Genomic DNA, 57671 nt, shown 5'->3' with positions numbered 1-57671 from the left:
CGAGGAGCGGCTGACGACAGACATCTACCCCGCCGATTTTGGCTGGACTCCGGATTACCGCAAGCCGGGCGAACGGATCGACTGGTGGTATCACAATATGGGGTCCGTCACCGGCGCGGGCGTGGCCGAGATCAGCAACCAGATGGAATATGACGATGAGGTTGCCTACAACGCTACCGCCAAGGTCTACGACCTCGCTCGTGGGCTTGACGACCGGCCGTGGTGCCTGACCGTCAGCTTTACCCATCCGCACGACCCTTACGTCGCGCGCAAGAAGTACTGGGACCTTTATGAGGATTGCGAACACCTGCTGCCTGAGATCCCGGCCATGGCCTATGAGGATCACGACCCTCATTCAAAACGCATCTTCGACGCCAATGACTGGCGCAATTTCAATATCACCGAAGACGACATCCGCCGTTCGCGCCGCGCCTATTTCGCCAACATCTCCTATCTCGACGACAAGATCGCGGGGATACTCGAGGCGCTGGAAGCCACCCGGCAGGAGGCGGTGATCCTCTTCGTCTCCGACCATGGCGACATGCTGGGAGAACGGGGGCTGTGGTTCAAGATGAACTTTTACGAAGGCTCGGCCCGCGTACCCCTGATGATCGCAGCGCCCGGGTTGGCACCGCAGCGCATCGACGCGCCGGTCTCCACCATCGACGTGACGCCGACGCTTTGCGATCTGGCCGGGGTAAGCATGGATGAGGTCATGCCGTGGACTGATGGCGAAAGCCTGCTGCCCGTGGCCAGGGGCACCGAGCGCACCGCCCCTGTGATGATCGAATACGCCGCGGAGGCTTCCTACGCGCCTTTGGTCTCGCTGCGCTACGGCAAATGGAAATACAACCGCTGCGCACTCGACCCCGATCAACTTTTCGACCTTGACGCCGATCCGCACGAACTGACCAACCTTGCCACCGAACCCGCCCATGCCGGAACGCTGGCCTCTCTGCGGGCAAAATCAGAAGCCCGCTGGGACCTCGCCCGCTTCGACGCCGAGGTGCGGCAAAGTCAGGCGCGGCGCTGGGTGGTCTATGAGGCGCTCAGAAACGGCGACTACTTTCCGTGGGATTACCAGCCGCTGCAGAAAGCGTCTGAACGTTACATGCGCAACCATATGGACCTGAATGTACTTGAGGAAAGCAAACGCTTCCCGCGCGGAGAATAACCCGACTTGATCTTGGACAAGGAACGCCCCTGCGTGCCATGCTTTCCTGTGGCCATTCTAACAGGAAAGGGCGCCATATGTTGGAGATCACCCCGGCCTCGGTCGTTCAGGTCATCTTTCTGGCACGCGAGGGGGCAATCGCCGAGGCGCAACTGCGCGATTTCATTGCCGGTCTCAACGAGGACGACAAGGCGGAACTGACCGCGATCGCTTGGATCGGACGCGGCAGCTTCGAGGCCGAGGATCTGGCCGAGGCGGTGGATACTGCCCGGGCCGAGGCCACGATCCCGACGGAGGACTACCTGATGGGCATGCCCCATCTGGCCGAAAACCTCGAAGCGGGACTGGAGGCCTTGGATATAGACGTGACGGGTGAGGAAGAGGACCTGCTCTGACCCTTGTGAAACGGCCGGATGCACCCGATATATTCCGAAACCGGAATGAGAGGCAGAGATGTCCGAGAGCCTGAAGCTATCCTGTTCCGCCTGCGGGCAGATGAACCGTTTTCCCGGCGGGCGGCTGAACGAGGCGCCCAAATGCGCCGTGTGCGGCGCCGGACTTGTCACCGGCAAGGTGTCCGAGCTTGATCTTGCGATGCATGACAAAGCCACGCGCGGCGACGATCTGCCGATACTGATCGATTATTGGGCACCGTGGTGCGGACCCTGCCGCATGATGGCGCCGGAGTTCGCCAAGGCGGCCCAGTCGCTGAAAGGCCGGGTGCGGTTCGCCAAGATCAACACGCAGGATTTTCCCGCCGTATCCCAACGGCTTGGCATCCGCGGCATCCCGCTTCTGATCCTCTGGCACCAGGGCCGCGAACTGGCCCGCCTTCCCGGCGCCCGACCCGCGTCCGAAATCGAGACATTTGCCCGATCCCATACTGCGACATCGGTCTAACGCGGGCAAAGTCAAGCACAGTTACGGTTTTAGGCGTCATGCCTGAAGCCAACGTGGCCAAAACAGCTCACCGCTATTTAGACCATCTGGACCGGACCCAAAGGAAGCCTTGCGACGCCGGGATTGCAACGATCACCTTTTGGATTGCGCCGTTCAGATTGCGTTGAGTTCGTTCAAGGATGGTTGTGCCCGAAGGCCGTCACGAAAGCCTTCGGGATAACGCGCTTCAATTGCCTGCCAAGCGGCCAGGAAACCTGGCGCGCGGATATCCTCATGAAAGGCTCTGACATAGGCCTCCCAGACATCATCATCGATGAGCTGCTGCTCATACTGGACGAAGGCGCTGTTCAACAAAGAGAGCTTGCAGGCGACCAGCCTGTCAAAGAGGAACTTTTCGCCGGCACTTAGACTGGTCAAATCTGCCGCACCTCGCTCAAAGACTTCCGCGTGCTCGGCCAAAATGGAAAAGACCTGAACCTCGAGCGACATCAGCCCCTGAACCGTTGCCCCCTCAATCGCATCCGCATTACGCCGAACCTCGTAGACGACGAAACCGACTGAGATCAAACCGCCGAGCACGCCCAGAACAGTGGCCACTGCAGTAATCTGTTCCCAGTTCCATGCCATCGCCGTTCCCCAAGACTAGCGGCCATCCTCAATCTATCCGCAGTGTCCGACTTCCGCGGCCGAATTTCCAGTGGCGTGATATCCGGAGACCGCTCCTTCGTGAGACAAACCGTGAAGGCTGTACGGACCCACTTAGGGGTTTTGAGTCGTTAACGCCCCTTCCAGACCGGATCGCGTTTTTCAGCGAACGCCCGTGCGCCCTCAAGCTGGTCCTCGGACGAATAAAGCCGGTCGACGGTCGCCATCTGCCGCTTGGTGATGCGGTTCAGTGCGTCCTGGAACCGCATGTTCTCGGCCTCGCGTACCACTTCCTTGATGGCGGCATAGACCAAAGGCGGGCCGCTTTCGAGCAGCCGCGCCAGATCCCACGCCTTCGAAAGCAGATTGGCCTGCGTGGTGATCTCCTTCAGGAGCCCCCAACGCAAAGCCTCTTCGGCATCGAACCAGCGACCGGTCAACAAAAGGTCCATGGCCACATGATAGGGAATGCGCTTCGGCAACTTGATCGAGGCTGCATCGGCCACCGTGCCCGACCGGATTTCCGGCAGCGCGAAGGTCGCATTCTCCGAGGCAAGGATCAGGTCCGCAGACAGCGCGAGTTCCAAGCCGCCGCCACAGCAGATGCCGTTTACTGCCGCGATGACGGGTTTGTTGAGGTTCGGCAATTCCTGCAAGCCGCCGAAGCCCCCCACCCCGTAATCTCCGTCAACCGCATCGCCATCGTTAGCGGCCTTCAGATCCCAGCCGGGGCAGAAGAACTTTTCCCCTTCGGCCCGCAGGATGCAGACGCGCAAGCTGTCGTCGTCGCGAAAATCGCGAAAGGCCAGCCCCATGATTCGGCTTGTGACAAGATCGATCGCGTTGGCCTTGGGCCGGTCGAGTGTCACCTCCAGAATACCACCTTCACGGCGGGTACGGATCGGTCCCTCGGTTCTCATCTGCATGTCCGCCATCAAACTGCCTCCCGTATCAAAGCGTCCACCGCCACCGCGCCCACTTCCCGGACAAGGATGGGGTTGATCTCGATTTCTTCCAGTTCCAGCCGGTCGCGCATCAGGTTTCCGAGACGGACCGCAATCGAGGCGACAGCAGACATGTCGGCCTTCGGCCGCCCCCGATACCCGTCGAGGAGCGGCCAAAGCCTCAATCGTCGCATGGCTGCCAGCACTTCGTCTTCGCCAACCGGCAAGACGAGTGTCACCGTATCTTCAAGGAGTTCCGCCGTCACGCCACCCAGACCCAGTGTCAACGTCACGCCGTAAACCGGATCGCGGCGCAGTCCGAGCAGAATTTCGGCCACAGGAGCCGCCACCATTTCCTCAACCAGATAGCCGGTCGCGCCTGGCATTTCCGCCTGCCCATCCAGCGACGTTACCCCCAGCCGTACCGCGCCAGCCTCGGTCTTGTGCGCAAAACCGAGCCCCTTGAGGACGAGGGGCGGTGTCAGCCCTTCAGACTTTCGATGTGCTTCGGCAAGCGTCGCACCGATAACGCCTTTCGGGATCGGCACGGATGCGGCATCCAGCACCGCCTTGCCCTCGGCCTCGTCCAACATCCTTGTATCGCGGGACGTCAGCGCAGGCATCGGCCGCCAACCGGGACGCCCCGGTCCGGTCTGCGCCGCTTTCAACGCGCCAAGGGCAGTCTCAAGCCCCATCAGCGGTGCCACCCTCTGCCCGATCAGGCAATTCGCACGGTGCTCGTCGAAGTTCTCCGGCAGTGAGGCCACCGGGAAGGCCGGTTTACCTGTCTCGCGTCCCGCCGCGACAATGGCGTCAAGTGCGGGCTGGAACGAGGATGGATCACAGCGGTCAGGGCGCGGCGGATCGATGATGAAGATGCCGGCATCATAGCCCTTCAGCATCTGGGTAAAGACCGCCTCGGTCCGCGGCCCGTCGCCCCAGATGAAGGTGTGATAATCAAGCGGATTGGCAATCGTGACGATCGGGCCGAGAATCTCGCCAAGCGCCTTGCGCTGGGTTTCGGTCGGAGGAGGAAAGTCGATCGCCAGCGGTGCCGCGAGATCGGAGACCAGCCCGGCCTCACCGCCCGAGCAGGACAGTGAGCAAAGACGGGTACCGATCTGCGGTCCACAAACGTGAAAAATCTTTAATGTTTCAATAAGTTCAGGGAGGGTATTGACCTCAGCCACACCCGCCTGTCTGAGGAAAGCTGACGATGCCGCCCCGCCGCCTGCAAGCGAGGCTGTATGGGAGGCAGCGGCGGTCTGCGAGGCCTCGGTCTTGCCGGATTTCACGCAGACCACACCCTTGCCCGCCGCCCGTGCCCTTTCAGCGAGTGCAGCGAAAGCCGGCGCATCATCGATCCCCTCGACATACATGCCAATGGCGGTCACTCGGTCATCGGCCAAAAGCGCCCCGGCGAGCTCGGCCAACCCGATCTGCGCGGCATTGCCCAGACAGGCGACATAGGCCACGGGCAGTCCGCGGGCCTGCATCGTCAGGTTGATGACGATATTGGAGGATTGGGACAGCAGCGCCACCCCTTTCTCTACTCTCCGCCCGCCATGCTGATCGGGCCAGAGGAGCGCGCCGTCGAGGTAGTTGATGACGCCATAGCAGTTGGGCCCGAGGATCGGCATATTGCCCGCCGCCCGGACGAGATCGGCCTGCAAACCAGCCTCCCCCGCTTCTGTCCAGCCCGAGGCGAAGCAGATCGCCCCACCCGCCCCCATTCCGGCAAGTTCCCGCACCACCTCGACCGTCGCATGGCGGTTAACGCCGATGAAAGTGGCGTCTGGTGCTTCGGGCAGAGCGGAAAGAGACGGATAGGCTTTCAGCCCTCCAATCTCGGATTTGCTGGGGTGGACCGGCCAGACCGGTCCGTCGAAGCCCATCTTACGGCATTGTTCGATCACGTTTCCGGCCCAGACCGACCCCATGACGGCGATGGTACGGGGCCTGAGCAGGCGGGACAGGTCGCGGCTCATGCCTGGCCTCCATGCCTGTAGCAGACGCCGGGGGCTGTCTGCCCCCGGACCCCCGAGAGCATTTCCGAACAGAAGAATGGATCAGCACCCCGCCCCGCAACCGGTGACGGGGTGCCTTCTCCTGTTGCGGCCATCGGCGCTCCCGCCTGTGCCGCGCTGTCAGACTGGCCGAACATGGTTAACCGACCGTTTCTTCTTCTGTTCATAAATACTCCCGCCGGAGGCAAGAAAGTTTCAGGCACCGAGCGGGCGCAGAAGCTCGCGGCTGATAATGTGGCGCTGGATTTCGGACGTGCCTTCCCAGATGCGTTCCACACGTGCGTCCCGCCAGATGCGTTCCAGCGGCAGCTCGTCCATCAGCCCCATGCCACCATGGATCTGGATCGCCTCATCGGCGATGAAGGCCAAAGTCTCGGTCGCCTTCAGCTTGGCCATCGACATATCGGTTTCGGTGACCGTGCCCTGATCGTACTTCCATGCCGCTTCGCGCGTCAGAAGTTCGGCTGCTTTAAGTTCCATCGCCATATCCGCAAGTTTAAAGGATATTCCCTGAAACTTGCCGATCTTCTGGCCAAACTGTTCGCGTTCGGCTGCGTATTCGATTGCGTGGCCGAGCGCCCGCTCGGCGCGGCCAAGGCAGGTGGAGGCGACCTGAAGCCGGGTGGCGCCGAGCCAGCTGTTGGCGACCTCGAAACCCTTGTGGACCTCACCGAGGATCTGGCGCTTGTTCACCCGGCAATCGTCGAATTCCAGCACGGCGTTCGTGTAGCCGCGATGGCTGACATTGCGGTAGCCCTCGCGCACATTGAAACCCTTGGTGCCCTTGTCGACAAAGAAGGCAGTGATCTTCTTTTTCGGTCCGCGCGGTGTCATTTCCTCGCCCGTCGCCATGAAGGCGATGGTGAAGCCCGCGATATCGGCGTGGCTGATGAAATGCTTGGTGCCGTTCAGGACCCAGTCATCACCATCCTCTTTCGCCGAGGCCTTCATGCCGCGCAGATCGGAGCCTGCACCGGGTTCGGTCATGGCGAGGCAATCCCAGGTCTCACCCCGGATACAGGGATAGAGGTATTTCTCGCGTTGTTCCTCGTTGCCTGCCAGAAGGATGTTCGACGGTCGCGCGACGCAGGTCCAGTGCAGCGCGTAGTTGGCGCGGCCAAGTTCCTTTTCGTAAAGCAGCCATGTAAGCGTATCGAGGCCCGCGCCGCCCACGTCCTCGGGCATGTTGGCGGCGTAAAGGCCCGCCTCTATCGCCTTGGTCTGTATCTCTTTTATCAGATCAAGTGAGAGGTGCCCGGTGCGTTCAACCTCCAGCTCATGCGGGTAAAGCTCATTCTCGACGAAGGCGCGCGTCGTCTCGACGATCATCCTTTGTTCGTCTGTCAGGCCGAAATCCATATGTCACACCTTCGGGTCGGGATTGATGGTGAAGCCGTCCACGGTCAGGACCTGGCCAGAGACCATGCGGGCGGCGTCGGAAGCGAGGAAGACCGCCATATTGGCGATGTCTTCGGGGTCGGAGAGCAGTCCGAGAGCGGTGCCCGATGCATAGCCGTCGCGAACCTGCTCGTAGGTCATGCCCTTGGCCGCTGCCTCGGCCTCAAAAACGCGGTCGATGCGGGGGCCGGTGACGGAGCCGGGGGCAATGGCGTTGGCGCGGATGCCGTATGGCCCAAGCTCCATCGCGACGGTCTTCATGAGGCCAATGACGGCCCATTTTGCTGCTGCATAGGGGGCGCGATAGGGAAAGCCATAGAGCCCGGCGGTCGATGAGGTGAAGAGCATCACACCCTTGCCTTGCGACCTCATCAGCGGCGCCGCGTATTTCGCCGCCAACATCGCGCCGTCGAGGTTGACGGCGATGCAATCGCGCCATTCGTCGAGCGGCATCTCCTCGACGGAGGCGGTCGGTCCCTTGATCCCGGCATTGGCGCACAGCACGTCAATACCGCCCCATTCCTCCTTCACTTCATTGAAGAAAGCGGCCATCTCATGCTCATCAGAGGCATTGACTCTGGAGGCGCGGATGCCCTCTGGCACGGCCTTGATCGCGGCCGGGTCCACATCCGTGACCCAGACTTCTGCCCCCGTCGCGGCGAACGTCTTGGCCATGACAAGGCCGATGCCATTGGCCCCTGCGGTGATCAGGACGCGTTGGCTCATTTCCGGCGCTCGCCTGTGTAACGGCCAGCCGCTTCGGGGCGTGGCAGCGTCTTGTGGGCCTCGGCAATGGGGGCAAGTTTTGCCAGCACCTCGGGGGCTGCCGGGCAGGCGCGGCCTGCCTTCATGTCGACATGCAGGAACATCTGTTCGAGGCTGGCGACGACCTCGTCCCCGCGCTGGATGCGGATGAAGGCATGGATGCGCTTTTCGTCCGACGACAGGATCTGGATCGTACCAATCAGCCGGTCGCCGAGCTTCGCTTCGCCCAGATGCATGATATGGGTTTCGGCGGTGTAGTAGCTGTGACCGTTCGCGATATAGTCCATATCAGCGCCGATCAGCCTAAGGAATGCATCCGAAGTCTCTGATGCTGCGAACAAATAGCGGCTTTCTGTCATATGGCCGTTGTAATCAATCCAGCCCGGCAGGACCTGCATATGGGCCATCACCATCGGCGCGCCCTGACCCGTCTCACCGGCCTCATGGAAAGCGGCACGGCGGCGTTTGTCGTGGTCCAGCAGAACCTTACCGGCGCCCCAGTTGCGGTCCTTCAGCGCCCGCATGAATCCGATAAGGTTTGAATCGCGGATGCGTTCCAGTTCGCGGATCGTGTATTGGCCCGATTGTTCGTCCGACTGACCGGCGATCAGGTCGACCAATTCTTCCGTGAATTCAGGCACATCGGTGAGTTTGGTCCAGGGCCATTGCAGGCAGGGGCCGAACTGGGCCATGAAGTGTTTCATGCCCGCTTCGCCACCCGCAACGCGATAGGTCTCAAAAAGCCCCATCTGGCCCCAGCGGAGGCCGAATCCCATGCGGATCGCCTCGTCGATCTCTTCGGTCGTGGCGATGCCGTCCTTGACGAGCCAGAGCGCCTCTCGCCAGACAGCTTCCAAGAAGCGGTCGGCGATATGGGCGTCGATTTCCTTGCGGACATGTAGCGGAAACATGCCGACCTCACGCAGGATTTCCTTCGCGTTTTCAATTACTTTTGCGTCCGACTTCGCGCTCGGAACAATCTCGGCCAGGGGTAAGAGGTAGACCGGGTTGAATGGGTGGGCCACGAAGATCGTCGCGGGGTCGGCGGCATTTTCCTGCAACTCGGACGGCTTGAACCCGGAGGTAGAGGACCCGATCGGCACGCCGTGACTCGCCTGCTGGATCTGTGCGAAGACGCGGTGTTTGAGTTCGAGCCGCTCGGAGACGGATTCCTGAATGTAATCAGCGCCTTCTACCGCTTCGGTGATGCTGGAGGCGAAGCTCAACTTGCCCTCGGCGGGCATCGGCACGTCGGACAAGGCGGGCAAGGAGCGGCGGGCATTGGCCAGCACTTCACCGATCTTGCGCTCGGCTTCCGGGTCCGGGTCGAAGACCGAAACATTCCAGCCGTTGAGCAGGAACCGAGCGGCCCAGCCACCGCCGATCACACCCCCGCCGATGATACATGCCTTGCGAGTCATATTGGGTTCATTCCTTCATTTGGGCCGGTCTGCCTTGCGTCGGCAAAACGTCGGCAAAGTGTATGGCATCTGTCCCGACACTGTCTCGACGCAGGTGTGGAACTAACGGGCTCGGCTTGGCGAGATTCGGCAATATTCAATTCCCCCGATTGTGATCACCCAGACCGATCCGCCTCGCATCTCGCAGACCGCCCGTTGGTACTCGCTCATTTTCGTGTCGAAGTGGCAGTGTTCGCTCACCACGAGACTGCGTTCGCGTATGGTTCCGCCCTCTTCCGCGCATCTCTGGATCTCGGCTTCGCTGTACTTCGGTGGCAGCAGCCCGTCTTGATCAGCGGCTGAAGATCGGCCTCCGGATGCATGGCGGCCGAGATTCTGCGGCGGCGTCATGTTCTGATCTTCTGGCCTTACCAGCGGCTGACATCCCGACAGCATCAGTCCACATGCGGCGAACATGATGAAGCGGCATATGCCAATCGGCCCCGGCATACGCAGCCGCTGGCAGGATACGTTGTTCACTTTACCCTCGGCGCCCGCTTGGTGAGCCCGAGCTTCTTCCGCACCTCATCCGGCCCGATCACCCGCGCGCCCATGTTCTCCACAATCGTCACCGCGCGTTCGACGAGCTGAGCGTTGGTGGCAAGCTGCCCCTTGCCGAGCCAGAGATTGTCCTCCAGCCCCACCCGCACATTGCCGCCGGCCAGAACCGAGGCCGCGACATACGGCATCTGGTCGCGACCGAGAGAGAAGGCCGACCAGTTCCAGTCCGAGGGCACGTTGTTGACCATCGCCATGAAAGTGTTGAGGTCGTTCGGCGCGCCCCAGGGCACGCCCATGCAGAGCTGCACCAACGCCGGGCTTTTCAACACGCCCTCCTTCACCAGTTCCTTGGCGAACCAGAGATGGCCGGTGTCGAAGGCCTCGATCTCAGGACACACGCCCAGATCGGTCATCATCTGGCCCATCGCCCTGAGCATGCCGGGCGTGTTGGTCATCACGTAATCAGCCTCGGCGAAGTTCATCGTGCCGCAGTCGAGCGTGCAGATTTCGGGCAGGCAGTCGGCCACGTGTTCCATGCGCTCGGACGCGCCGACCATGTCGGTGCCCTTGGCTGGCGGCAAAGGTGATTCTACGCCGCCGAAGACGATGTCACCGCCCATCCCGGCGGTAAGGTTGAGGACTACGTCGACCTCGGCGTCGCGGATCCGTTCGGTCACTTCACGGTAGAGCTTCGGGTCGCGCGAGGGCTTGCCGGTTTCGGGATCGCGCACGTGGCAATGGACAATGGCGGCGCCCGCCTTCGCCGCGTCAATGGCGCTTTCGGCGATCTGCTGCGGCGAACGCGGCACGTGCGGGCTGCGGTCCTGGGTGCCGCCCGATCCGGTCACGGCGCAGGTGATGAAGACGTCTTTGTTCATGGTCAGCGGCATCGGGGTCCTCCTGGGATTTCATCGACTATAGCCGTTGGTGGCCGCCACATTTACCCCATAACGAAACAAACATTGCGTAATACGAAGGCTTCGTGGTGGGTGCGCGGCGGTGCGCCTTAAGGTCAAATTGTCGTAGTGATGGAAACAATAAGTCTGAAATCCCACCATTTCCGGCAATGCGCACCGTTGCTAAAGTCAAAGCGAAGCAGATTTCGCTGTTACTTTAGCTCGTTACAGGAAAGTGCTACGACTTCGAGTCGGGATTGCCGCTGCGTCAAGCGCTGCCGTCCGGCAAGTTCGCGCGCAAGAATGGACGTTGAGTGATGAAAAAGATCTCCATCATGTCCCCGTGTTTCAACGAGGAAGACAATGTCGAGACCTGCTATGAGACGGTCAAGGCGATCTTCGACCGTGAACTGCCGGGATACGAACGCGAGCATATCTTCGTCGATAACTGTTCGTCCGATCGGACGGTCGACATTCTGCGCGGCATTGCGGCAAAGGATCCTTGCGTAAAGGTCGTCGTGAACGCCCGCAATTTCGGGGTTTTCCGGTCATCGTTCAACGGGCTGAGACATTGCACCGGCGATGCGACCGTCTGCATCCTGCCCGTCGATCTGCAGGACCCGCCAGAGCATATTCCGGAATTCGTGAAACTGTGGGAAAGCGGCTATGACGTGGTCGCGGGTGCGCGCTCCACCCGGGAGGAAGGCTTTTTCCTGCGCAGCGCGCGCAAGGCCTTTTACCGCATCGTCAATGCGCTGTCGGATTTCGAACTGTCGCCCGATGTCGGTGAGTTCCAACTGATCGACCGCAAGGTCCTTAAGGCGGTCCTCAGCCATAACGATCATTACCCCTATATCCGCGGCATCATCGCCTCCGTCGGGTTCAAGCGGGTGATCATTCCTTATACGTGGAAAGCGCGGAAACGCGGGGTCAGCAAGCACAACCTGATGGTCATGATCGATCAGGCAATGAATGCAATCTTTGCCTTCACCCGCGCGCCGATGCGGGCCTGTACATTCGTGGGTTTTGGCATCGCAATATTCTCGATTCTCTTTTCAATCTTCTCGGTCTTCGCCTGGTTCATGGGAATCGGCGATGCGCCCCGCGGGACGACGACGATCGTCGTTGCGCTGTTCTTCCTTTCCGGGATCCAGCTTCTCTTCATCGGGATGCTCGGGGAATACATCACGTCGATCCACAATCAGGTTCGTGGCGGGCCGATGGTGATCGAGAAGGAGCTGATCAATATCGCGGAAGAAACGCCGGTGAAGGCCGTTGGGGGCAAAGGGTCAGTGGCATCTCTGGCGGCCCACAAGGCATGATACCGGCCGCTTTGGTCAGCACGAGGTTCTGGGGCGGCATCGCAACGCTTGTGGTACCGGTCATTCTGGTTCTGACGCTTTTTCCGGACTGGGGTCTTGTCCCGCTCGACCGCTGGGCGCTGACGGTTCTGGCGGTCGCGCTGCTGGCGCTCGGCTTTTGCCTGCGGCGCGGCGCGACGGAATTCGGGGCCCTCGCCTTCGTCTTCATCACCGGCGCCGGGGCCCAGCTTTACATGACCGAGCCTCTGTGGTTCCCGACATTGCGGCTCAGACCGCAGGGGCTGCGCGACGGTATCATGATCGCTCTGATGGCGCTGGAAGTGGCCGTCGCCGTGGTGATTTTGCGCCGGACGTCCCCGAGCGCCTTGCTGGACGAAGCCGTGCGTCGCTTCGGTGCGGGCCGGATCACGGTTCTGCTGGCCGTGAGCTTTGCCTTCACAGTACCGGTGACCTTCTATGTCGACCGGGGTGCGATGGGCGCCTATCTGGCACATGTTGTGGTCGGGGCCGTTTTGATACTTCTGCATATGACGGTTCTGCTGGCTATGGCGCGGGTGCCGAGCCCGGTCAGCGGATTGCACCGGGTATCTCCATTTGCCCATGCGATGCTGGCAGTGACGGCGAGCCTTGCTTTGGGGTTTTTTGCTTTCGAGACCATCCCGCATGTCGAGGATGAGGTTGCCTATGTCTTTCAGGCGCGCACCCTTGCAGGCGGGGCGTTGAGCGTGCCTGTACCACCCGAGGCCGCGCAGGCGGGGCTGGACTACTACCTTCTGGAGATGAAGAACGGACGCTGGTTCTCGGCCACGTTGCCCGGCTGGCCCGCCGCGCTGGCGGCGGCGATCATTGCCGGCGTGCCGTGGCTGCTCAATCCGCTCCTTGCCGGCTTCTCGGTCCTTATGGCCTATCAGATCACCGTGCGGATGGCCGGGAGGGACGAGGCCGACATCGTCGCAATGATGATGGCTTTTTCGCCCTGGCTGATGGCGGCAGCCGCGACGATGATGCCGCATACCCTGACGCTCGCCCTGACGCTGCTGGCTTGGTGGCTGGTCTTGGGGACGCGGGAGGCGACGCGGCGCGACGGCATGAGTCTGCTTATCGCCGGGCTGGCGATGGGCTGGATCTTCTGCACACGATCGCTGGATGGGTTGATCCTTGGCGGTCTGACGGGGCTTTGGGTGCTGTTCTGGCAGGCGGGGTCGCTCCGCCGTGCCCTGCCCTATGCCGTGGGCTGCATTCTGGCGGGCAGTCTGCTGCTGGTCTTCAACTGGCATCTGGCCGGCTCGCCCCTGACCCTTCCGCTTTCGGCCTATGTCGACCGGATCTGGGCGCCGGGCGCAAATGCGTTCGGCTTCGGTCCGGATATCGGGCCCGAGAACCAGTGGGGTGCACTCGACCTCTGGCGCGGTCACAGCCCGGCCGAGGCGGCGCTGAACACGATCAACCTTTTCTCCAGCTTGCAACTGGAATTCATGGGTTGGCCCGTCGGCTCCATCATCCTGCTGATCGGTTTCTTCCTCTGGCGTCGGGGTCGTAGCCGGTTCGATTTGGCCATGATGCTGCTGCTCGGCACGGTCATTCTGGTCATGGCTCTATACTGGTATGCAGACATCTACTATGTTGGGCCGCGCTACTGGTTCGTCGCGGTCTTTCCGATGTTTTACCTGTCCGCACGCGGCTATGTCGCGATCCGCGACCGGTTGCCCGCGAGCGGGGGGCAAGGCGGACTGCGCTTCGAAGCGATGCTCTGGCTTTTGTGTGCCTTCGGCCTTCTGGTGTTCACACCGTGGAGGGGTGTGGCGAAATATCATGAATATAACGGGTTTTACGCGGATATCCGCAACGCCGCCGCAGCGGGGACGTTTGGCAGCGACATCGTGATCTTCGATGGCCCAGGCGATGAGGGCGCGGCGCTGTTTCTCAACGATCCCTGGTTGCGCCCCGACCAGCCGCTGTTCCTTTACGATGACGGCGCTCTGGACGCGGACGCATTGGCCGAAGCTTTTCCCGGGCGAAAGATCACCCGCTTCACCCGCAATCCGGCGCCGGGCGATCCCGACGGGGAGGAATAGGATGCCGGTGCAAGCGGGTGCTGCGTCGACGGCGGGAACGGAACCGGCTTCGTCAAACCCATTGTTGTTGCTTGAGAACCGATCCCGACCGAATATCGCGGCCAGGGCAAAGGCCGGGTGCCACGGCCACAGGATTATGCTCTAATCGCCGCGCTGGTCGGATCAAACTGGATAGTCACGAAGGCGGATTTGATGAATGATTTTTTGTCCCCCAGGGGGGGAGAACGTTCTGGCGACCCGGCCCGCATATCATCGTTCGGCAAGGCGTATCTTGCTTGGCCACTGATCGGCCTCGCAATCCTTGTGCTGGTCTACCGGTCGCTGAAATACGGCGGTTACTTTCCCGATGACGCCTATATCACCTTCCGCTTTGCCGAACATCTGAGCCGCGGGCTCGGCATCGTCTGGAACGAGGGCGGAGAGCCGACCGAAGGATCGACCTCCTTCCTGCAAACCCTGCTGGTCGCCGCCGGGTTTCGCATGGGCCTGCCGGTCGCGACCATCGCCTATACGATCAGCACCGTCTCGGTCATCGTGCTGTTGGTGGCGCTTTGGCGGATAACATTGCGGCTAACCGGGCAGTTCGCGCTGGGTATGGCGCTCCCCCTGGCACTGTTTCTGAGCGGCGTGCACTTTTCGCTTCATGTGAATGCGGGGATGGACACGATCGTGGCCATTGCTCTTTTATCGGTGAGTTTCCTGGCCGCCCTGAACCTCCTGGCGCGGCCGGGCTGGGCAAGGGCGCTTGCGCTGGTGCTGATCGGATTTCTCTGTCTCTGGTGCCGCCCCGACACCGCCCCCTATCTTTTGGGTCAGGGCGCCGTTCTGATCCTGGCCGCCCTTGGCGACTGGCGGTCGGGACGCAACCCGCAATTCCTGCACCAGCTTGTGACCGCCTATGCGCTGCTGATCATCGCGGGCATCGCCTATCTGGCATGGAAATACAGCTATTACGGCTACATTCTGCCGAATTCCTTCTACATCAAGGGGGCGGACCTCTCGGATCTGGCGGGGCTGGAGCCTGTCTTGCGGTTCCTGAAGGGAACCGCGACCTCCGGTGTGGTCCTTATAACCCTGCTGCCTTTTGTCGATTGGCGGGCCCTGCGTCCCGATGCCGAAAACCGGTCTCTGGCGCGGGTCGCGCTGCTGGTCGTGCCGGTGACCTGCTTTCTGCTCTACAACACCACCACCACGCATCTGGTGAACTATTCCAGCCGGTTCGAATATCCGGTAGCGGCCTTCTTCTGGATCGGTGCGGGATGGCTTCTGACCCGTGGGCGCGCCTTCGACCGGCTTTCGGCGTTCCTGCAAGGCCTTGGCGGCACGCGCGCGGGGTACGGAGCTGTGGCCATCATCGTGCTCATCGCCTTGGCCGTGCCGCTTCAGATCGACCGGCGGCACCATACGAAATGGTTCTCACTCGTTCAGATTATGCATTACGAACCTATCTCGGCCGCGCTTCTCCGGACAGGTGCCGGTCCCGAGATCACGCTCGTCTATGATGCAGCCGGCTTCATTCCGTTCGACAGCAAAGTGTCCTTCATTGACCCGGTCGGGTTGTGCGACAATACGCTTTCGGGGCGGACGCCGATAACACCGCTAGCGCGCGAGGAATACATCTGGGGGGCTGAACCGGATGTATATCTTGGCCCCTACCCGCCCGCGAGTCCCGGCGCTGTCAGCGCGGCAGACGACCCGCTGATGACCACCATTTATGCCCGGAAGATCCTGCTGAACCCGGAAACCTTTGCGGATTATGGGCCCTACATGCACAAGATGACGGATGCCGAACAGCAGGCATCGGTGCATTACCGGATGAGAGAGTTGCGCGACAACTGGATCGCGGTTGGCGAGATACCCTATCAATATGGCGTCGAAGCTGAATATACGCATTTCGTCTATGTCAGGGCGGCTTCACCCTACGCCAACAAACTGGTTGAGGAACTGGGCAAGGTCGCGACACGTAAACTCGAGGAGATCGACTTCAACGACGTGCTGAAGGGGCAGAAACCGCTGTCGCGTCAGGATGCGAAGCGCCTGTCGGCGATGCGCTGATCGGTCAGGCAATCGGCAAAGAGAACGGAGCAGCGTCCGCGATGGAAACGCGGGTAACGAAAACAGCGGGCCTTACATCAATAAGGCGGGGGCTGGCATGACGCCGGGGAAAAGCGAGAACATGGAAGACGAACGGCGGTCATTTATGGAACGCCTGCTTTTTCGCAAGGTTGAGCTGTGGTTCGTCGGCCTGCTGGTCACGGTCATGCTCGGGTTGACCGTGCTTTTCGGGGCGGTGGTTCGCAACCAACTGCTGGGTCATGACAAGTTCGGCGCCGCAGGCGTCGTGGCGCTGAAAGTGGCGGAGATACCCTCCACCATCCGTAAGATGACAAAACAGAAAGACAGAATGACAGCCGTCGACGGCGGCGTGAGATTCTTTGGCCGGAGTGGATGGAGCGCACCCGGCGACACGACCGGACTGGACGGCTACCTGTTACTGAGCCGTGTGGATGGGGACGCGGATCAGCAACATATCGAACTCGTGGACCTCAGAAACTTCGAAATCGTTCACACTTGGAATCCCGATGCAAATGATCTCTTCGCAGACATTCCAATTTGTGCTTATTGTAGTGAAAAGATCTCCAATAAAACATTCCGCCCAGTACACCCATTGGTTTTCCAGAATGGAGATCTCCTAGTAAAAAATCACAACTCACCACTTGCTCGAATTGATGTGTGCAGCCGTAAGGTTTGGGTGAATCCAACGATTTTTCACCATTCTAACAATATTGATGAAAATGGCGATATATGGTCGCCAGGGTATCTGTCAGAACCCGAAGCCAAAGCGAACAAATCGCGCGGCGAAGGCTACTATAACGAGGCAATCTACAAAATTTCTCCGGAGGGTGAAACACTTGCCAAATTTGATCTGACTAAAATTCTCGAACGCTCAGGGTACAAATATCTTCTGGCTGGCATGAACGAAGACTATCACGCGGATCCACTTCACCTGAATGACGTGCAACCTGTCATGAAGGATGGAAAATTTTGGAAGGCAGGAGATATTTTTTTAAGTATGCGCAACAAATCAACGGTTGCATTATTTCGTCCATCCGCGGGTAAAATTGTGTGGTTGAAGTCGGGGCCGTGGATTGTGCAACATGATGTTGATATCATTTCGGATTCCCAGATTTATATTTTCGACAACCATCTCCACCCGGACGTTGTGAAAACACATCCTAATGATTTTAATAGAATTGCTGTTTATGATTTTAGTAAGGATTCAGTTAATTATTTGTGGCAGGATAAATTTAAAAAATATGAAATCAAAACGGATACCGAGGGCCTTTATGACTTGTTGCCAAATGGTTACGTCATGATCGAAGAAACCAACTTTGGTCGAATCGTAATTTTTTCTTCTGACGGTGTATTGGCCGCTGAGTATATAAACGGAGGCTCCGATGGGCGCTCTTATATGCTGAACTGGAGTCGGTACGTCTCTAGAGTTCTGGGCGACAAGGTGAAGAACGCCGCTAAATCGGCGGCGTGTGGAAACTGACTTCACCCGCCCTGCCCTGACAGCCGCCGGTGGATTTCGGCGGCCGCCTTCTTACCCTCCCGCACAGCATAGTTCGTGCCCCTGTCTTCCGGATAGACCTGCGCCATTGAGGCAAGGAAGACATTGGCCATGGGCGTCTCGAAGTCCGGGATCAGGCGGGAATAGTGCCGCACGACGATCGGCTGGGCGTGGTCGGCCTTCCACAGGTGATGGCGCTTTACCCAGTCGGTCTGGAAGTCGGGGAACATGCGCTGGATATGCGGCGTGGCGAAGTCGAGCATCTCATCCGCACTCATCCCGAACAGCCGGTCGTCAGTCGGCAGGTATTTTGAGAGATAGACGATATGGCGCCCGCCATAAGAGTCGGTCGGTTCGAAATTCGTGTGTTCGATGACACCGACGAAGGGGAAATCGGGATCGTTGATATTGATCCAGTAAAGCTCTGAAAGCGAACGGTCGAGTTCCAGTACAAGGCATACATTGCCGAGATACTCGATCGCCTTCAGGCTGTCGGCATAAGACGGCGCGACATGGTTTGCCATGAGATCGGCGGCCAGCGGCAGAGGCGTGGTCACAAGGACGCAGCGTGCCCTGACCGGCCCGATTTCCGTGTCGAGCCGGATCGTGTCATCCCCGGGCGCGATGCCGGCCACCCCTGCCCCGGTCGCAACCCGCCCCCCCTGACGTTCGACATAAGCCCCGACCTCACGTGCAAGCCGGGCAAAGCCGCCCTTGAAATAGGCCAGTTCCTCGGCCCCGCCAGACCCGCGGCTGCCGCCTCTGAGCGTCAGCTTGTTCCAGAACCAGACCGCCGAGATCTGTTCGGCGTAACGGCCGAACTTGCCGATCAGCAGCGGCTCCCAGATCACCTTGTAAGCCTTCTTGCCGAATAGCCGGATCAGCCATTCCTTGGCCGTCAGCGCCTCCAGCCGCTGCCAGTCCTTCACCCGGCGCACGGCGAGCGTGGCAAAGCCGGTGCGGATCCGGTCGAAAAGCGGGATCGCGTCGAATTTCAGCAAGTCGAAGGGCGTGGAGAGGCGGAAACTTTTCCCCGCGTAATACATTCCCGTCGACGAGGCGCGGAAGACGATCTGGTCGGCAACGCCCACCTGCGCGGCGAGGTCCGAGATATGGCGGTCGGAGGTGAACCAATGATGGTAGAACCGCTCCAGTTCGTATCCGCCAACGTCGAATCCGGCGGCAAGCCCGCCCAGTTCAGCCTCTTTTTCCAGCACGATCACCGACCGACCCTTCTTGGCCAGATCCGCCGCCGCCGCGAGCCCGGTGAATCCGCCGCCGATCACGGCGCAATCGTAGATCTTGGTCTCGCTCATGGGGCGCGGGCTCCCTGCATTTACTCGCTACGACGAAAGGTGACGCGGGCGTTCAGCGTGTACTGGACCGCGATCACCACGATGATCGAGGCCGCCTTGGCCACGAACGGATTGACCTGCATCAGGTCGATCAGCACGAGGAGAACGCCTGTGGAGGAGAGATAACCGATCCCGGCGACACCAACGAAAATCGCGAGCCGCCGCAAGGCGGCATCCAATACGCCGAAGGTGATCGCGCGGTTCAGGATGAAGCTGAGCAGTGTTCCGGCCGCGTAACCCGCGATGTTGGCCGCGTGATGCCATGTGCCGGACGCGACGAGCGCCGAGTACAGCCCGAAATCGAGCGCCACGCCGCTGCCGCCGCAGACCACATAGAGCGCGAATTGCCGAAGCTCGGGCGGCAGGAATGACACCAGTTTTTGCAGCATCACGTCTGACGCGCCTTGTCGCGCAGGGTCTGTTCCCTGTGGCGGAATCGGTCGGGGCCCAGAACCTCCATCACCAGGAAGAGCGGTCGCTGTTTGGCCTCGCCATAGATGCGTCCGACATATTCCCCGATTATCCCGAGAAAGACGAGTTGCAACCCGCCAAGCATCAGCGACGAGATGAAGAGGAGTGTCCAGCCGGGCACCCAGATATCGGTCATCAGACGCGAAATCAGTGCATAGATTATGCCGATGATCGAAAAAAGGAAAAGCGTCATGCCAACGAGCGTCACCATGCGCAGCGGCACGACCGAGAAGGAAACAACACCGTCCAAGGCCAGCAGGATCATCTTGCGCAACGGGTATTTCGATACCCCCGCGAAACGCTTTTCGCGCTCATAGGGAAGTGCTGTCTGGTGGAAGCCCACCCAAGACGCCATCGCCCGGATCATCCGGTGGCGTTCGCGCATCAGCCTGAGCGCGTCGGCGGCGGCGCGGTCGATCAGCCGGAAGTCACCCGCATCGAGCGGCAGCGGCACTTCGGACAGAAGATTGATGAAGCGATAGAAGGCTTTTGCGGTCCAGAGCTTGAATGCCGTTTCGCCCTCGCGGGTTGTACGCACTCCGTAAACAATATCATAGCCTTGCCGCCATTTGTCCACCATATCGGCAATGAGCTCCGGCGGATCCTGAAGGTCGGCGTCGATCAGGACGACGGCGTCGCCGTCGGCATAATCCAGACCGGCTGTTACAGCGACCTGATGGCCGAAATTCCGCGACAGCCGAACCACACCGACATTGTCGGTACCGCTCTGGATGTCGCGCAGCTTCAGTGCAGTGAGGTCGGAACTGCCGTCATCGACATAGATGATTTCGTATTTGAGGCCCGCACCGCCCAGTACATTGGTCAGCCGTTCATGAGTGTAGTGAATGACTTCTTCTTCATTATAACACGGCACGATCACCGAAATCAGCGGATTTGCCGGACGATTGCCCCGGGGGGCGCCTTGCAAGTCTTCCGGGGTCGAGATGCCCATATCAATACGTCCTGAACGGCTGTGCTAATAAATCCTTGCCACAATAGGCTGAACTGCAAGGCCTTTCTACCGCATCCAAGACCTCGGGCGATGAAAGTTGCCCGATGATACTTCGGGGTCAACACCGGTTTGCGCGGCACGACATTGTTTCGGCTCCGTCATCGAAAGTCGCATGGAATGCTTTGAAAGTGGACCTTGGGCTGGCACCGCCCATGTTCCGGTTGCCAAACGTCTCTCGCGCAATGAAACTGGAGGCCGTTGATGCGATGAAGACCGATGGGGCATTCTCGGTTTCAGGCGAGTTGGAGCAAGGTATTGGTCGGTAAAAAGGATACCGCGGCAGGCACGCGCTCCGTCCTTCTGACTTATCTGCAGGAAATCCGTCCCCATCAATGGGTCAAGAACCTATTGGTATTCGTACCTATGTTGGCAGCCCACCAGCTTGATATGGCGACATTCACGCAAAGCCTCATCGCCTTTGCGTCTTTCTGCCTGATCGCATCAAGCGTTTACGTATTGAACGATCTTATGGATATTGAGGTCGATCGGGCCCATCCCCGCAAACGCTTCCGCCCCATCGCCTCTGGCTTGGTCCCGTTGGCCCACGGCAGGTGGATGGCCGCAGCCCTGCTGGTCGCGGGCTTCACACTGGCAATCTGGACAAGCCTTCTTCTGGCACTGGTGGCAGCCGGTTACTACGCCGCGACCCTTGCCTATTCGCTGGTGATCAAGCGCCAACCGATCCTCGACATCTGGCTGCTGGCGGGGCTTTATACGACAAGGATTCTGGCTGGTGCCGCTGCAACGGAAATCGGCCTCTCGGTCTGGCTTCTGGCCTTTTCGGGCTTTTTCTTCTCGGCGCTGGCAGCGGTCAAGCGGCAGGCTGAACTCGTCGATGGCCTGAGCCGGGGCAAGAGCGCGGCGGCAGGCCGGGGGTACCGGGTGGAGGACCTGCCGCTGATCTCGCAGATCGGAATCTCGGCCGGTTACGTCGCCGTTCTGGTGATGGCGCTCTATATCGAGTCGCATACCGTGGCGGAGCTTTATCCCTTCCGCGCGGCGCTTCTTGCAATCTGTCCGATCCTTTTCTTCTGGATCACCCGAATGGTCATGGTTGCCCATCGCGGCAATATGCACGACGATCCGATCGTGTTTGCCTTCCGCGACCGTGCGAGCCAGATTTGTCTGGTGGCAATCGGGATCAGCGTGTGGGTCGCAGCATCGGCGCCTTTCCGGTAAGGCTTGTCATGTTTCTGCGCGATGATGGGGCCATATGGGAACAGCCGGAATGACGGGAATTATTAGACGGCTGCCTCTCGCAGTGATGACCGGATTAGGCGGTTATCTTGTATTGTTGGCGTTTGTGCCCCGGCTTGTCGTGGCCAACCCCGAGACAGAAGTTGTCAGCGCGGCGCTGGCCCTTGGCTACAATGCGCCCCTTGCCTATTCGGTCGTACTGCTCTGGTCGCTGATCCTGATCCTGTCGGCGGCCTTATCGGGCAAAGCCCATATGGCCGCCCCGGAACCCGCGCTCGGCTGCGGGCGGTTCGTTATCTGGGAACTGGTGGCAGTATTTGCGCTCTTCTTCCTGGCCTATTTCCCGGTATTCCTAGCCCGTTACGCCCCCATAACCGAAGATCACGGGTTCATCACCGCGCTCTTTCGTATGGTTTGCGGTCAAATACCGTTCAAGGATTTCGAGTTCCTCTACGGTCCGGCAATGATCTATTCACTCTGGTGGTGGGGACAGGTTTTTGGTGTTTCGGTGACATCTTACTTCAGCTTCCTCGCAATGCAGGAGGCGGTGCAGTTCACGGTTCTGATGGCTGTGCTGCAACTGGCCATCGCTGATCGGCGGCGCCGGTACTTGGTCTTTCTTCTTGTGCTGCCCTTCCTGGTCGACACGCTACTGGGTGTAAACTGGAGTGCACTCCGGCGGCTTTTGGCAGTGTTCGCGCTGCTTCTAGCGGCCATGCGCCCCTTCGATTTCCGCATGAATGTCGCGGTCGCCGTCCTCATCGGGCTGTATGCCACGTATTCGCATGAATACGCCGCTGCCGCGCTTTTTGGTATCGGGCTTATGTACGGGGTCCTGCTGCTCGGCCCCAACCGCCGCCGGGCGCTGGTCAGCGGGCCGGTGATCGCACTCGGCGCGCTGGTGGTTTGGGCGGCCGGTATCTATGCGATGCTGGGACCGGACTGGCCCCATTACATCGAGACGATGAAACGGGTCGTTGGCGTGATGTCGCAGGGCCATGTGAGCTTTGCATTTCACTGGACACTGAATTCGGTCGCGCTGTTTACACTGATGACGCTCGCCTGCCTCGCCGTCGGCGGGGCAATGACCCGCTTCCGTCAGGGTGCGTCGATGGGTGATCTCTTCCTCGTCGGGGCGTTTGGTTTTACGCTTGTCGCGTTGAAAAGCGGCCTTACACGTGCCGATCACTGGCACCTTGGGGCGGCGTTCACAGCGTTGTTCTTCGCTTTTCTCCTGCCGCTCAACTCTCTGGCGGTCTCCATCAGCCCGCAAATGCGAAAAGCCGGCGTGATCTTGATCGCGATTGCTGGATTGAGTTATTTGCTTGGGATTCATAGTTCCAGCAAACGCTATGCACGGGCATATCTGCGCGGGGCGGAGGATGTGCTGAGCGGGGCCCGGACGGTCGAGTTCGCGCCGGGGGAATTCCGAGGCCCAACCGCCGAAGAAGAGCATACCAAACCAAATGCTAAACTGTCTGCGATCGGCCGCTATCTTGCTGACCCTGCGCGTACGGACCGGCCGGTTCTTTATTACGGAACCGCATGGATGGTTGCGCCACGGATCGGCGCCTGTTCCGAATACTTCCCGCTCGACGCGTTGATGTATTCCGAACTGCCGAACCCGGGCGCGGAGTTTCTTGAACGTCACCGCGACGCCTTTGTGGTGATGACGCGAGCCGACTATCTCCGCGTGTTCGAAGGCGAGACCAAGCAGAAAGAAAGTGAGCTTGCCCTGATCCCTTGGCTGGGTAGTTGGCTGACTTCGGTGCATTTCACTCAGGTCGATCTAGAGGCCCGATTGCTTCAAGATGCGCGTGACAGGACAACTGGCGCTTATCTGCGTGAATATTACGAACTGGAAAACCTGCCCGAACCCTTCGGCCGCGAAGTGCTGCTGCGGCCGAAGGCGCGCTGATGATCGGGGGCGTTATTGTGAACGGCGATCAAACGGTTAGAGTGCAACGGCTTTTCAGGGGAACATGACCATGCCAGATCGACCACGCAGCCGTATCAATTGGCACAGGATTCATTCAATCTTCGGCCTCACCGCGTCGCTGTTTCTCGCTTTCATGTTCCTGACCGGTACGCTGCTTGTTTTTTCTCATGAGATCGACAGGGTGCTGGATTCCCGGAGTCACATTGACCCCACGCCCGGCGGGAAGGTGAGTTGGGGTCGCGTATACGATGCGATAGTTGCCGACAATCCGGGACGTTCTGTAGTGCGCATGGTTAGATCCGAGGATGCGTCCATCAGCGATCTCGTCGTTGTATTGGAACCGGATAGCAAAGGGGATCGTGGCTTATTGGTCAATCCTTATAATGGGCAGGTGTTGGGGTACGCCAATCGTCACAAGTTTCATGCTATCATGCTGCAACTGCATGAACGTCTGTTCGTTGAGGGTAGAAAAGGCAGATTACTTGTATCGGTTTTCGCGCTGCCGCTGACGGTTGCGATTATCGCGGGCATTATGACCTATCGCCGGTTCTGGACCGGCTTTTTTCGCTTGCCGCGCCGGTCCGGCAGCAGCCGCGCCTTCTTCAGCGGTCTACACCGTCTGATCGCGGTCTGGTCATTGGTATTTTTCGTTCCCATGGCACTCACATCGTTGTGGTACTTCGCGGAAGCCGCCGGGTTGGGCGTGCAAACCGAGGCAAACTTCCGGACGGAGAGACGTGAAACCCTCCTGCCGGACGCATTCGACGGTGCCAGGTTAGACGCGGCGATACAGATCGCGGCGGAAGCTATGCCAAGTCAAGTGGTGTCCGAAGTCCGTCTCCCCCGGGCGAAATTCGAGTCGATCGTGGTCTTGGGGCAGGCAACCGCTATTCTGGTGACCGAGCGGCAGAATTCGATTCATATCGACCCCGAGACATTAAACATCGTGGGGATCCAGCGAGCCGAGGACCTGTCCCTGCATCAGCGTATCTCCGCCGCCGCCGATCCGATTCACTTCGGGCTCTGGGGCGGTTTGACAACCAAGATCCTGTATACCGGTTTTGGCATCGCGCTGACGGCGCTGGCTGTTTTCGGAATTGTCATCAATGCCAAGCGCCTGAGTGCAATGGAGGCGAAGCGTCCGACCGGGCCCGCGCGTTCGGCCTTCGGACGGACCTGGCGCGCGATGGGACCCTACGGGTCGGGTGCCTGGCTGTCGGTCGGTCTGATTGCCTGGGGCCTCGGCAATATGCTCTACATCCTCCTCTTCACGTAACAATAGGCGTCAACTGCCCCTGCCCCGGCGTCCAGTGACAAGTGGTATCTCGTCAGTCAGGACATAGGAAATCAGGAAGAAGGTCACGATGGCCATGGGAGGCAGCAGCAGTGCCTGTGACCAAAGTTCCGACAATCCCGCCGCGATGAGAAGGCTCAGCACCCATTTGTTCAGAGCGAAGGCTGCGACATAGGCGAGGATATAGGCCGGCAGGCGACCGAAGCCCTTTGTCTTGAAGACGATGCGGGCATGCGTGATGAAGTTCCACATGACGCCGATCACGTAGGCCAGCGCCAGCGACAGTTGCCAGGGTAGTCCACCAATGCGCAGAAGCAGCGCGTAGATCACCCAGCCAAACGCGGTGTTCACGACGCCGACGAAGAGGAATTTTACAAATCGCCAGAGGCCCGGGCGCTCCTGAAGGGCAAGGATCATACGCGCATCCCCTCGGCCTTCAGAACGGCGCGCACGCCGCTTTCCAGATCATAATGCGGTGTGAAGCCGACCTCGTCGCGCAGCCGGGTCACATCCGCCTCGATCAGGGGTGGATCATCGGGCCTGCGCGCAATCGCGCCAAGCCGGATCAGATCTTCGCGTCCAGCGGCCCGGGCGAATGCGCCGACGAGATCGCGCACCGCGATGGCATCGCCCGAGCCGATATTCACCGGGCCTTCTACGGGGCTTTCCATGAGTTCGGCCAAAGCCCTGCCCAGATCGGCAGTGTGCAGGTAATCACGGCGTTGAAGACCGTCAGTGCAATCGACCGGCCGACCAGCAAGCAGCCCCCGGACCAGATCGCCGATCAGCCGACCTTCGGGTTCCCCGGGACCGTAACAGAAGAAGGGCCGCGCCCAGGCGAGCGACAGGCCGAGTGTCCGCGCCCCGGCCACTGCGGCAAGCGACGTTGCCGCCTTGGCGGCACCGTAGATCGACGCCGGGCGGAGGGGCGTTGTCTCATCCATCCGCCCCGGCCCCTGCCAATCGTATTCGGCGCAACTGCCGACCATCACTGCCCGCCTGCCGCCGGCCGCGGCAAACGCGCTGAGGAGCCGAAGACTGGCGCCTACCCAGTCGAGATTGGCCGGCGCGTTCATTCGGTCGGGCCTGTCATGCCAGGCGAGGTGCAACATGTGATCGGCACGCGCGGCAGTTGCCACCGCCTCGGGGTCGGCCAGCAGATGGCCGCGCAGGCCCGGGCCGCGCCGGGATACCGGGATGACATCAAAGCCGCGCGCGGCAAGCGCGGCGGCGGTCTGGCGTCCGATCAGACCGGACGCACCTGTCAGAAGAACGCGTTTACGGGTCATGCCGTGATCTTGATCGATGGTACCGCTGTGACAAAGCGCGTATTGTTGAGGCCCATCTGCTTGAGCTGGGCAATAATCTCGGATTTCAGGTTCCAGGGCAGGATGAGCACGAAATCGGGCGGCAGATCGACGAGTTTCGGCACGTCGAAGACGGGAATGGAACTGCCGGGAAGGAGCGTGTCCTGCTTGGCCGGATTTCGGTCGACGCAATAGGAGATGAGATCGGGACCGATGCCGCAATAGTTGAGGAGCGTATTTCCCTTGGCGGCAGCTCCATAGGCCGCGACCAGTTTGCCATCGGCGCGGGCCCGTTCGAGGAACTTGCGCAGACCATCGCGGACGGCCTCGCAGCGTTCGGAAAAGCCCTGATAGCCCTCGGCGCTGTTCAGATGTGCCGCCGCCTCGTCGGCGCGGACCTTGGCCACCCCCTGCCCCTCGGCATGGCTCGCCTCATTCCGGCAGCCATAGACCCGGAGTGAGCCCCCATGGGTCGGCAGTTGCTCCACGTCGAAGACGCGCAGACCGTGTTTGGCAAAGATCCCCTCGACCGCGAGGAGAGACAGGTAGGAATAGTGTTCGTGGTAGATCGTGTCGAACTGCACCTCTTCGATGAGCCGCAGCAGATGGGGGAACTCGACTGTGTACACCGCGTCGCCGGTCAGAAGTTCGGCAACGCCCGCGACGAAATCGTCGATATCGGGGACATGGGCCAGCACATTGGCCGAACAGATCAGGTCGGGTCGCCTGCCTTCATGGACAAGCCGCCGGGCGAGTGTCGCACCGAAGAACTCCACCAGTGTCGGCACGCCGATCTTTTCGGCGGCTGCCGCGACCGAACCGGAAGGTTCGATCCCGAGAACCGGGATGCCCGCGGCCACAAAGTTCTTGAGAAGATAGCCGTCGTTCGATGCGATCTCGATCACCAGACTTTCAGGTCCGAGGTCGAGCCGCTTGATCATCGCGCTGACATAACGGGCGCAATGGGCGAGCCAGCTGTCGGAGAAGGACGAGAAGTAGGCATAGTCCCCGGTAAAGATCCGCTCAGCCGGTACGTCTGTGTCAAGTTGCACCAGCCAACAGTTTTCACAGACCCTTGCGTGCAATGGGAAGACCGGCTCGGGCTCCGCCGCGCGGCCGATCGGTACGTAGGAATTCGACACCGCCGAGATACCGAGATCGACAAGTGTCAAGGAAAGGTCAGCTCCACAGTTGCGGCAGCGGCAATGGGCCACGACGTTTGGGTCAACAACGGTCATCGGACAATAACTCCTCATACTCGTTAAGCTGCGCGTCGCAGAGTTCGGAGGCCGCGCGGCCCGCTGCCCAACCGGCATACCAGTCTGCGGTCAGGCGGACACAGTCACCAAAGCCGGTCACCGGACGCCAGCCAAGTTCGCGTTCGGCGCGAGTGGAGTCGAGACGGAGCACTCTTGCCTCGTGCAGATCCTGGCCTGCAGGGGCAATGTCCAGCCGACCGCAGCCGAGGGCTGCGACCATTGCCTCGGCCACTTCGACCACGGCGCGTTCATCGCGACGATCCGGGCCAAAGTTCCACCCTGTAGCCGCGAGATCATCGCCCGCGACCAGACGTTCGGCGACCATCAGATAGCCGCGCAGGGGCTCAAGCACATGTTGCCATGGCCGCACCGACCGTGGCGCGCGCAGAGTGACCCTGCCTTCCGGGCCAAGACAGCCCCGCACGATGTCGGGAACCAGCCGATCTTCGGACCAGTCGCCGCCGCCGATGACGTTGCCCGCGCGCACGATCGCAACGCGCGCCGGATGGCCGGAAGGGTTTCCGGGAAGGAAATAGCTGCGTGCCATCGAGGAGGCCGCGATATCGGCGGCACCCTTCGACCCCGAATACGGATCACGCCCGCCAAGTGCGTCGCCTTCGCGATAGCCCCATATCTGTTCAGTGTTTTCATAGGCCTTGTCGGAGGTCGCAATCACCACGGCGCGCAAGTCCGGACAGGCTCTAGCCGCATCAAGCAGGTTGACGGTGCCCATCACATTGGAGGCAAAGGTCCCGACGGGGTCGCGATAGCTGCGCCGCACCAAGGCTTGCGCGGCGAGATGCAGGATGACCTCTGGCCGCGCCGCACCGAGCGCATCCTGAAGCGCATCGCGATCATTCAGGTCAGCAGTAACCGAGCCAATGTCGATCTGCCCCAGCAACGACCACAAGTTCGGCGTGCCCTCAGGGGGCAGCGCATAACCCGTGACCTCGGCCCCCATGCGGCGCAGCCAGATCGCGAGCCAGGCACCCTTGAAGCCGGTATGGCCGGTGACGAAAACCCGCCTGCCTTTCCAGAACGACCGGTTCACGCCCAGACCTTCCAGGGCGCGTCGCCGGCAGCCCAATGTTCTTCCAGTTCTTGACGTTCACGCACCGTGTCCATCGGCTGCCAGAAACCGCGGTGTTCGTAGGCGCAAAGCTCACCCTGCTCGGCAAGCTGGCGCAGCGGCGCCTGCTCCCAAACGGTTTGGTCACCGTCCAGATACTTCCCTACCCCGGGTGAGAGAACGAAAAAGCCACCGTTGATCAGCCCGCCCTCGCCGATCGGCTTTTCAGAGAAATCCGAGACTCGATTGCCATCGAGACGCAACTGACCAAAACGCCGGGGCGGTGGCACAGCGGTGACGGTGGCCATCTTTCCATGCGCGCGATGAAAGTCCACCAGAGCGGTGATGTCGACATCACCAACTCCGTCGCCATAGGTCAGGCAGAACGCTTCCTCATCCTTCAGAAACGGCATCACTCGTGCGAGCCGCCCGCCGGTCATGGAATTCTGCCCGGTATCTACGAGCGTCACGCGCCAGGGTTCCGAGGCGGTTCGGTGTACCTCCATCTGGCCCGAGCGCAGATCAAAACTGACGTCGGAGTTATGAAGGTAATAGTTGGCGAAATACTCCTTGATCACATAGCCGCGGTAGCCAAGGCAGATGATGAAATCGTTGATGTTATGGGCGCTGTAGATCTTCATGATATGCCACAGCATCGGATGCCCGCCGATCTCAACCATCGGCTTGGGAATGCGTACGGTTTCCTCGCTCAGCCGGGTTCCAAGCCCCCCCGCCAGAATAACGCATTTCATTCTGCAATCACCTTTCCCAAGCACCCGGTCGTGTCGTCGCGGACCAACCGTCCGTCATGCTGTCAACTATCCGCGGTATCGTAATATCTTGTCGATGACGTTCTGCCCGGGCTTCAAGCATTTCGCAAAAACGTCCTCCGCGAAAAGACTAAACCGCCACCGTGCAACTGATCGGGCCGCTGCCGCAACCTCGGACACACTCCCTGCACCCGATGACCGGCGTGAAGACGATACATCAGAACGCCAGAGTGGACAAAGCCGGGAATACCCTACGTTAGGAAACACGCGATCCATCCGCAGGACCCGCAACAATACCGGCCAGGCAGGTGATTTTGCATGTATTGCGGACATTTAGGGGCCTATGATCTCGGCGTGCCGCTGCCGGTGTTCGCTCCGACGACTCAGCCGACGAGGGCCAGAGCCGGGAAGGTTTCCAGAAGCCAGTAGGAGAACTGGCTGAAGCCGCCGGTAAGCATCAGCAGTCCGATGGTCCAGAGGAGAAGGCCCATGATCCGCTCGATGCGCTCCATATGCCGTTTGAGGAGCGCCATGAAACCGGTCAGGCGCGGCAGGAACGCCGCGACGATCAGGAAGGGCAGACCGAGACCGGCCGCATAGACCGCGAGCAGCGCCGTTCCGCGCGTCACCGAGGCGTCGTCGATTACCAAAGACAGGATCATGCCAAGCTGCGGGCCGATACAGGGGGTCCAACCGAAGGCGAAAGCAAGCCCGAGAATATATGCGCCAAAGGCCGATCCGCCCTGGTCACCGGCGTCCAGCCTGGCTTCGCGGTTCAGGAAAGGCAGCGTGATAACGCCAAGAAAATGTGCCCCGAACACCATCACCACGATCCCGGCGCCGGTATTGAACCAGTCCATCCATGGCGTGATCATCCGTCCGAACGCGGATGCAGCGGCTCCGAGCAGCAGAAAGACCGTCGAAAGGCCAAGGACAAAGAACAAGGCCGCAAGAAGCGTGCGCCGCCGCCCTGCCCTGTCGCCCTGCAGTTCGCTCATGCTGATCCCGCCCATATAAGCGAGATAGGGCGGCACGATCGGCAGGACACAGGGGCTGAGGAATGATAGAACACCCGCAAAGAGCGCGATCAGCGCCGCGAGAGCAAAGCCTGCGTCTATGATGCCGGTTTCCAACATGAAACCAGCCTTAGCCGATCCTCCATGCGGCGTCACGGGACATCGCGTCACACCTGCTCACAAGATCGTTTTTGCGACGCCGTCCGGGCGTCCGGGTGCCTTCATGGGCTTGATCCTATTTGTTCTCTGGTAGGTGTGATGCGATTCAGGCGATCGCCGTCGCGGCTGTCAGGATGGCTGTTTCGGTAAGTTCGAAATCGGCCTCGGTCAGGGCGAGGCAGGGATAGAGCTTGCCGGGTGATTTGAAGACGCCGTTCTCGCGCAGCACCGCATTGAAGGCCGCGCCCTTCTTCGCATCCGCGGCCAGCACGTCGCGATAGGTGCGGATATCCCGGTCGGTGAAGACGATATCGAAGAGCGTCGGGTGGCCGACGATCCGATGCGCGACATCAGCGGCGTCCAGGTGGCTGGAGAACATCTTCTGCAACCGCTCGCCGTGGGCGCGCAGTGTGTCATAAGCCCCGTCGCGGCGCAGAATCTCCATCGTCTTCAGCCCGGCAACGGCCGCAACCGGGTTGCCTGAGAGCGTACCGAGCATCATCAGCCATCGGTCGGCCCCGACAATCGTCTTGTCGAAATGGTCCATGATGTCCTTGCGGCCCGCCACTGCCGCCAGCGGGAAACCACCGCCGATGATCTTGCCAAGTGTGCAAAGGTCGGGCGTGACACCGTAAGCCTCCTGCGCGCCGCCATAGGCGAAGCGGAACCCGGTCACGACCTCGTCGAAGATCAGGACGATGCCGTAGCGGTCGCAAAGGTCACGCACCGCCTGCAGAAAGCCGGGCGCGGGCGGGATGATCCGTTGCAGCGGTTCGACGATGATGCCCGCCACGTCGGTCCCATGTTCTTTCAGCAGGCTTTCGAGATAGTCCGGATCGTTGAACGGCGCGATCAGCATCTCACCCCGAACCGACTCGGGGATGCCGGCGCTGTCGGGCAGGGCCTGCGGGAAGTTCACGAGCCGGCTAGGCGCGAGACTCATCTGCGCCTCCGCCGACATGCCGTGATAGCCGCCCTCGAACTTCAGGATCTTGTCGCGCCCCGTATAAGCGCGGGCAAGCCGCATCGCGTACATATCCGCCTCGCCGCCCGAAGAGAGGAACCGCACCTGCTCGGCGCAAGCGACGGCGCGGCAGATCTCCTCGGCCAGTTCCACGGCAGCGGCGTTGTTGGCGAAGAAGGTCATGCCCTTCGGCAGTTGCTCGACCACCACCTCCAGCACCTCCGGATGACCGTGGCCCAAGAGCATCGGGCCGGAGCCGATCAGGTAATCGACATATTCGTTCCCGTCCTCATCCCAGACACGAGCCCCCCTGCCCTCGCGGATAAAGACCGAGGGGTCGAAATTGCCGAACCCACCGGCTGGCAGCACCGCGCGGGCGCGCTCGGCGAGGGTTTGCATCGGAGTCTTGTCGAGCATGTCGATCTCCTAGTCGATGACGGCCATTGGCTGGCCGAGAATGTCACTGTCCGGCGCGACGCCGAGGCCCGGCCCCTCCGGCGGGGCGATGCGGCCCGCCCGGCGCGCGGGTGCCTTGGGGTCGAGGCGCGGGCCGACATAGCCCGAGAGGTCGCAGGTGTTCAGAAGCATCCGCTCCGGCGTCGCGGCGGCGAGATGGAGGAGCGCCGAGGTGGTGACATCCGAGCCCCAGGTATCCTCGACGCACATCTTCGCGCCGAGATGCAGGCAGAGATCGCGCGCGCGCCGCGTCGGGCTGAGCCCGCCGAACTTCGAGAGCTTCAGCGCGACCGCATCCATGCAGCCAAGTTCATACGCCTTCAGGAGCGAGGCCGTGTCATGCCCGTTCTCGTCGATTTTCATCGGCAGGCCCGTGGCTGCGCGGACGGCGGCGCATTCCTCCAGCGTCGCGCAGGGCTGCTCCAGCATCACGTCCATGCCCGCGACGGCCTTGCCGACCCGCGTCGCGTCGAGCCTTGTGGCGCCGCAATTCCAGTCGCCGTAGACAAGGGGGCCTTCGCCCACCGCCTCGCGGACCATGCGCAGCCGCGCCACATCGGCCCGCCAGTCGCCATCGGCGCCGAGCTTGACCTGGAACTGGGTGATCCCCTGCCGCTGCGCTTCTTTCGCGATCCGCGCCATCTCCTCCGGCGCGATGCAGGTGATCGAGTGATAGAGCGGCATGTCCGCCATCTGCCGCCCGCCCAAGAGGGCGTGAAGCGGCAGACCTGCCACCTTCCCGGTGATGTCCCAAAGCGCGATGTCGAGTGCCGATTTGGCATAGGGATGGCCTTGCAGCCAGACATCGGCACGGCTCATCAACGCCTCAGCCCCCACCGGATCGGCGCCGATCACCACTGGCGCCAGGTATTCCAGCGCCGGTCGCACGCCCTCGGCATAGGCGGGCAGGTAATGCGGGATCGGGCAGACCTCGCCCCAGCCTTCGACGCCTGCATCGGTGTCGACGCGCAGAACAACTGAGGCGACAGTGTCGCAGGTCTTGCCCCCTGCCATGTGGTAGGCGACGTGGCTCGTCAGCGGCACGTCCCAGAGCGTGAGCCGGGTGATCTTCATGCCGGAACCGCCTGCAAGGCTTCACCGCGGGGAAGCTGGCTTTCGGGATCATAGGCAGGTTCGCCGAGAACCTTGGCGCGGCGCGGCTCGCCCATGATAACGACCTCAAGTTCCATGCCCGGTTCGGCATGGTCCGCCTTCAGATAGGCGAAGGCAAGAAGTTTGCCGACGGAGTGGCCAAAGGCGATCGAGCTGACGGTACCGACTTGTTTGCCGCCCGCGAGCACGGCTTCGCCGCCATTGCCGTCCGAGCGGCCATCGTCCGCGACTTCGAGATAAGCGCAGACCCAGCGAAGTGGCTTCGCCGCCGCCGCTTCGGTCGCCGCCTTGCCGCGGAACGCCTTGTCGAGCCGCACGAAGCGCATGACGTCGGCCTCGGGCAGCGTCACTTCGTTCGTGAGTTCGCCCGCGCCCTTGAAGGCCTTTTCCATCCGCATCGCGTTCATCGCGAAGGAGCCGTAGTTGGCCATCCCATACGCCTTGCCCGCCGCCTTCAGAGCACGGAACGCGCCGAGGATCGCAACACGGTTGCCATGAAACTCCCAGCCAAGCTCGCCTGCATAGGACATGCGGAAGGCCCATACCTCGTGACCGCCGACCGCGAGCTCCTGCGCGGTCATCCACTTGAAGCCGGTATTCGTCAGGTCCGCCCCGGTGCAGGCCCCGAGGATATCGCGCGCCTTCGGGCCGTTCAGCGCCAAGGCACCCCAGTCGGTCGAGCGGTTGGTGATGGTGACGTCCTCACCGGCCTTCGCGAAGGTCAGGTAATCGACCAGCCGCTGTTCGAAGAAGGCCGCGCAGACGAGGTAGAGTCGGTCTTCCGCGAGCCGGACAACGGTTGTCTCAAGCTCGATCCGGCCGTTGTCGTTCAGAAGATGCGTGAGGCCGATCCGGCCCACGCCGGGCAGCTTGTTCGGCACCAGCCGGTCGAGGAACGCCGCCGCATCCGGGCCCGAGACCTCGACCTTCGAGAAGGCCGAGATGTCCATGATCCCGGCGCGCTCGCGCACCGCGCGGACCTCGGCGCCGACGATGTTGTGGAGCTTCGTGCGGCGGAAGCCGTAGACGTCCTTCGCCTCCGTGCCTTCCGGCGCGAACCAGCGCGGGCGCTCGTGGCCATAGACCTCCTCGAAGACCGCGCCTTCGGCTTTGAGGTCGTCATAGAGCGCCGAGGGCTTCACCGGCCGCGCGTCGAGACGGTTGAAGAACGGGAACGGGATTTCGTGGCGGAGCAGGTAGTCCTCCTTCGCCTTGGTGATCTGGTATTTCTGGTCGGCAAAGGGACCGAAGCGGCGCGGGTCGAATTCGCGCATGTTGATCTCGGGCGTGCCCGAGATGATCCAGTGCGCCAGTTCCCGCGTCAGCCCCGGCCCCCAACCGATGCCGATCTGGGTGCCGCAGCAGCACCAGTAGTTCTTCAGCCCCGGCGCCGGGCCGATCAGCGGGTTGCCGTCGGGCGGATGCGAGATTGCGCCGTGGACTTCGCGGGTGATGCCAAGCTCGGCGAGAATCGGCATCCGGTCCATGGCGTTTTCCAGCCAGGGCATGACCCGGTCATAGTCGGGCTCGAAAAGCTCGTTCTCCGCCTCCCAGGGGCAGTGATATTCCCACACCGTGTTCGGATTGGCTTTCTCGTAAATGCCGATCAGGCCCTTCCTCTGCTCCATGCGGATATAGCCGGACACCAGCCGGTCATCGCGGACAACCGGCAGTTCCTTGTCGAGCGCCTGGAACTCCGGCACCGTGTCGGTGATGAAGTAGTGATGCGTCATCGAGGTGGCGGGCAGGTCGTAGCCCGACCATAGCGCGACCTGGCGCGCGTAGGTGCCACCGGCGTTGACGACGTGTTCGCAGGTGATGTTTCCCTGCTCGGTCTCCACCAGCCATTCGCCGTTCGGCTGTTGAGTTACATTTGTCGCCCGGCAACGGCGGATAACCTTCACGCCGAGTTGCCGCGCGCCCTTTGCCAGCGCGAAGGCGGCCCCCGCGGGATCAACATGGCCGTCGTCGGGCGTATGCAAGGCCGCCTTGACGCCATCGAGGTTGTAGAACGGGTGCAGTTCGCGGATTCGGGCCGGCCCCACGATCTCCATCGGGAAGCCCAGACCCTTGCCGACCGAGATGGTCTGTTGGAGCCAGTCGAGCTCGTCATCGGTATAGGCAAGCCGCAGAGATCCGCAGCCATGCCAGGTCACCGACTGCCCGGTCTCGGCCTCCAGCACCTTGGAATAGAGATCGATGTTGTAACCCACGCATTTGCCAAGGCCGTAGCTTGAGGTCGAATGCGTGATCTGCCCTGCCGCATGCCAGGTGGAGCCCGAGGTCAGCTCCGCCTTTTCGAGAAGGACGACGTCGGTCCAGCCCGCATGGGCGAGGTGATAGGCAAGGCCGCAGCCCATGATCCCGCCACCGATGATGACGACGCGGGCGGTGGAGGGCAGAGCGCGTTCCGACATTCTGAATTTTCCTGAGATGAGTCGCGTTTCCTCTCGACAGGCTAATGGGACAGTTATACCATCGTCAATCATGAATGGCACAGATGTATCATCCGTCGTCCTGAATCGCCTTTCCGAGGAATTCGAGACGCTGACCCCCGAGGCGCAAAAGGCGGCGCGCTACGTCCTTGAGAACCCGCATTGTGTCGGTGTCTCGACCGTGCGCGAAATCGCCGAATTCGCCAATGTGAAGCCCAACACCGTCGTGCGCATGGCCCGACAGGTCGGCTTCGACGGTTACGAGGATTTCCGCGCCGCATTCCGCAAGGCGATCCGCAGTGGGTCGGCGGGGTATCCCGACCGCGCGCGCTGGTTGCAGGATGTCTCAAAGAAAGGCGCGCTAGGCGGGCTTTATGCAGAAATGGTAGGCTCCGCGATCCGTAACATCGAGGATACGTTCGCGGGTATCGACGAACCGGCGCTGAAGGCGGCGGCCGAGGCGATCTGGTCCTCACGCCGGGTCTACACGGTCGGCGTCGGCGTCATGAACGCCAATGCCCGGAACTTCACCTACCTCGCCTCCACCGGCATGGTGGAGTTCCACGCGATCCCGCAGGCGGGCTCGAACCCCGCAGACGACATCGCCTGGGCTGACGGGCGCGACGTGCTGATCGCGATGACCTGTCGCCCCTATCGTCGCGAAGTCGTTGAGACGGTCAGAATCGCCCGCGAGCAGGGCATGACTGTGATTGCCATTTCCGACAGCCCCGCCAGCCCGATCGCCATGGCGGCACAGCATCGCTTCACTGTCTCGGTCGATACGCCGCAATTCTTCCCCTCGTCGGTCTCGATCATCGCGCTTTTGGAGACGCTCCTGAGTTTTGTCATCGCGGTTGCAAGCCCGGAGATCGTCGAGCGGGTCGAGAAGTTCCACAAACGCCGGCACCAGCTCGGTCTCTATCTGGAGGATCCCGAATGAACGCCCCGCTCGTCCATTCGCTTGAGGCGCGCTACTACACCGATCCCGCCATATTCGCGAAGGAGACGAACGGTCTCCTGGCCCGGACATGGCAATTCGCAGGGCATGAATCTCAGGTGCGCAATCCCGGCGACTACTTCACCTTCGAGATCGCGGGCGAAAGCCTGTTCTGCATCCGCGGCCGGAATGGAGAGCTAAGGACGTTCTACAACGTCTGCCAGCACCGCGCCCACCAGATGGTCGAAGGCTCCGGCACGACCCGCGTCGTGGTCTGCCCCTACCACGCCTGGACCTACGAACTGTCGGGCGAACTGCGCGCCGGGCCGAACGTCAACTCGGTGCCGGGCTTTGACCGCAAGAAGATCTGCCTGACGTCGGTCAGGACCGAAAGCTTCCACGGCTTCATCTTCGTCAACCTCGACGACAACGCAGCGCCGATGGACGAATGGTATCCCGGTGTCCGCGCGGAACTCGCCGACTACGTGCCTCATATCGACGCGCTTGAGCCGCTGGAATGGGTCGAGATCCCCGAGAAGTGCAACTGGAAGGTCTCGGTCGAGAACTATTCCGAGTGCTACCACTGTTCGCTGAACCACCCGACCTTCGCGACCGGCGTGATCCGGCCCGAGACCTACGACATCCAGCCGATGAACAAGGGCTATGTCCTGCGCCACACGACCGAGTGCCAGGACCTTTCCAAGATGACCTACCCGATCGACACCACGGTGCCGCATGGCGGCGAGTACCGGTCGTTCTTCCTCTGGCCGATGTTCTCGTTCCAGGTTTATCCGGGCAACGTGCTGAACACCTACCACTGGCGCGCCCATGACGTGGACCACTGCACCGTCTGGCGCGGCTGGTACACGCCCGGCGGTGTCGACAGCGACGTGATCCGGCGGCTCGCGATCCAGGACCGGGCGACGACGGTCGAGGAGGATATCCGGCTCGTCGAGAGCGTGTCGAAAGGGCTGAAGAGCCGCGGCTACCGGCCCGGCCCGCTGGTGCTCGATCCCGATTGCGGGCTGAATTCCGAGCATTCGATCCAGACCCTCCAGCAGTGGATGCGCGAGGCCGTCGATGCGTGACGTCGCGCCCTATTGGCAGAACTGGATCGGCGGCGACTGGGTCGACGGCGGCGCGGGACGCATCGCCGTTACCGATCCCGGAACCGGCGAACCCCTCGCCGAACAGGCGCTTGCCAACGCCGCCGACGTGGATCGTGCGGTGGCGGTGGCGCGCGCCTGCCACGAGAGCGGCGCGCTCTCCGACCTTAGGCCCGTGGAGCGCGGTCGGATGGTGCAGGCGATGGGGCGCTATCTTGTCGACCATATCGACGAGATCGCCCGGCTCCTGACGCTCGAACAGGGCAAGCCGCTCTGGGAAGCGCGGATCGAGGTTCAAGGCGCGGCGCGCTATTTCGAGTATTACGGCAACCAGGCCGAGACGGTGGAGGGCCGTTCGATTCCCCTTGGCGCGGGCTATTTCGACTTCACCACCCATGAACCCTATGGCGTCTCGGCCCAGATCATCCCGTGGAACTACCCGATCGAGATGACCGCGCGGTCGCTCTCTGCCGCGCTCGCCACCGGCAATGCCTGCGTCATCAAGACGCCAGAGCTGACACCGCTCACCAACGCCTTCATCGCCCGTGCTGCCGAGGCGGCGGGCCTGCCGAAAGGCGCGGTCAACGTGCTCTGCGGCCTCGGGGCCGAGGCGGGCGCGGCGCTGTCGGCGCATCCAAGCGTGAACCAGATCGTCTTCACAGGCTCGGTTCCCACCGGTATCGCCATAGCCACGGCGGCGGTGCGGAACGTGGTGCCCTGTGTGCTGGAGCTTGGTGGCAAGTCTGCCGCCATCGTCCATGACGACGCCGATCTCGACGCCTTCCTGTCGGATGTCCGCTGGGGCATCTTCTTCAACGCCGGCCAGGTCTGCTCGGCGATGAGCCGGGTGATCGCCTCCGAGCGCATCCATGACGAGCTCGTCGACCGCATTGCCGGGCTCGCGGCCTCGCTAAAGGTCGGCCCCGGCATCGAGCAGCCGGAGTTCGGCCCCACGATGGGCGCGATGGTCTCCGAGGCCCAGCGCGACCGCGCCGAAGGCATGGTCCGCGCTGCAGAGGCTGAGGGCGCGAGTGTCGTCACGGGCGGGCGCAAGCTCAACCGCCCCGGCGCCTTCCTTGAACCGACGGTGCTGCAGGCTACCCCCGACATGACCATCGCGCGGGACGAGGTCTTTGGTCCGGTTCTATCGGTGCTGAAGTTCCGCACCGACGATGAGGCCATCGCCATCGCCAACTCGACCGATTACGGCCTCGTTGGCGGGGTCTTCACCCGCGACCTCGACCGTGCGACGCGGGCCGCGCGCAAGATCCGCGCGGGGCAGATCTTCGTAAACGAATGGTATGCCGGTGGTGTCGAGACGCCCTTCGGCGGCTACGGCAAATCGGGCTATGGCCGCGAGAAGGGTCGCGAGGCGCTCTGGAATTATGTCCAGACGAAAAACATCGCAATCAGACTGAAGGGGGCGGCATAAGCCCGTTCGACAAGGACCTCTTTAACATATAACCGAAGCCTGTCCGTGACGAACACATCGGCCGGTCCATGCTTCTTCGTTGTTTACTTGAGGAATTTTAGCGCAGCCTCCCTGTCTCTCGTCTTCGTGACAAAGCTTTCAAGGACTGCGCCTTCGCGATCTACGGAGCGCCAGAGACAGTACCGCTCGCCATTGATCTTCACGAAGACCTCGTCGAGTTTCCATTGCCAGCGACTCGATTTCATACCCTCGATCCGGCGTTGCCGTATCTTGGCGGCAAACATCGGGGCGAAGCGATGCCACCAGAACCGGACGGTTTCACGGCTGAAATCGATGCTGCGCTCATGCCGCAGAACCTCGACATTTCTTAGGGAAAGTAGGAGACGAACGTACACCATCACCGCAAGGCGGATGATCTCTTCGCTCGTCTTGAAGTATTTGAGCGGGTCACGTTTCTTCATCCCGGGACACTAACCAGCCGCCCTGCCCCACAGCACGCCAAGTTGCCCTGACACCGCCATCCCTACTGATGCTTGGGCCGTGGCCGCTCAGCTTACACAATAGATTATCATTGCGACATATGTCAGTTGATGCATGTACTGATCCAACCCCGTCAACACCCAGAACGAACGATTGTCGGGTGTGAGATCGTATCGTTTGCCGACATTATCCTTGATCCAGTCGATGTGGTAGTGAACGAAGCCCTCAAAAATCAAAAGGCGGACGATGTACTGGGCCGGAACTGCCATGACAGCCAATACTATCAGCGAGCCGACAACATGTATTGCAGCATGTAAAATGCCACCAGGATGGCCCCACTTGCTGCGATTGTTCAGAATGTATGCATTCTGAAGCATGAAATCCGCCAGAAGGTGCTTGAATTGCAGGAGCACCACCAGGCGAAGCACCCAACTGATCTCATCGCTCACATTCACCCCGTGCGCAAAAGTACGGCTTTTTCAAACCAGTTTATCCCCTTTTTTTAGATCTTATCTACAGGCTGGAATAAATTCTAATTAATTGTCGTCGCTTCGGTGCGGCCGAGTCCGGCTAATTCGGACGTGTTTTCAGACAGTTTTGACAACAGGGACATAAACTTGTGGCATTTCACGCATGCCCTGAAGGAGTCTTCGCGAGATCAGGCGTACGATATACATGCCGAAGGCGGGGTTCTGATAGTAAAGCCGCATGAACGTGGACTCGTCGATTGGCAGGACCTCGCAAGGACCATCGCAGACAGCAGTCAATGTTCGCTCTTTGGCGTCGGTGAAAAATGCGATTTCGCCCAGAAACTCGCCTGCGCCGAGGATAATATCGGCTTCGGACAATCGGATAGTGCCAGAAACTACATAGTAGAGATTGTCCGGTCGATCGCCTTTTCGAAACAGGATCTCCTTATCTGCGAATCTTCGCGGCGAGATCAGCTGCGTCAGCCAGTCGAAATCGATATCGGCCTTCCTTGCCGCGCGTATACGCCTCGTCACCCGCAGAATCTCCACCAGCCGAAAAATGTTGAAAGGCAGCAACAGCAGATGAAGGGCCAGATTGGGATAGATGCCGGCCAGTCCTCCGTAGGCAATGAAGAAAACATTGGCGAATATCGCGGCGACACGCAGGGGCAGCATGGTTCGCATTGAATAGGCTGTAATCGTGAATCCGGCGGCGATCCATCCGAGAAGTTCAATCCAAATCACCACCAGACTCCTCTCGTTTAGCCGAACTGTCAGCCATCAGATTCTGATGTCAATCTGAAGCGTATTGCGCCACGCCGGGGCGATCATCAGGCCACCTGCCCGGGTCCGCCAGGAAATTTGAGCGTCGGTTTTCGATCCGGTTGTAGAATTCCAGCAGAGCCGGGTCTACGCGCATGCATAAGTCCCGGCATTCCGAAAGGTTGGACGTGATGTCCGCACCGTTACGAACGGCCGCAAGAAGACTCTTATGTGCGCCCTCCAATGCCCGAAAGCTGTCGGTCATCGACATGCTGGCGTCACCGACCACCAGAAACGCCGACATTCGTTGCGACACTCCTTTAAGGTCGAGCTCTCCGGCTTCCAGCAGCGCCAGTCCCTTGGCATGGTCGGCAACCGCCTTGGTCACGACAATATCATAGCCGACTTCCCGACACGCAGTTTCGATGCGCGCCGCTTCGTTCACGACTGCACCGATTACCGAGTAATTGTACCTGGTCCTTGAGCCCATGTTACCCACGCATGCCGACCCGGATGCCAGACCGGTTGCCATGCGGATTTGACGAGGACCCACGCGGTCCCGTTTGTCAGAGAATGACGCCAGTTTTGCGCGCATCCTTAGCGCAGCGTTACAAGCCCGCGAGTGATAGTTTTCCACCGGCACCGGCGCGTTCCAGAACGCCATTATCGAGTCGCCAATGTATTTGTCGATTGTGCCGCTCTCTGCCAGAATTTCGTCGGTCAATTCCGAGAACAGGTCATTCAGCAAGACCACAAGATTTTCCGCCGAAACGGATTCACTCAAAGGAGTGAATTCACGAATGTCTGAAAACATGACCAGCACATCGCGCATGTCGCCACCAAGTTTGAGTTCGTGGCCTTTTTTTTCTATCTCGCTCAAGATTGTTGGTGACACGTATTTCGAGAATGAGCCACGGATCATTCGCTTTTCACGATCAATTACGATGAACTGAAATGCCGTCAGCGCGGTGAAAACAAGAAAGCCACCAAGAGCCGGAAAGGTTGCGTCCAGGAGGATGCCGTTGACCGCATAAAGATGCCAAGAAAGTGCTAGTGTGGCTGCGCCTGCAATTCCACCCAAACCTATCGAGATCATTGGTCCGAATAAAATCAACGCAAGAAAAACCAGCAGGCAGGTCGCCGCAAAAAGCGCGACTTCGATGGCGTCCTGAACGGTTGTTCGTGTCAGATAGTGTTCAAGAAGGATCTGTTCGACGATCTGGGCATGAATGGAAACACCGGGAATGCTTTCCGAAAGCGCAGTCCTGCGGATATCCAGAAGGCCCGCCGCCGAGGTGCCGACGAACACGATACTGCCATCAAGCCATTGTCTCGTCTCTTGGTCATGATCGCGGTCGAGCACTTTGTATGCTGACACATACAGGTCGGACGTATCAGGCCGGTAGTAAACCCGGAACAGCCCCTGTTCATTGGTTGGCACATTGTAGGCGCCGACCCGAATTCCCGACAAACCGATGTCAGACAAATCGCTCTGAAGAATGAAAGTGCTCTCCTGCAGCGCGACACGCAGGGCTTCAACCGCGAGACTGGGAAGAAATCCACTGTCGGTTTTCCAGATCAGGGGAACCTCGCGGACCACCCCGCCGGACCCCGATGGACTTACATTGACGCTGCCCAGACCAGTTGCGGCATCATAGAGTACCGGAACAATCCCTGTAACTGTCGAAAGCACCGGAACGCCATCGACCCCGCCTCCAACCTGAACGAACCCCGCCTTGGCATCTTGTGCGCGCTGACCGCTACCGCCCGCATGCGACACGCCAAGGACCACGGGAAGTCGGCTCATTGACCCGGCAAACATCCGGTCAAAATCCAGTTGCTCGATTGCGGTCAATCCATCCACACCGGCAAGCGCGTCTGCCGCGATTGGGTCGTCCAGCAAGCGCGATATGGAAAGCCTGTCAGCCTCTGCGAAGAGGACATCGTAAACGACGACGGCCGCCCCCAGTTCGGCCAGTCTTTCGTTTAACCTTGCCATAACATGCCGGGGCCAAGGCCATTGCCCCAACCGGGACAATGACGCCTCGTCAATGTCGATTACGCGCACCGGAAGATCGGCCGCCTGTCTGGGGCGAAGTTGCTGAAGCTGGTCGAAGTATGCCTCGCGCAAGGCAACCATCGGTTCGGGATCCGACATCCGTATCGCCGCAAGAAACCCAATGAATCCGAGCGCCATCAGGGCGTAAACAACACGGTATCGATGACGCGCCATCAAAAAACCTCAGACGAAACTGCGTCGGACCCCCTGCTCAGCACCGGAACGCGCTCAGTTCATTCCGGTAATCCATCTTCTCTTTCGCCGGGTTCCTCTCGTTCTTCGTCTTCTTCGCGTGGCTCTTCCGGACTCCCCTTGGCTGCACGTGGTTTTTGATCATCCCGCTGCAGTTGCCTCGAAGCGATCGAGGGAAGGTTGATCTGCCTCAACGCCGTGGCGTCGCGCCCTTTGCAGCTCTCGATCGCAGTATGAAAGTCATCCCTTAGCGAAGTCTGGTCGATAGCATAGGGAAAAGCCTCGCCGAGGATCTTCTGACGATCCGCATTCGTCGAAGGTTGGGTCAACAGTCTCTTCTGCATACGCACGGTCTGGCATCCACTCGGTACGCGTGCACAGGCGGAAACGCCCTGTCGACAAAAACGTACCTCGCCGTCATGAACTACCAGATCAGTGTAGTCTTTTGCCGGAATTGCGAAATCAAACGCCGTTCCCCGCACCCCCATCGTCGCAATTGGTGTGCGGACCGAATAGGCTTTACTCGGGCTCTTGCCGCTCAGAAATCTGAATGTCCCCTTGGCCGCAGTAACCGCGAAGCGTTTGGCCGATGTGTTTGAATTAAACAACAGCGTATCTACCCGCAATTGCGAGTTCGGCCCGACGACAATTCTAGTCTGATCGGAAAAAACGATCTGGGCCTCGGCGCTGCCGCCCGTTACGATGGTTTCGCCGACATTGACAGCATCACCCAATTCTAGCTTGGCTCGCTGGCCATCCCGAACAATGATCGCCGGTTGAGTAACTTTTACGACTTCACCTGACTGAGCTAATGCCGGCAAAGGAACTAAAAAAGAAACACCGAAAAAGGCGCCCAAAACAAGCGGAAGCAACTTCATAACCAACCCCCCCCAGAGCAATCATGAACTTAACACGGGTAGCACAAATGGCTTTCAAATCAAAAGAGAAATCCAGGCATGCAGGTAAACAATCAGAGTTGCGCCCGGCCGAGCAGATCGGTTTAATACTTTCATGTCAGTCAAAGCTTCGATGAAAACCCAATCGGATACCGTGCTTTCGACAGTGCGAGGATTCACGGTTTTTGGCGCTTTGCAGCATCTCACCTTTCCTGACGCGGTCGTGGTGTCGCAGCATGTGCAAACAAGGCTCGTTTTTGCTCGGCAGGGACGAGGCCTGATTTGAGTCGGCTCACCGCAGAAAGGGATGTGCGCTCTTCCCGGTCGCTGTCCAGCACCGCAAGCGCACTCATGGCGGTATTCGTCCTTGCGGCTCTCAGTGTTTCATTCGCGATATCCTTTGCCGCGTTTATCTATGCTGGTCCGCTCACAGTTCATCTTTCTAAGGGTATCGGACTCGCCCTTCTCGGGTCCGTCGCGATGCCCGTGATAGTGGCGCAGACAGCATCCTACCGCGGCTCTATATGTCATGCGCAGGATGTTCCCACCATCCTGATGGCTGGCGCGGCCGCGGCGATTGCCGGGGCATCTGCGTCGGCGGCATCGAATTCCACCTTTGCGACCGTTGCCACCTTCATTGGTGTATCGACGTTATTGAGCGGCGTTACTTTCTACGCCGCCGGGCACTTTCGGCTCGGTGCGCTCGCACGGTTCATCCCCTATTCGGTGATCGGCGGCTTGCTTGCGGCGACCGGGTTCTTGCTGGTCATGGGTTCACTCTCCATGCTGCTGAAGGACAATGTCACGGTCTGGAGCCTTGTACGGCTTCTTGAGCCAGGCGCTCCGGTTCGCTGGTTGCCATGGATCGTCTTTAGCGTGATTGCGGTTGTCGCGGTAAGGACATCGCGCTCCAGTTTCATGCTACCGGCTTTCCTCGTCGTTGGTTTGGTGGGGTTTTACGTCGCACTCTGGCTAATCGGGCTCACTCTAACGGAAGCTGCTGAGAAGGGTCTTCTTCTTGGTCCATTCGAGTCCAGCTTTTTTCTCCGGGGCTTGTCTCTCGAGATTCCCTTTCAGGCGGACTGGGCACTCATTCTAAAGCAGTCAGCAACGATCATTGCCATCGCCGCAGTCGCCGTCGTCGGCCTTCTCCTCAACGCGAGCGCAATTGAAGTTGCACTTGGAAAAGAACTCGACTTTGAACACGATCTGAAATCCACCGGCGTGGCGAACGTGGCGGCGGGAGCCACCGGCGGATTGGTAGGATACCACCTTCTGGGCGAAACCTTGTTGGCGCACAGGATGGGGCTTTCCGGACCGCTGGCGGGGTGGACGGTAGCCGTCGCCTCTGCCCTGACCCTGTTCTTCGGTGCCTCGGTCATAGGCGCATTGCCGGTCGGGCTTGCGGCAAGTGTCATCGCCTTTCTCGGGATCGACCTGCTGTATGACTGGCTTTGGGTTCAACGCCGCCGCCTTCCGGCCGGTGACATGGCCATCATAGGCGTCATACTTGTTACCGCAGCTGGTGTTGGATTTCTTGAGGCGCTGGCCGTCGGATTGATCGCGGCCGCAATCATGTTCATTGTATCGTATGCTGGGATCGACGTCGTGCGACTACGATCCAGCGGGGCGGTGCGTCGGTCCTCGGTAGAGCGTGGGCACGACGACCTTGCTTGTCTTGGCATGAAAGGAAGAGAAACACGAATATTCGAGCTTGGGGGTTTCTTGTTCTTTGGAACGGCAAGCAGGCTGCTCGATAATCTGCGTATCGAGTTCGAGCGTGAAGACCCTCCAAGGTACGTGGTGTTCGACCTGTCTCGGGTTACAGGCGTCGACTCGTCGGCGGCCTTTTCCTTCTATCGGATCGGAGAGTTGTGCGATCGGAATGGCGCGGAGTTCTTTTTGTCCGGACTCTCCGACAAGATTACCGGACGGCTTGAGACCGCGGGCCACCATATTGATGCATCGCTATATCGAACACTCGACGACGCACTTTTGGAAATCGAGACCAGGCAACTTGGTCAAGACAAATTGGATGAAGCCGTCGATGGCGTTCTGAATAGTCTTTGTGCCAACTACCCGACGCTCGACACCTCAGAATTCTCTGAGAGACTGAAACTGAAGCAAGGCATGACTCTGGTGTCAGAAGGCAGCGAGTCGACAGCGATCTACCAACTGCTTGCTGGTCAGCTTCGCGCCGAGATTACCGGCGATGATGGCCGGAAACTCGTTGTTGCACGATTTGTTCCGGGCGCCCTTGTCGGAGAGATAGCCTATTATGCGCGTGTGCCGCGTACGGCAGGGGTATTGGCGGACACAGATGCAGAGGTGCTGAAGATCGACCTCGACCGGATACCTAACAGTCTGGACGGTCGGGCTGCCGCAGCGGATCTGCACCGTCTTGCCGCAGGATACCTTGCCCGGCGCCTGATGCGGATGACGGAACTGTTCAGGATGTTATCGGATTAGGCGTTATAGACAACGGCGCAATGCTGGCACCAAAGGTTCGCCGCCGAACACCTGCTTAAACGAGCTATCTATAAAGATTGCTTGGTGTATAGCTGTCGCTGACGATACTGACCGCCACCAACCGGGATTTGGTCGTGGCTGGATGAAAGTTCAATGGCAGGTCACCCGGTCCAAGCCGTAGCCGAGCGTTCTTCCGGCTCTCTTGGAGGGGATACGGGACTTTCAAGCCGCTGTATTGGAGATCCTGCACGCGCAACTTTCCCAGCCAGATCCAGAGAAATCACCGCGTCGATTGCCAATCGAAACCGAGGGTCGCGCTTGGAGCGCTGCTGTAGTATGCCTACGTCCCATTCCAGAACGTCACTCTCTTTCGTCAGAATAGTCGATGCAGAGGCTCGACGATTTGTCAGATAGGCGACCTCACCTACAAAAACAGCATCCGGAATATCGAAACTGTCGCCGAATTTCTCCAACCTCACCGCGCCATCGATAATGTAGTAGAGCTTAGACACGGGTCGACCCCCTTCGGTAAGCATGTACCCCGCCGGCCTTGTCGTCCGTTCTGCGACCTTCATGAGTTTTCGAAAATCGCCAGGCGGCAGCATTTTAAAATGAGGATAAACATCGCGGTACATCTTGGGGACCGCCCAGGATGAACGTCCATAGATCAGAGCCATAAGCCCGATCAGGTTCGCAGTGCCGGTAGCCATGCTGGCCCAAATCGCTGGCCAAAGAGGCGAGGTGTCAACGACGGCATAGTAACAGATGTAAAGCGCAGTTCCGATCAGGAGCATCAGTCGGAGTATCACCTGATTGATGATCAAATACCCCAGAACAAACATGCCGGCAGCAGATAGCACCAGTAAGTCAGATAGAGCTAGTCCTGTCATTCATTTCCCAACGGGTCTGTCTCGTGCAGCTCGTCCTGAAGGTAGCCCCAATCAGAATCCTGAGCTACGCTATTTTGGGAGTCGTGTCAGGCATAAGATAAATAGTTGAGATGAGTCGCCGAGAAGCCTATCACGACTGACAAGGTCACGCGCGAGTATCTTGGCAAAACGGCTTCTGACGGTCCAAATCCCACGCAGGATAACTGGGCCTACTCATCGCTCCATTGAAAAAACAAAGATCAAACCATCACGCAGATTGTGGAGAGACGTATATGAACTATGCAGTTTGGGATGGGTTTTTCGAAGTCTGCGGCTTTTTGGGGGTTGCTCTTTATCTGGGCGCCTATGCGGGTTTGCAGTTCGGTCTGCTCAGAGGGTCCCGCTACCCCTATACTGTATTGAATTTGTCGGCGGCCGTATTGGTTCTTATCTCGCTGATTGCGAGTTTCAACCTGTGGTCGGCGATCATACAGATCAGCTGGATTATTATCAGCATAGTTGGACTTACGCGCACCTATCTCCTCTGGCGCAAGACGCGGTTCAACAACGAGGAAAAAGAGCTTCTGACGCGCAAGTTTCCCGAACTTTCTGCCATGAATGCACGGCGCTTCCTTGACACAGGCACTTGGCGCGATGTCGGCGCTGGCCATGTGCTGGCCACTGAAGGCAAAGTGATTGGCAAGCTCTATTATCTGGCAACCGGCAAAGCAAATGCGTCGATAAACGGTCATTTGATCGGAAACTGCGCCAACGGCGAATTCGTGGGCGAAGTAACCTGTTTCACCGGAGCACCTGCCTCTGCGACGCTGACGACCGTCGGCCCTTCCCGTGTCTTTGAGGCGGATGCGGAGAAACTTCGCGCTCTGGCCGCAGCAGAAGCGGAACTTGGGCTGTGCATGCAGCAATGTCTGATGCGTGATACGAGCGCGAAACTCGTCGCCGCAAACGCGAATATAACATCGTTGAGAGAGGCTGCTATCGTGTGATTGGGCGAACCCTCTTGAAAGCACCTTGCGCAGGCCATCCGATATTGGTCTGATCCGCAGCCGAATACGGAATTCTTCCTATGGTTGTGTGGAGTGCGAGCTTGTCTGTGTTTAAAAACCCCGACGAACTGCTTTCTTGCACATATTGCCGAACGGTATCGCGAGCATATTAATTTCCACGGGATTTCCCTAAATCTGCGTAGCGTTTTCTCTGATCTTCTTGTAACTATACAAATGACATTTACGGCATGCGGCTTTTGGGAAACCGTCTTCCTGATTTCGTGGCCGCCCGATTTGCAGGAGGCAGAATTGTGCGTTGCCCGAACTGCGACACACAGAATCCCGAACGGGCCAAGTTCTGCCAGGAATGTGGAACATCCATAGCCCCGCGTTGCCCCGCATGCCGGTCGGAGATCAGCCCGGATGCCAAGTTCTGCGTGAATTGCGGGACGTCCGTTGCCAGCAATGCCGAAGCGCGCCCCGCTCCCCCGCGAGTCAAAGCACCGCAAGACCAACCCAAAGACGACCCAGAGCAGACGGCTGAACGAAGGCAGCTTACCGTTTTGTTCAGCGATCTCGTCGGTTCAACCGCAATATCAGAGGCGCTGGACCCTGAGGATTACCGGGAACTTATCGCTCATTACCGGACCGTAGTGACCGGAATCGTCGAACAATATAATGGACATGTCGCGAATTTCGTCGGCGATGGCGTGGTCGTGTACTTCGGCTACCCGGTAGCGCATGAAGGAAGTGCCTATGCCGCGGCATTGGCCGCTCTGGAAATTGCCGAGGCGGCGCCCGCGATTGCGGGATTTTTCCCGCGCCTCGACCTTTCCACCCAAGTCAGGGTGGGGCTGCACACCGGTTCCGTAGTCGTGGGCCAGACCGGCTCGGGCGACCATATTGAGAAAATGTCGCTGTTTGGCGACACCCCCAATATCGCCGCAAGGATACAGGCCTTCGCTGAGGCCGGACAGGTCGTCACGTCGGCCGCAACCCGGCGGCTGGCCGGTGCGCAACTGATGTTCAGATCGCTCGGACCTCAGACCCTGCATGGGGTAAGGGACCCGATGGAACTGTACCAGGCTATGCGACCCAGCAGCGCTACGGACATCGCCCGGCGCCAGCAGTTGCGCCCAACAACACCGGTCATCGGCCGGAAAGCCGAAATCGCCCTCGTTTCAACCCGCTGGGAAGAAGCAATGGAGGGGGACGGACAGGTGATGCTCGTCACCGGCGAGGCCGGAATTGGAAAATCCCGCATCATCTTTTCGCTCGATCAGGAGTTGCCCGACGGCGAGGCAAACCGTTTGGTCCTATTCGGATCGGTCATTCACAAGAACAGCCCCTTCTATTCGGCGAAGGAAGCGTTCGGCGCTTTGCTTAACCTCTCCAAGACCGACACAGACGAGGTGAAGCGCGGCAAACTCCATCTTTTTCTGGACGGGTTGGATGTTGATCAATCCATCGTGGCGCCCCCGATCGCTAACCTGCTCGGCTTCGGAGAGGATTTCGCGGGCCTCTCCGCGACATCACACCCTGAGCAGGAGAAGCTGGAGGCCATCAACGCGATGATTCAGGTCTGCGGCGCAATGTCGGACCAAAAGCCGCTCTTGATGGTGATCGACGACGCGCATTGGATCGACCCCTCCACGCTTGAATTCGTGTCCCGCTGGATAAGCCTGCTGCAACGGCAGCGCTGCCTGTTGCTGATCACCGCGCGGCCTGAATTCGTATCCCCCTGGAAAAACCTGGCGCATGTCACCGCGCTGGAACTGAATCGCCTCGGGCGGCGTGAGACCATCGCTTTGATCGAGAGCATTGCGCAGGTCCGACCGCCCGAACCGATCGTTAAACAGATCGTGCTGCGCACCGATGGCGTGCCGCTGTTCATCGAAGAACTGACCAAAATGGTTATCGAAAGCGGGCTTCTGGCCGAGGATGAGGTGTTCAAAGGCGATCTTTCGCTGGCGATACCGGCATCGCTGCAGGATTCCCTGATGTCCCGCCTCGACCGGCTAACGGAAGTCCGGCAAGTGGCCCAGATTGCCTCGACCATCGGACGGACATTCGACCGAACCATCCTGTGCCGCGTTCATGCAGGTGATGAACGGACGGTCGACGACGCGCTGGTCAAGCTCATTGATGCGGATCTGATCGTGCCCATCGGCGGAATGGATGAGGATTCTGTCTTCCAGTTCCGCCATGCGCTGGTGCAGGAAGCGGCCTATCAGTCGATGCTGCGCACTTCGCGCGCAAAGTGGCATGGGCGCATCGCGGCCGTACTGGAAAATCTCTATCCCGAAACCGCGAAGACCGAGCCCGAATTGCTGGGCCATCACTTCATGCTCGCCGGTAACCACCTGATCGCCGAGGGATACTGGCGCGCGGCCGCGCGTGTCGCGACGGAACGGTCGGCCAATCCCGAAGCAATCGAACATCTTCAGTTCGCGCTGTCTAGCCTCGCGCATCTGCCCGAGACGGAGGAACGGGACCGGAGGGAAATGGATCTTCAGATCATGATCGCGGTGCCCTACGCCTTCGTGAATGGCTATGCACATCCTTCGGTACGCGGCGCCTATGCCCGGGCGCGCGAGTTGTGCACCCGCTATGGCGAACTGGACCGACTGTTCAAGGTCGTCTACGGGCAGTTCCGCTCCTCCATGATCGGCGGCGAATACGCGGAGGCCCTGGAGAATGCCGAGCAGCTTGGCTCGATGCTGGATGCGAACGCCGATCCGGTTATCACAGCCGTGACCTACCGCTCGCTCGGATCGGTTCTCACCTATCTCGGCAGACCGGCTGAAGCGCTGGAGGTCTTGCGAAAGGGGATGGACGTCGCGCTGAGCCTAGAGGACCGGCGCCGAGGTCTGAATTTCGACGTTGTCGATCTTGGCGTCGCGATCCATGCCTATGCCGCGTGGAGCTACTGGCTCTGCGGTCGCGACGAGGACGCGCTGGCGGCCATCGAGAAGGCGCTTGAACTCGCACCGGAGACCGAACACCCTTTCACGCTATCCTTCTCATTGGCCTTCGCAAGCTGGATCTACCAGTTCCTCGGTGATGAAGACGCGGTGCGGCAAAGCTCGGCCCGGCTGATCACGCTTTCCGAAAAGAACGCCTTCCATTTCTGGCTTGGCTGGGGGCGCGTGATGAATGGTTGGGCACGCCGCGCAGAACTGGACGAGAAGGCGTTGGAGATGATCGAACAGGGTCTGGGGGAATGGCGTGGCACCGCGTCACGACTCGGGCTCAGTTATTTCCGGTATCTCCACGCCGATGTTGCGATGTCGCTTGGTCAGGCCCAGAAAGCCAGGGATCTGGTCGCCGAGGCCCAGCGGTTCGAAGAGGAAAGTGGTGAGGCATTCTGGGCGCCCGAACTGGTCCGGCTTGACGGTGAGATTGCCATGGTGCTGGGCGACAAGGCGGCGGGTGCGGCCCGGTTCCGGCAGGCGATCGACATGTCGCAGGAGATGGGCATGCCCGGGCATAAGCGCCGCGCCGAGGCCAGTGCCCGTCAATATGCAAACGCCGATGGCAAAGCCGAAACCGCCGAAAGCTGAACGGCAGACGAATACAAACGACCGACATCAAGGACGAATTTGGAGACGGCCGCGACCGAACGATAAACTGGAGGGGACAATGACGAAGAAGCCAAAGAAAACGGCGCGTAAATCGTGCTGTGAACAGGTGCCGGTCAGTGGCGTGATGCCCGAATTGCCGAAAAAGTTCGACACATTCCCCTTCATGTACGCATCGCTGCAATGTCAGTGGATGTACTGGTACACCTCAATCGAACAGGCCGAGCGTTATGTCGAGAATACCGGCCTCTGCGTCGCGCGCTTTCCGGTCGAGACGGAGAAGGGCAAAACCGAAGAGCGGGCGGTCATCCTGCTCAATTTCCAAAGGTACACCGCGCATTACGACAATTCGCTGGGCACCACGAACGAGGTCGAGTTCAACCTGCTCGCCTATCCCGCCAACCGCAAGGGCGGTGTTCCGAAGATGCCGCTTTGGGAATACCTCTATGGACGCGACCAAACCAAGACCATCGGCCATCTGCGCCTGCATGTGGCGGCCGACAACAAGGTGGCGGTCGAGGCGGGCCGCGCCGTGTTCGGAGAGCCCAAATTCTATGGCGTCTTTAACTATGTGGTCCCGTCGCTGAACGCGGCGATGACCGCGCAGGAGCCGCCGACCACCAAGCAAGCCTGGCGGATCGAACTGATCAACCCCGATGATCCGGATACATTCGTCTATCGTCTGCGCTCGGACTTCACCGGCTACAACTGGACCAAGACCAACTGCACGCCGATCCCCGAGTTCGCGACGGGACTTGGCCGCACGATCTGGACGCGGTGGACCATTGTCGGGCTTTTCGACACGGTGATGCTGTCGCCCGCGCAGGCCAGAAAGATCAGGCTGGAGATCGGCGACAACGACTTTGCCATGACGAAGGACATGCGGGCATTATTCTCGGACATGCAGCCAGCCGCCGTGCAGATCTTCGAAAGCCCACCCGCTTGTATCGAGCCGCGCGGATTTTACATGGACGCCATTGATCGGGACCGGCACGATGACCAGGCATAAGACAGACCCCGACATGCAGAACGACCGTGATGCATTCACCGCCATCAGCGCGGTGCTCACCGGTTATTCCAAGGCGGAGATCCACGCGACCGGATGCGGCAAAGACTACTGGCATCAGTTCCGGCAGGTCACGCCCGAGCCCATCCTTCGCGAGTTTCTGAGCCATGCCGTCGCGCTGGAAAAGACGTTTGCCAAGGATCTGGAGGCCGGTGCCTCGGAAGTGCGCCGAATCTACCTTTCAAGCGACCGGCTTGGTCCTCTGGCACGGTCGCTGATCCAGCTTTGGTATCTCGGGCAATGGGTGCCGCTGTCGCAGGACTGGTGTCGGAAATACGGGGTGTCGCGGTTCAACGTGTCAAAGATCATCTCGACCCGGGCCTACAAGGAGGGGCTGGTCTGGGATGCGATCGGGGCGCATCCGGTGGGTGCCAAGCCACAGGGATACGGTGCCTGGGCCATGGAACCGCCTCGGCGGAGGGTTTGATCATGGTCCAGCCTCTTGAAGACGACAGACAGTATGACGTCGTGATCGTGGGCGCAGGCATTGCCGGCGCTATCCTGGCGAAGCAACTGCTGGCAAAGGGACGGACCGTGCTCATGCTGGAAGCGGGCGCGGACCACGGACAGGACTGGCAGACCTATCGCGAGTATCTGGACAAGTTCTATCTCTCGCTCGCCAAGACACCGAATTCACCCTATCCGAACCTGCCCACGGTCCCGTCGCCCGAAGTGCTTGATATCACGCCCGTCCGTGGCACGGTGCCCGATACAAACGGCTATTTCGTCCAGCGCGGCCCGATGCCCTTCGGCAGCAACTATCTGCGAGCCTATGGCGGCACCACGCTGCACTGGCTCGGGACCAGTCTGCGGATGCTGCCCGCCGATTTCGAGATGGCAAGCCGTTTCGGCAAGGGCGTCGACTGGCCGGTAGGCTATACAGAACTGCGGCCCTATTACGAAAAGGCGGAATGGGAGATCGGCGTCTCGGCTGAAGCCGCGGAACAGACGCCGCAGGCTCTGGGCATCCGGACATCGGCGGCCAGCGACAACAAGGCATATTTCGCAAAAGGGTATGACTACCCGATGCATGCGCTGCCGACATCCTATTGCGACCAGTATTTCGAAAAGAGAATGCAGGGGCTCAGTATATCGACCAGCGGCCAGCGCGATCCGGGTGGTGTTCCGGAGCAGGACGCTGACATTGTAGAGCCAAAGGTCGCCAACACACCGCAGGGCCGCAACTCGATCCCGCGCGTGTTCGCCAAAGGCGCCAAAATCCCGGTGGACCTTAAAAATACTCCGTACAAACCACGCGGCGCGACGGGGGCCTTTGCCTTCATGGGCCAGCGCTGCGAAGGCAATACCAACTGCATCCCGATCTGCCCGGTTCAGGCCAAGTACAATGCGATGAAAACCCTTGCCGATGCCGAAGCGCTGGGCAAGAGCAGGGCCGAAAAGAAGTTCGGCGGCAAAGGCTTCGCGACCGTTAAGGATGACGACATCGCGAAGATCTTCAAGGTCCAGACCCAGTCGATCGCCTCGCGGGTCGAATTGGACGAAAACAACCGGATCTCAAGCATCATCTACAAGCGCTACGCCTTTCCCGGTGTCACTCAGTATGAATTGCGGCGGGTGCGCGCTAAGACATATGTTCTGGCTGGCGGCGCGGTCGAAAACGCGACTCTCGCCCTCGCATCCGGCCTTTGTCAGTCCAGCCAGGAACTTGGCCGTAACCTGATGGACCATCCCTACATGATGGCCTGGGGACTGGCGGAGCACCCGATAGGACCGTTTCGGGGCCCGCAATCGACCGCTGGCATCGAATCCTTCCGTGATGGCAAGTTCCGCGATCAGAAAGCCGCATTCCGGCTGGAGCTTGGAAATACCGGATGGGATTTTGCCGCGGGCGCCCCCTACAGCAACGTCTCGCAACTGGTGGAGGGGGAGAACCTCTTCGGCCCGGGCCTGCGGCGGAAGCTCTATGACGATGTCCAGCGACAGGTGCGTATCGGCATTCTGGTCGAACAGCTTCCCAAAGCCTCGAACCGGGTGTCAATCGACCCGGCCTATCGCGATGCCATGGGCGAGTACCGCCCGGTGATCAGTTATGATGTCGATGATTATTCGCGCGCCGGTCTGGCGATGGCGCATGAGATCTGCATGACGATCTTCCGCCGCATGGGGATCAGGAACCACACGTCCTACGACCCGTCCGCCGCCGGGTACCTGACGTACGATGGCAACGGTTATAGCGTATTTGGCGCCGGGCATCTGGTTGGCACCCACCGGATGGGCACCGACCGGAAGACATCCGTGACCGATGCCGGTATGCGCACGCATGACCACGACAATCTCTGGATGGTCGGCTGCGGGTCGATGCCGACAATCGCCACGTCCAACCCGACGCTCACATTGGCGGCGCTTGCATTCAAGGCGGCTGACGCGATTGAGAAGGCATTGAAATGACGAACGATAAAAACATCGACCACGACCGGGCCGAGCTTGGGGCGCTGTTGCAAAAGGCGCTGATGCTGGAACTGTCGACGATCCCGCCCTATGCCACCGCCTGCTATTCGATCAAGGAACAGGGGCAATACGACCGAAGCTCGCCCGAGATCGTCAATGCCGAACCGATAGAGGTCATCCGTCAGGTGATGGTCGAGGAAATGCTGCACATGGTGCTGGTCGCCAATCTGATGAATGCAATCAATTGCAAACCGGTGGTAAACGACCCCAAGCAGTTGCCGTCCTATCCGATGCGAATTCTGGACGGAAAGGGGCCGGAACTGCGCCTGCGCCGCTTTATGCCCGACCAGATCAAATGCTTCCGCGAGGTTGAACGGGCGCCAAAGGACCCGGCAAACGACGCCCATCGCGACTACGAAACCATCGGCGGTTTCTACCTTTATGTACTAGGCATGCTGGAAAAGGCCTGCGCGGCCCATGGGGAGCGGAAGATTTTTATCGGCGATGCCGCCCGCCAATTCAATTCCGACGATTACTACGGTGCCGGAGGCGACGTGATTGCAGTCCACGACCTTGCCACGGCCCGCACGGCGATCCGGGAGATCATGGATGAGGGCGAAGGTGCGGCGCTGGGCCATTCCGCCTGCGACAACGACCTTATCCCCGCGCCTAAAGGCGAGGAACGCTGGGACATCGCGCACTTCTTCAAGTTCGACGAAATTCTTCACAGCCGCTACTACCTCCCGACCGATCGCCTTGGCGAACCACCGAGCGGCAGCGACCTGGTCGTTGACTGGACTGCGGTCTGGCCGATGAAGGACGATCCGAAAGCGGCGGACTATGCCTCTACGCCTGAGATCCGTGAACTGTCCGACCGGTTCAACCGCAGTTACAGCGAACTCCTTGACGGGTTGAACGCGGCTTTCAACGGAGACAAACCGGCCCTGGCGCTGATCGTGCCGGTGATGTTCAGCCTGAAGGATCAGGCGCAGCACCTGATGCGTGTGCCCTTGCCTGACACAGGATACGGCACGACGGCAGGGCCGCTATGGCGATATGTGCCGACGACGGAATCGTAACGGTCTGACGCCACTTCCTCGATCGGTCAAAACGGTGCTGGCGACATTCGAACGCCCGGCACAATGCCCGCCTGCCCCCCTAGAACCGCATTCTGTGTGCTGTCAGGCCAATTCGAACCCGTCTTTAAAAGGACAATATGACTGCCCGACGCACCGAATCTTTCGCGTTGCGAAGGGACAGTGGGTAACGGACGTACAGCATTACCTCAGGCGGATAATCTCACGGCTCGTTTTGCAATGGCGGAATGGATCAGGTTTGGTCATCCAGCGAGGTTACAAACCCAGCCCCGCCCGTCTCAATCCAGTTTCTTCTGACAGACCCCAGATGACGAACTCCTACATGGAGAATAAGTCTGAGAAAAGGTGGCCGCCTTCGACCTGGCAGGAACCAAAAGCCAAGTCCGGCGCCCTGTACTCCGCTTGAAAACCGTATCGCGCCGCATGCCAAACAGAGACTCGAGCGGTTTTAGGCGGCTATTTCGCCTGTGATTTTAAGTCTCTAAGAGTAGAACGCCTCGCATGTCGCTGAAAGCACGCGACACTGCGATAGGCATAATGTCATTTAAAATCAACATGTTGTGTAGTGGCGGTGCTGTCAGACCAATTCGAACTGGTCTCCGAATGGACAGCGAGGCTGCCCCTTATACCGCGCAGAGACCGCGCCACTCGGCGAGAGCAGCGGCGCGGTTGGCCTTGAAGAGGTGTCGGCTGGAGAGGCTTCGTTCCTGGTTGAAGTGGTTTAGGACGGAAGCGTGGATGGAGGCGAATTTCTGAAGACTTTGCATCCGCCGGAACCTGAGCATCGCCCGCTCTCGTCGTCGGAATGGCAGGTGTGAATTCTCAGCTCGATTGTTGAGCCAGCGACCAGTCTCCTGCCGTTCACCGGCTCCGATGTCCTTCATGGCAGCGCCGTAGGATCGAAGCCTGTCGGTCACAATGACCTCGGGCTGACCGTGCTTGCGCATTGCTTTCTTTAAGAATTTCAATGCAGGACTCTGTCAGACAAACGCGGCTTGAGGCGGGCTGGGCGGTTTCGTAGCCTCCGCCCATGACGAAACGCTCCCCCTTTCGCTACTTCAAAACGTCGCCCGAGATCATCCGCCTGGCGGTGATGATGTACATCCGGTTTCCGCTGTGGCTCAGGAATGTCGAGGATTTGCTGCACGAACGGGGCGTCGATATCTGCCACGAGACGGTTCGCTTTTGGTGGCACAGGTTCGGCCCGATGTTCGCGGCGGAGATCCGAAAGCGGCGTGTTGAGAGGATGCAGTCCAGTCGCGCCAGTTGGCACCTAGACGAGATGTTCGTAACGGTCAACGGCGAGCGGCATTATCTGTGGCGGGCCGTCGATCACGAGGGT

The 57671-nt window shown here is 60.0% G+C and carries 45 protein-coding genes and 2 pseudogenes (1 of these 47 running past the window's edge); 21 read left to right on the top strand and 26 right to left on the bottom strand.

Going from position 1 to position 57671, the window contains the following annotated elements; genetic code table 11:
* The 3 genes from betC to OEZ71_RS00225 form a co-directional block, all read left to right on the top strand.
* Positions 1-1174: the 3' portion of a choline-sulfatase gene (gene betC, locus OEZ71_RS00235; protein WP_263737923.1), read on the top strand. 338 nt of this gene lie to the left of the window's left edge; only the last 1174 of its 1512 coding nucleotides appear in the window; the start codon falls outside the window, past its left edge; its stop codon occupies positions 1172-1174.
* A 77-nt stretch (positions 1175-1251) separates the two neighbouring features.
* Positions 1252-1569, top strand: coding sequence for a DUF3775 domain-containing protein (locus OEZ71_RS00230; protein ID WP_263737922.1), 318 nt, complete (start codon positions 1252-1254; stop codon positions 1567-1569).
* 58 nt (positions 1570-1627) lie between these two features.
* On the top strand, positions 1628-2074 hold the full coding sequence (locus tag OEZ71_RS00225; protein WP_263737921.1) for a thioredoxin domain-containing protein: 447 nt from the start codon (positions 1628-1630) through the stop codon (positions 2072-2074).
* Between the two features lie 153 nt (positions 2075-2227).
* Here OEZ71_RS00225 and OEZ71_RS00220 read toward each other — a convergent pair whose 3' ends face one another.
* From OEZ71_RS00220 to OEZ71_RS00190, 7 genes are all read right to left on the bottom strand, one after another.
* Positions 2228-2701, bottom strand: coding sequence for a hypothetical protein (locus tag OEZ71_RS00220; protein WP_263737920.1), 474 nt, complete (start codon positions 2699-2701; stop codon positions 2228-2230).
* Between the two features lie 149 nt (positions 2702-2850).
* Positions 2851-3645, bottom strand: coding sequence for a carnitinyl-CoA dehydratase (locus OEZ71_RS00215; RefSeq protein WP_263738962.1), 795 nt, complete (start codon positions 3643-3645; stop codon positions 2851-2853).
* Positions 3646-3653: 8 nt separating this feature from the next.
* Entirely contained in the window at positions 3654-5651 is a 1998-nt protein-coding gene (locus OEZ71_RS00210; protein WP_263737919.1) for an acetate--CoA ligase family protein, read from the bottom strand.
* Between the two features lie 234 nt (positions 5652-5885).
* Positions 5886-7049: an acyl-CoA dehydrogenase family protein gene (locus tag OEZ71_RS00205; RefSeq protein ID WP_263737918.1), complete on the bottom strand. Its 1164-nt coding sequence runs from the start codon at positions 7047-7049 to the stop codon at positions 5886-5888.
* 3 nt (positions 7050-7052) lie between these two features.
* Positions 7053-7814, bottom strand: coding sequence for an SDR family oxidoreductase (locus OEZ71_RS00200; RefSeq protein WP_263737917.1), 762 nt, complete (start codon positions 7812-7814; stop codon positions 7053-7055).
* Complete coding sequence (locus OEZ71_RS00195; RefSeq protein ID WP_263737916.1) at positions 7811-9274, bottom strand: carnitine 3-dehydrogenase; 1464 nt, start codon at positions 9272-9274, stop codon at positions 7811-7813. Before OEZ71_RS00195 ends, OEZ71_RS00200 begins: the two co-directional genes overlap by 4 nt.
* 515 nt (positions 9275-9789) lie before the next feature.
* The gene (locus OEZ71_RS00190) at positions 9790-10704 is read right to left on the bottom strand and encodes a beta-keto acid cleavage family enzyme (RefSeq protein WP_263737915.1); all 915 of its coding nucleotides are present in this window, start codon (positions 10702-10704) and stop codon (positions 9790-9792) included.
* A 323-nt stretch (positions 10705-11027) separates the two neighbouring features.
* Between OEZ71_RS00190 and OEZ71_RS00185 the strand changes: the two genes are divergently transcribed.
* The 4 genes from OEZ71_RS00185 (at position 11028) to OEZ71_RS00170 (ending at position 17663) form a co-directional block, all read left to right on the top strand.
* Entirely contained in the window at positions 11028-12032 is a 1005-nt protein-coding gene (locus OEZ71_RS00185; protein WP_263737914.1) for a glycosyltransferase family 2 protein, read from the top strand.
* A complete protein-coding gene (locus OEZ71_RS00180; protein WP_263737913.1) occupies positions 12029-14107 on the top strand; it encodes a DUF3488 domain-containing protein in 2079 nt (692 codons plus the stop codon). The genes OEZ71_RS00185 and OEZ71_RS00180 overlap by 4 nt, the downstream gene beginning before the upstream one ends.
* Positions 14108-14299: 192 nt before the next feature.
* Positions 14300-16162 carry a type VI secretion system contractile sheath small subunit gene (locus OEZ71_RS00175; RefSeq protein WP_263737912.1) on the top strand — a complete coding sequence of 621 codons (1863 nt, stop codon included), beginning with the start codon at positions 14300-14302 and terminating at the stop codon, positions 16160-16162.
* Positions 16163-16259: 97 nt separating this feature from the next.
* Positions 16260-17663, top strand: a complete 1404-nt coding sequence (locus tag OEZ71_RS00170; RefSeq protein ID WP_263737911.1) for an arylsulfotransferase family protein — start codon at positions 16260-16262, stop codon at positions 17661-17663.
* A gap of 2 nt (positions 17664-17665) precedes the next feature.
* On the opposite strand, the gene OEZ71_RS00165 is transcribed toward OEZ71_RS00170, so the two are convergent.
* Genes OEZ71_RS00165 through OEZ71_RS00155 form a run of 3 tightly spaced genes read right to left on the bottom strand, consistent with a single transcriptional unit; the run spans position 17666 to position 20459 of the window.
* Complete coding sequence (locus OEZ71_RS00165) at positions 17666-18997, bottom strand: NAD(P)/FAD-dependent oxidoreductase (protein ID WP_263737910.1); 1332 nt, start codon at positions 18995-18997, stop codon at positions 17666-17668.
* Between the two features lie 20 nt (positions 18998-19017).
* Positions 19018-19425 carry a GtrA family protein gene (locus OEZ71_RS00160; protein WP_263737909.1) on the bottom strand — a complete coding sequence of 136 codons (408 nt, stop codon included), beginning with the start codon at positions 19423-19425 and terminating at the stop codon, positions 19018-19020.
* Positions 19425-20459, bottom strand: a complete 1035-nt coding sequence (locus OEZ71_RS00155; RefSeq protein WP_263737908.1) for a glycosyltransferase family 2 protein — start codon at positions 20457-20459, stop codon at positions 19425-19427. The genes OEZ71_RS00160 and OEZ71_RS00155 overlap by 1 nt, the downstream gene beginning before the upstream one ends.
* 276 nt (positions 20460-20735) lie before the next feature.
* Between OEZ71_RS00155 and OEZ71_RS00150 the strand changes: the two genes are divergently transcribed.
* The 3 genes from OEZ71_RS00150 to OEZ71_RS00140 all read left to right on the top strand — a co-directional run bounded on the left by OEZ71_RS00150 (position 20736) and on the right by OEZ71_RS00140 (position 24931).
* A complete protein-coding gene (locus OEZ71_RS00150; protein ID WP_263737907.1) occupies positions 20736-21698 on the top strand; it encodes a UbiA family prenyltransferase in 963 nt (320 codons plus the stop codon).
* Positions 21699-21813: 115 nt separating this feature from the next.
* A complete protein-coding gene (locus OEZ71_RS00145) occupies positions 21814-23634 on the top strand; it encodes a hypothetical protein (protein ID WP_263737906.1) in 1821 nt (606 codons plus the stop codon).
* A gap of 64 nt (positions 23635-23698) precedes the next feature.
* Positions 23699-24931, top strand: a complete 1233-nt coding sequence (locus OEZ71_RS00140) for a PepSY-associated TM helix domain-containing protein (protein ID WP_263737905.1) — start codon at positions 23699-23701, stop codon at positions 24929-24931.
* Between the two features lie 9 nt (positions 24932-24940).
* On the opposite strand, the gene OEZ71_RS00135 is transcribed toward OEZ71_RS00140, so the two are convergent.
* The 9 genes from OEZ71_RS00135 to OEZ71_RS00095 form a co-directional block, all read right to left on the bottom strand.
* A complete protein-coding gene (locus tag OEZ71_RS00135; RefSeq protein ID WP_263737904.1) occupies positions 24941-25366 on the bottom strand; it encodes a GtrA family protein in 426 nt (141 codons plus the stop codon).
* Complete coding sequence (locus OEZ71_RS00130) at positions 25363-26238, bottom strand: NAD-dependent epimerase/dehydratase family protein (protein ID WP_263737903.1); 876 nt, start codon at positions 26236-26238, stop codon at positions 25363-25365. Before OEZ71_RS00130 ends, OEZ71_RS00135 begins: the two co-directional genes overlap by 4 nt.
* On the bottom strand, positions 26235-27494 hold the full coding sequence (locus OEZ71_RS00125) for a class I SAM-dependent methyltransferase (protein WP_263737902.1): 1260 nt from the start codon (positions 27492-27494) through the stop codon (positions 26235-26237). The genes OEZ71_RS00130 and OEZ71_RS00125 overlap by 4 nt, the downstream gene beginning before the upstream one ends.
* Complete coding sequence (gene rfbG / locus OEZ71_RS00120) at positions 27481-28566, bottom strand: CDP-glucose 4,6-dehydratase (RefSeq protein WP_263737901.1); 1086 nt, start codon at positions 28564-28566, stop codon at positions 27481-27483. The genes OEZ71_RS00125 and rfbG overlap by 14 nt, the downstream gene beginning before the upstream one ends.
* Positions 28563-29336, bottom strand: a complete 774-nt coding sequence (gene rfbF / locus OEZ71_RS00115) for a glucose-1-phosphate cytidylyltransferase (RefSeq protein ID WP_263737900.1) — start codon at positions 29334-29336, stop codon at positions 28563-28565. The genes rfbG and rfbF overlap by 4 nt, the downstream gene beginning before the upstream one ends.
* Before the next feature lie 401 nt (positions 29337-29737).
* Positions 29738-30490, bottom strand: coding sequence for a cytochrome c biogenesis CcdA family protein (locus OEZ71_RS00110; protein ID WP_263737899.1), 753 nt, complete (start codon positions 30488-30490; stop codon positions 29738-29740).
* A gap of 145 nt (positions 30491-30635) precedes the next feature.
* A complete protein-coding gene (locus OEZ71_RS00105; protein ID WP_263737898.1) occupies positions 30636-31910 on the bottom strand; it encodes an aspartate aminotransferase family protein in 1275 nt (424 codons plus the stop codon).
* A gap of 9 nt (positions 31911-31919) precedes the next feature.
* Positions 31920-33023: a mandelate racemase/muconate lactonizing enzyme family protein gene (locus OEZ71_RS00100; RefSeq protein ID WP_263737897.1), complete on the bottom strand. Its 1104-nt coding sequence runs from the start codon at positions 33021-33023 to the stop codon at positions 31920-31922.
* Positions 33020-35479 (bottom strand): FAD-dependent oxidoreductase, encoded by a 2460-nt coding sequence (locus tag OEZ71_RS00095; protein ID WP_263737896.1) that lies wholly within the window; start codon positions 35477-35479, stop codon positions 33020-33022. The genes OEZ71_RS00100 and OEZ71_RS00095 overlap by 4 nt, the downstream gene beginning before the upstream one ends.
* A 70-nt stretch (positions 35480-35549) precedes the next feature.
* Here OEZ71_RS00095 and OEZ71_RS00090 point away from each other — a divergent pair, with 70 nt between their 5' ends.
* The 3 genes from OEZ71_RS00090 to OEZ71_RS00080 are packed head-to-tail and all read left to right on the top strand — an operon-like array spanning position 35550 to position 38972.
* Positions 35550-36437, top strand: coding sequence for a MurR/RpiR family transcriptional regulator (locus OEZ71_RS00090; protein WP_263737895.1), 888 nt, complete (start codon positions 35550-35552; stop codon positions 36435-36437).
* On the top strand, positions 36434-37522 hold the full coding sequence (locus OEZ71_RS00085) for an aromatic ring-hydroxylating oxygenase subunit alpha (RefSeq protein WP_263737894.1): 1089 nt from the start codon (positions 36434-36436) through the stop codon (positions 37520-37522). Before OEZ71_RS00090 ends, OEZ71_RS00085 begins: the two co-directional genes overlap by 4 nt.
* Positions 37515-38972, top strand: coding sequence for an aldehyde dehydrogenase family protein (locus OEZ71_RS00080; RefSeq protein ID WP_263737893.1), 1458 nt, complete (start codon positions 37515-37517; stop codon positions 38970-38972). Before OEZ71_RS00085 ends, OEZ71_RS00080 begins: the two co-directional genes overlap by 8 nt.
* 86 nt (positions 38973-39058) lie before the next feature.
* Here the strand turns inward: OEZ71_RS00080 and OEZ71_RS00075 are convergent.
* The 5 genes and pseudogenes from OEZ71_RS00075 to OEZ71_RS00055 all read right to left on the bottom strand — a co-directional run.
* Positions 39059-39433: pseudogene (locus OEZ71_RS00075) on the bottom strand (DDE-type integrase/transposase/recombinase); the annotation flags it as partial.
* Positions 39434-39520: 87 nt separating this feature from the next.
* On the bottom strand, positions 39521-39901 hold the full coding sequence (locus OEZ71_RS00070; RefSeq protein ID WP_263737892.1) for a DUF3307 domain-containing protein: 381 nt from the start codon (positions 39899-39901) through the stop codon (positions 39521-39523).
* A 138-nt stretch (positions 39902-40039) separates the two neighbouring features.
* Positions 40040-40666: a Crp/Fnr family transcriptional regulator gene (locus OEZ71_RS00065; protein ID WP_263737891.1), complete on the bottom strand. Its 627-nt coding sequence runs from the start codon at positions 40664-40666 to the stop codon at positions 40040-40042.
* Positions 40667-40715: 49 nt separating this feature from the next.
* On the bottom strand, positions 40716-42917 hold the full coding sequence (locus OEZ71_RS00060; protein ID WP_263737890.1) for a CHASE2 domain-containing protein: 2202 nt from the start codon (positions 42915-42917) through the stop codon (positions 40716-40718).
* A 59-nt stretch (positions 42918-42976) separates the two neighbouring features.
* Complete coding sequence (locus tag OEZ71_RS00055; RefSeq protein WP_263737889.1) at positions 42977-43813, bottom strand: FecR family protein; 837 nt, start codon at positions 43811-43813, stop codon at positions 42977-42979.
* 369 nt (positions 43814-44182) lie between these two features.
* Here OEZ71_RS00055 and OEZ71_RS00050 point away from each other — a divergent pair, with 369 nt between their 5' ends.
* Positions 44183-46300 (top strand): SulP family inorganic anion transporter, encoded by a 2118-nt coding sequence (locus OEZ71_RS00050; RefSeq protein WP_263737888.1) that lies wholly within the window; start codon positions 44183-44185, stop codon positions 46298-46300.
* Positions 46301-46461: 161 nt separating this feature from the next.
* Here OEZ71_RS00050 and OEZ71_RS00045 read toward each other — a convergent pair whose 3' ends face one another.
* Positions 46462-47190, bottom strand: coding sequence for a cyclic nucleotide-binding domain-containing protein (locus OEZ71_RS00045; protein ID WP_263737887.1), 729 nt, complete (start codon positions 47188-47190; stop codon positions 46462-46464).
* Positions 47191-47462: 272 nt separating this feature from the next.
* Here OEZ71_RS00045 and OEZ71_RS00040 point away from each other — a divergent pair, with 272 nt between their 5' ends.
* The 6 genes from OEZ71_RS00040 to OEZ71_RS00015 all read left to right on the top strand — a co-directional run bounded on the left by OEZ71_RS00040 (position 47463) and on the right by OEZ71_RS00015 (position 56311).
* Positions 47463-48176, top strand: coding sequence for a Crp/Fnr family transcriptional regulator (locus OEZ71_RS00040; protein WP_263737886.1), 714 nt, complete (start codon positions 47463-47465; stop codon positions 48174-48176).
* A gap of 248 nt (positions 48177-48424) precedes the next feature.
* Positions 48425-51739, top strand: a complete 3315-nt coding sequence (locus OEZ71_RS00035) for an adenylate/guanylate cyclase domain-containing protein (RefSeq protein ID WP_263737885.1) — start codon at positions 48425-48427, stop codon at positions 51737-51739.
* Between the two features lie 79 nt (positions 51740-51818).
* Complete coding sequence (locus OEZ71_RS00030; protein WP_263737884.1) at positions 51819-52766, top strand: hypothetical protein; 948 nt, start codon at positions 51819-51821, stop codon at positions 52764-52766.
* Positions 52753-53250, top strand: a complete 498-nt coding sequence (locus OEZ71_RS00025) for a hypothetical protein (protein WP_263737883.1) — start codon at positions 52753-52755, stop codon at positions 53248-53250. The genes OEZ71_RS00030 and OEZ71_RS00025 overlap by 14 nt, the downstream gene beginning before the upstream one ends.
* 2 nt (positions 53251-53252) lie before the next feature.
* Complete coding sequence (locus OEZ71_RS00020) at positions 53253-55232, top strand: GMC oxidoreductase (RefSeq protein ID WP_263737882.1); 1980 nt, start codon at positions 53253-53255, stop codon at positions 55230-55232.
* Entirely contained in the window at positions 55229-56311 is a 1083-nt protein-coding gene (locus OEZ71_RS00015) for a ferritin-like domain-containing protein (protein WP_263737881.1), read from the top strand. The genes OEZ71_RS00020 and OEZ71_RS00015 overlap by 4 nt, the downstream gene beginning before the upstream one ends.
* A gap of 641 nt (positions 56312-56952) precedes the next feature.
* Here the strand turns inward: OEZ71_RS00015 and OEZ71_RS00010 are convergent.
* Positions 56953-57300, bottom strand: a pseudogene (locus OEZ71_RS00010) (DDE-type integrase/transposase/recombinase); the annotation flags it as partial.
* A gap of 59 nt (positions 57301-57359) precedes the next feature.
* Here OEZ71_RS00010 and OEZ71_RS00005 point away from each other — a divergent pair.
* Positions 57360-57671: DDE-type integrase/transposase/recombinase (locus OEZ71_RS00005; protein WP_263737880.1), on the top strand; the 312-nt coding region annotated here is incomplete at its 3' end.

Origin of the sequence: Albidovulum litorale, from assembly GCF_025751495.1 — a bacterium.
GTDB classification, from domain to species: domain Bacteria; phylum Pseudomonadota; class Alphaproteobacteria; order Rhodobacterales; family Rhodobacteraceae; genus Albidovulum; species Albidovulum litorale.
Note: the sequence above shows the minus strand (reverse complement) of the source record. Positions and strands in the feature narration are given on the sequence as shown.

Coding starts and splice junctions, on each gene's coding strand:
- OEZ71_RS00025 (WP_263737883.1), top strand. CDS start 52,753: ATGACCAGGCATAAGACAGACCCCGACATGCAGAACGACCGTGATGCA.
- OEZ71_RS00080 (WP_263737893.1), top strand. CDS start 37,515: ATGCGTGACGTCGCGCCCTATTGGCAGAACTGGATCGGCGGCGACTGG.
- OEZ71_RS00200 (WP_263737917.1), bottom strand. CDS start 7,814: ATGAGCCAACGCGTCCTGATCACCGCAGGGGCCAATGGCATCGGCCTT.
- OEZ71_RS00170 (WP_263737911.1), top strand. CDS start 16,260: ATGACGCCGGGGAAAAGCGAGAACATGGAAGACGAACGGCGGTCATTT.
- OEZ71_RS00100 (WP_263737897.1), bottom strand. CDS start 33,023: ATGAAGATCACCCGGCTCACGCTCTGGGACGTGCCGCTGACGAGCCAC.
- OEZ71_RS00130 (WP_263737903.1), bottom strand. CDS start 26,238: ATGACCCGTAAACGCGTTCTTCTGACAGGTGCGTCCGGTCTGATCGGA.
- OEZ71_RS00190 (WP_263737915.1), bottom strand. CDS start 10,704: ATGCCGCTGACCATGAACAAAGACGTCTTCATCACCTGCGCCGTGACC.
- OEZ71_RS00090 (WP_263737895.1), top strand. CDS start 35,550: ATGAATGGCACAGATGTATCATCCGTCGTCCTGAATCGCCTTTCCGAG.
- OEZ71_RS00055 (WP_263737889.1), bottom strand. CDS start 43,813: ATGAAGTTGCTTCCGCTTGTTTTGGGCGCCTTTTTCGGTGTTTCTTTT.
- OEZ71_RS00150 (WP_263737907.1), top strand. CDS start 20,736: ATGGGGCATTCTCGGTTTCAGGCGAGTTGGAGCAAGGTATTGGTCGGT.
- OEZ71_RS00040 (WP_263737886.1), top strand. CDS start 47,463: ATGAACTATGCAGTTTGGGATGGGTTTTTCGAAGTCTGCGGCTTTTTG.
- OEZ71_RS00045 (WP_263737887.1), bottom strand. CDS start 47,190: ATGACAGGACTAGCTCTATCTGACTTACTGGTGCTATCTGCTGCCGGC.
- OEZ71_RS00155 (WP_263737908.1), bottom strand. CDS start 20,459: ATGGGCATCTCGACCCCGGAAGACTTGCAAGGCGCCCCCCGGGGCAAT.
- OEZ71_RS00210 (WP_263737919.1), bottom strand. CDS start 5,651: ATGAGCCGCGACCTGTCCCGCCTGCTCAGGCCCCGTACCATCGCCGTC.
- OEZ71_RS00175 (WP_263737912.1), top strand. CDS start 14,300: ATGAATGATTTTTTGTCCCCCAGGGGGGGAGAACGTTCTGGCGACCCG.
- OEZ71_RS00060 (WP_263737890.1), bottom strand. CDS start 42,917: ATGGCGCGTCATCGATACCGTGTTGTTTACGCCCTGATGGCGCTCGGA.
- OEZ71_RS00050 (WP_263737888.1), top strand. CDS start 44,183: ATGGCGGTATTCGTCCTTGCGGCTCTCAGTGTTTCATTCGCGATATCC.
- OEZ71_RS00125 (WP_263737902.1), bottom strand. CDS start 27,494: ATGACCGTTGTTGACCCAAACGTCGTGGCCCATTGCCGCTGCCGCAAC.
- OEZ71_RS00140 (WP_263737905.1), top strand. CDS start 23,699: ATGACCATGCCAGATCGACCACGCAGCCGTATCAATTGGCACAGGATT.
- OEZ71_RS00030 (WP_263737884.1), top strand. CDS start 51,819: ATGACGAAGAAGCCAAAGAAAACGGCGCGTAAATCGTGCTGTGAACAG.
- OEZ71_RS00135 (WP_263737904.1), bottom strand. CDS start 25,366: ATGATCCTTGCCCTTCAGGAGCGCCCGGGCCTCTGGCGATTTGTAAAA.
- OEZ71_RS00035 (WP_263737885.1), top strand. CDS start 48,425: ATGCGGCTTTTGGGAAACCGTCTTCCTGATTTCGTGGCCGCCCGATTT.
- OEZ71_RS00095 (WP_263737896.1), bottom strand. CDS start 35,479: ATGTCGGAACGCGCTCTGCCCTCCACCGCCCGCGTCGTCATCATCGGT.
- OEZ71_RS00105 (WP_263737898.1), bottom strand. CDS start 31,910: ATGCTCGACAAGACTCCGATGCAAACCCTCGCCGAGCGCGCCCGCGCG.
- OEZ71_RS00205 (WP_263737918.1), bottom strand. CDS start 7,049: ATGGATTTCGGCCTGACAGACGAACAAAGGATGATCGTCGAGACGACG.
- OEZ71_RS00015 (WP_263737881.1), top strand. CDS start 55,229: ATGACGAACGATAAAAACATCGACCACGACCGGGCCGAGCTTGGGGCG.
- OEZ71_RS00220 (WP_263737920.1), bottom strand. CDS start 2,701: ATGGCATGGAACTGGGAACAGATTACTGCAGTGGCCACTGTTCTGGGC.
- OEZ71_RS00085 (WP_263737894.1), top strand. CDS start 36,434: ATGAACGCCCCGCTCGTCCATTCGCTTGAGGCGCGCTACTACACCGAT.
- OEZ71_RS00160 (WP_263737909.1), bottom strand. CDS start 19,425: ATGCTGCAAAAACTGGTGTCATTCCTGCCGCCCGAGCTTCGGCAATTC.
- OEZ71_RS00230 (WP_263737922.1), top strand. CDS start 1,252: ATGTTGGAGATCACCCCGGCCTCGGTCGTTCAGGTCATCTTTCTGGCA.
- OEZ71_RS00195 (WP_263737916.1), bottom strand. CDS start 9,274: ATGACTCGCAAGGCATGTATCATCGGCGGGGGTGTGATCGGCGGTGGC.
- rfbF (WP_263737900.1), bottom strand. CDS start 29,336: ATGAAATGCGTTATTCTGGCGGGGGGGCTTGGAACCCGGCTGAGCGAG.
- OEZ71_RS00225 (WP_263737921.1), top strand. CDS start 1,628: ATGTCCGAGAGCCTGAAGCTATCCTGTTCCGCCTGCGGGCAGATGAAC.
- OEZ71_RS00020 (WP_263737882.1), top strand. CDS start 53,253: ATGGTCCAGCCTCTTGAAGACGACAGACAGTATGACGTCGTGATCGTG.
- OEZ71_RS00215 (WP_263738962.1), bottom strand. CDS start 3,645: ATGCAGATGAGAACCGAGGGACCGATCCGTACCCGCCGTGAAGGTGGT.
- OEZ71_RS00185 (WP_263737914.1), top strand. CDS start 11,028: ATGAAAAAGATCTCCATCATGTCCCCGTGTTTCAACGAGGAAGACAAT.
- OEZ71_RS00110 (WP_263737899.1), bottom strand. CDS start 30,490: ATGTTGGAAACCGGCATCATAGACGCAGGCTTTGCTCTCGCGGCGCTG.
- OEZ71_RS00180 (WP_263737913.1), top strand. CDS start 12,029: ATGATACCGGCCGCTTTGGTCAGCACGAGGTTCTGGGGCGGCATCGCA.
- OEZ71_RS00165 (WP_263737910.1), bottom strand. CDS start 18,997: ATGAGCGAGACCAAGATCTACGATTGCGCCGTGATCGGCGGCGGATTC.